Below are 56,258 nucleotides of genomic sequence, written 5' to 3'. Positions count from 1 at the left end.
CCCCGCGACGCTGTCGTGGATGCCCAAGCTGCCCGAGAGCGCCACGCTGCGCTACGCCGCAGGCATCGCCGGCGCGCTGCTGGTGCTGGCCTGGGGCAAGTGGGCCGCGGCGCGCAAGCCGCAGGCCGCCGGCACCGCGGGCTGACACGGCTGAACGCGTCACAATTACGCAATCTCCACAAGGCGCCTTCGGGCGCCTTTCTGTTTTAATCGCGCTCCTGAAGGGGAGTAGCTCCCGTCCGGTGCCGCCAGCGAGTGCGGCGTCGGACGATCAGCAGGTCGTCAATACGAAGCCCGGCGCAACGCCTGTGGTTTCCGGCCCGCTGGGCCCGTGCCACTGCACGGCTGCCGAGCAAGACCTTCGACGCACACCGCCCGACGCGGGTGCTCGAAGGCGGCGCCTCCTCCCACCGGCTCCCGTCGCTCGTGCATTCCGGCCGGACGTTGCGCACCGTCCGTCCTGCAATCCACCTTCGGAGCCCTCATGGAGTTTCTTTCCCCCGCCTGGTTCTCAGCCCTGGCCGCCATCATCCTGATCGACCTGGTGCTCGCCGGCGACAACGCCATCGTCATCGCGCTGGCCGCGCGCAGCCTGCCTGCGCACCTGCAGAAAAAAGCCATCGTCTGGGGCACCGTCGGTGCCATCGCCATGCGCTCGGTCATGACGCTGTGCGTGGTGTGGCTGCTCAAGGTGCCGGGCCTGATGCTCGTGGGCGGCCTGGGCCTGGTCTGGATCGCCTACAAGCTGCTGGAGCCGCAGGCCGAGGAGGGCGGCCACGGCAGCGTCGGCGCCAACACCTTCTGGGGCGCGATGAAGACCATCATCGTCGCCGACGCGCTCATGGGCGTGGACAACGTGCTGGGCGTGGCCGGCGCGGCGCACGGCTCGTTCGACCTGGTCGTGATCGGCCTGCTCATCAGCGTGCCCATCGTGGTCTGGGGCAGCTCGGTGGTGCTCAAGCTGGTCGAGCGCTTCCCGGCGATCACCTACATCGGCGCGGGCGTGCTGGCCTTCACGGCGGCCAAGATGATCGTGGGCGAGCCGCTGCTCGACGCGGTGTTCGATCCGAACCAATTCGCCCGCATCGCACTCTACGTGGTGCTGGTGGCCGGCGTGCTGGGCGCGGGCTGGCTGACGGCGCGCCGCGCCGCGCAGTCGATGCGGACCCAGTCGCCGGCGGCCTGAAGACCGACCACTTCCCGCGAAAGGCGTGCCCATGGAGAAGATCGCTGCATTCGTCGATGACGCCGCGCACGCGCTGCGCGTGCTGCAGCCGCTGGCCGGTCCCGACACGCACTGGCTGCTGGTGGGCTGCGCCCCGAAGCTCACGCACCGCGTCAGCAAGTGGGTCGCGCACAGCTCCCGCGAGCAGTGGCGCGCGCGCTGGGCGGCGCAGCTGTTCGAGGAGCTGCGCCCGCAGCTCCTGGGCGGCCGCATCGAGACCCAGGTGGCGCGCCAGCCGCTGCCCGAGGTGGCGCGGCAACTGCATCTGCGCCACGGGCACGGGTTGCGCGTGATCGACGCGCGCCGCCCGCGCATGGGCAACCTGCACGAGGCGCTGCCCTCGGATCTGGTGGAGAAGCCGGCGCAGGACCGCTGGACGGTGCTGCCGGTGGGCGTCACCTCCGGCCTGGCCCTGGTGCTCACGCTCAGCGACTGACGCGCGTCTGCGCGCCCGCGCGCGCAGACGGCCGCGGCCCGCGTGCTAAGGTCCCCCGACCGGGGCGACGAAGCAGGCGGCACGCATGGCATGGGACCTGGCGGCATGGTGGCGGCGGCGACGGCGCGCGCCCGCCGCTGGCCGGGCGGCGACGCCGGCCCCGGCGTCTGTGTCCGCAACGGCCGACGCCCTGGCGCCGGGCACGACCTTCGCGGGGCTGCTCGTCGAGCGGCTCATCGGCCGCGGCGCGCTGGGCGCGGTGTACCTGGCGCGCGAGCGCCGCAGCGGCGCCGCGCGCGCGCTCAAGACGCTGGTGCTCGGCCAGGGCAGCAGCGCCGCGGAAGAAGCGCGCCTGGCTTTCCGGGCCGAGGCCCAGGCGGCGCAGCGGCTGCGGCATCCGGACATCGTCCAGGTCTTCGACGCCGGCGAGGCGCTGGGCCTGGGCTACCTGGTGATGGAGCTGCTGCCCGGCTGCGACCTCACCCGCTACACGCAGCCGGCGCGGCTGCTGCCGGAGCCGCTGGCGCTCGACATCGGCGCGCGGCTGGCCGAGGCGCTGGCGCATGCGCACCGCCAGGGCGTGCTGCACCGTGACGTCAAGCCCGCCAACGTCATGCTGCACCTGCCCAGCGGCAGCCTGAAGCTCACCGACTTCGGCCTGGCCCGGCTGCACGACGCGGCGCGCACGCGCAGCGGGCTGCTGCTGGGCACGCCGGCGTTCATGGCGCCGGAGCTGCTGGCCGGCGCGCCGGCCGACGCGCGCAGCGACCTCTACGCGCTGGCGGTGCTGCTGTTCCAGCTGCTCACGGCGCGGCTGCCGCACGAGGGCGAGTCGATGGGGCAGCTGCTGCAGTCCATCGCCCGCGACGAGGCCCGGCCGCTGCGCACGCTGCGCCCGGAGCTGCCCGCGGCGCTGGAGGCGCTGCTGGCGCGCGCGCTGGCGCGCTCGCCCGCACTGCGCGAGGCCGACGGCCAGGCGCTGGCGCGTGAAATGCGCGCCATCGCGGCCGCCGCCTGGCCCGCTGCCGCCCGGGAAGACCCGGGGGCGGTGTGATAATCCGGGCGTCCCATTGATGGAGACGGCATTGGACCAGAGTCACCCACGGTGACCGTCCACTCCGACGCGTGACCGCCTGGCGGGCCCACGAGGGGTGAGGCGGTTCCCACACATCCTCTCAGCCGAGGCCCGGCACACCCAGCGCGCCGCGCGCGCGCCTGACGCCTCGGCTTCCCCACACGCGTCGTTGGAGATGAGCAGATGCTCAACGTGTTCACTTTGGAGGCCGGCAAGCTCAAGGGCCGGCTGGTGCAGGACGGCGACCTCGCCGACGGCTCCCTGCAGCTGCCCAGGCCGGTGTGGGTCGATCTCGAAGACCCCACCGAAGAGGAAAAGGACTGGATCCAGGCGCGCTTCGGCCTGGTGCTGCCCGCCGACATCGTCGACGAGGACCTGGAGGAATCGGCGCGCTTCTACGAAGAGGACAACGGCGAGCTGCACATGCGCTCGGACTTCCTCATCGACGCCGACAAGGGCCACGACGAGCAGGGTTCGCGCAGCGTGCGCGTGGCCTTCATCCTGCACGAGAACGTGCTGTTCTCGGTGCACAGCGAGGACCTGCCCGTGTTCCGGCTGCTGCGGCTGCGCGCGCGGCGCATCCCGGCGCTGATCGAGGACGCCAAGGACGTGCTGCTCAAGCTCTACGACGCCGACGCCGAGTACAGCGCCGACGCGCTGGAGGGCATCTACGACAGCCTGGAGAAGGTCAGCCAGCGCGTGCTCAAGGAAGCGGTCAACGACGTCGCCGCCGGCGAGGCGCTCACCGCCATCGCGCGCGAGGAGGACCTCAACGGGCGCATCCGCCGCAACGTCATGGACACGCGCCGCGCGCTGAGCTTCCTGATGCGCAGCCGCATGCTCAACGCCGAGCAGTTCGAGGACGCGCGCCAGATCCTGCGCGACATCGACTCGCTCGACAGCCACACGGCGTTCCTGTTCGACAAGATCAACTTCCTGATGGACGCCACCGTCGGCTTCATCAACATCAACCAGAACCGGATCATCAAGATCTTCTCGGTGGCCTCGGTGGCATTGCTGCCGCCCACGCTCATCGCCAGCGTCTACGGCATGAACTTCAAGTTCATGCCCGAGCTGGAATGGGAGCTGGGCTATCCCTTCGCGCTGGGGCTGATGGCCTTCAGCGTGATCACGCCCTTCCTGTACTTCAGGCGCAAGGGCTGGCTCTGAGCCGAGGCGAGGCGAGGCGAGGCGAGCCGACGGGACCCCAAGAAGAACGGGGCACCGCCTGTGACGGTGCCCCGTGGCTGATAAAGACTGCCGTGCCGCGCCCCGAAGCGAACGAGGGAGGGAGGGAGGAGGAGAAGCGCTTGCGGGATTTCAGCCGGCGGTGCCGGCGGCAGCAGGGCAGAAAAAACGGGTGCCGACGAGAACTGCATCGGCATGGACATGAGACATCACAGCCCCCCCACTGTTCCACCGATGTGATCCGCCGTTACATCTGCATTAAGTTTGCAACGTGGATTTGGCGATCTGCGCATTGGTAGACGCTCCCAGCGGTTGAAAAGTGGCGTGTCATGGGGGAATCACCAACACCCCCTAGAATTCGCGGCTTTGCGCGAAGTCAAAGCCCGCCTGCCTGTCCCTCCCGTCCGTCCCGCTTTTCCAGAAGGCCGCCTTCCATGCTCTACCCCGAACTTTTCAAGCAACTCGAAGCCGTGCGCTGGAACATGGACACGGACATCCCCTGGGACCGCTTCGACGCCGCGCAGCTCAGCGACGAGCAGGCGCGCACGATCAAGATGAACGCGATCACGGAGTGGGCGGCGCTGCCGGCCACCGAGATGTTCCTGCGCGACAACCGCAGCGACAGCGACTTCTGCGGCTTCATGAGCGTGTGGTTCTTCGAGGAGCAGAAGCACTCGCTGGTGATGATGGAGTACCTGCGCCGCTTCCGCCCGGACCTGCTGCCCACCGAGGCCGAGCTGCACGAGGTGCGCTTCGAGTTCGACCCGGCCCCGCCGCTGGAGACGCTGATGCTGCACTTCTGCGGCGAGATCCGTCTCAACCACTGGTACCGCCGCGCCGCCGAATGGCACACCGAGCCGGTGATCAAGGCCATCTACGAGACGCTGGCCCGCGACGAGGCCCGCCACGGCGGCGCCTACCTGCGCTACATGAAGCGCGCCCTGGCCCAGCACGGCGACGCGGCGCGCGTGGCCTTCGCCAAGGTCGGCGTGCTCATGGCCAGCGCGCGGCGCACCTCGCAGCCGCTGCACCCGACCAACCTGCACGTCAACGAGAGCCTGTTCCCGCGCGACACCGTGCAGAGCCGCCTGCCCGACCCCGACTGGCTGGAGCACTGGCTCGACCAGCAGATCCAGTTCGACGCCGAATGGGAAGGCAAGGTCGTGCAGCGCATCCTGCACAACCTGAGCCTGCTCATGGGCCGCGACTTCCCGAACGTGCAGGCGCTCAACCGCTTCCGCAAGGAAATGGCGCAGAAGCTGGCCGCCGACACGGCCGCGGCCGAAGCGGCCTGACGCCACACCCCTCCAGGGCCCGCGCCATGCGGGCCCTGCCGCTCTACCGGCTCACGCCGCCGGGCAGCGTGCCCTCTTTCCCCACGCGACTTCCACGGCCAGCGCGCACAGCGCCCCGGCCAGCGCGCCGGCCGCATGCGCCTGCGTCGCGACGCTGAAATCCCGGCCCGCGGCTGCCGCCGGCCAGGGTGACCACGGGGATTCCAGCCCCAGCTTCAGCAGCAGCCCCGCCCACACCGCTGCGCCCACGTAGCGCGGCAGGCCCGCGCGCGCCAGCAGCGCGGTGCTGGCCACCGCCACGCCGGCGTGCAGCACGCCGGAGAGGCCGCCGTAGTGCGCCATGCCGGCCGGGCCCCAGGCCGCCAGCAGCGCATGCGTCAGCGGCCAGGCGGCGAGCCCCGCCAGCACGTGGCGCCGCTCCAGGTCGGCGGCGTGGCCGTACAGCGCCAGCGCCGCCACGCCGGCCGCGTTGGCCGCCAGGTGCAGCGGCGTCCAGTGCACCCACGCCGCCGTCCACAGCCGCCAGGGCTCGCGCAGCCAGCGGCCGGGTTGGCCGTCCAGGAGTGAAGGGGGGAACAGGAAGAAGGACAGCAGCGCGCCGGCGGCGAGCAGGGCGCACAGGGCGAGCCAGGGGCGCGCCCGGGACAGCCGCGCGCCGGCCGCCGCTTCAGTCAAACACCGCCCGCCACAGCGCCAGCACCGCCTCGCGCGGGCCCGAGAACTGGTCGGGCGGGAACTGCGTGGGCTGCTCGTCCAGGCGCGCGCGGTGCTGCGCGCGGCGCAGCTCGCGGTAGGCGATGGCCGCGGCGGCGCCCACGCCCGGGGGCAGCAGCCCCGCGTCCTGCGCGCGCTGCATCAGCGCGATGTTGCCGACGTTGTCCAGCAGCTCCGGACGGCGCTCGCCATGCGCCAGCACCAGGAACTGCACCGCGAACTCCGCGTCCACCATGCCGCCGGGGCTGTGCTTGACGTCGAACAGCCCTTCCTTGACCGGCCGCCCGGCGCGCATCTTGTCGCGCATGGCGTGCACTTCCTGGCGCAGCGCGAGCGCGTCGCGCGGCGCGCTCAGCACGGCGCGGCGGATGTCCTCGAAGCGCGCGCCGATGTCGGCATCGCCCGCGCAGAAGCGCGCCCGCGTGAGCGCCTGGTGCTCCCAGGTCCACGCCGTGTTGCTGCCGCGGCCGAGCTGGTAGCGCTCGAAGGATTGCAGCGAGGTCACCAGCAGCCCGGAGTTGCCGTTGGGCCGCAGCGCGGTGTCGATGTCGAAGAGCTCGCCGGCCGAGGTGCGCAGCGTCAGCCACATGATCAGCCGCCGCACGAAGCCGGCGTAGATCTCCGGCGCGTTGTCGTCGTCGTCGTCGTAGAGGAAGACGAGGTCGAGGTCGCTGCCGTAGCCCAGCTCCTTGCCGCCGAGCTTGCCGTAGGCGATGACGGCAAAGCGCGGCTGCTCGCGGTGCTTCTGCTTCGTATGGAACCAGCCCCAGTGCAGCGTGCGCTCCAGCACCGCGTCGGCCAGCGCGGAGAGGTCGTCGGCGACCTGCTCGACCGTGATGTGCTCCTCCACGTCGCGCACCAGGGTGCGGAACACCTCGGCATGGTGGGCGCGGCGCAGGGTGTCGAGCAGCGCTTCCTCGGACGCCTCGCCGGAGCGCTCCCAGGCGGCGTGGCGCTCGTCGAGCTCGCGCGCGAAGGCCTCGCGGTCGAAGCGCTGGTCGATGATGCGGCGGTCGGCCAGCTCGTCGATGACGCCCGGATGCCGCATGAGGTAGCGCATCGGCCAGCGCGCCAGTCCCAGCAGCCGCAGCAGCCGCGCCTGCACCTCGGGCCGCTCCACCAGCAGCGCCAGGTAGCTCTCGCGGCGCAGCAGCGGCTCGACCCAGTCGATGAAGCGCAGCGCGGCGTCGGGCGTGCAGCCCTGGCGCTGCACCGCCTCGGCGGCGCGGTGCACCAGCCGCGCCAGCCGGATCTTGCTTTCGTCGCGCAGCGCCTGCACCCGCGGCTGCGTCACCCACTGGCGCACGCGCTGGCCCAGCGCGTCGGGCAGCTTCTGCAGGAAGCCCTCGTCGTCCACCGGCAGCGGCGTGCCGCCGCAGCCGCGGCAGCCGTTGGCCGCGCGCGTGGGCGGGCTGCGGCCGTCGTGCAGCAGCGCGTCGAACTCCAGCGCCACGAACTCGCGCGTCTCGCCCAGGCGGTCGAGCAGCTCGCAGGCGTCGGCGCTGCAGGTCAGCTCCAGGCTGCGCGCGATCCAGCCCAGGTCGCCGTCGGCGGTGGGCAGCAGGTGCGTCTGCTGGTCGTCGAGGTACTGGATGCGGTGCTCGATGCGGCGCAGGAAGGTGTAGGCGCGCGCCAGCCGCTCGGCGGTGGCCGGCGGCATCATCCCGTGCGCGGTGAGCTTTTGCAGCGCGCGCAGCGTGGAGCGGGTGCGGATCTCCGGGAACTGCCCGCCGCGCACCACCTGCAGCAGCTGCACGATGAACTCGATCTCGCGGATGCCCCCACGCGAGAGCTTCACGTCGTTGGCCCGCTCGGGCCGGCCGGCGGCGCGGCGCTGGGCCTCTTCCCGGATGCGCAAATGCAGCTGGCGCAGGCCCTCGAAGACGCCGTAGTCGAGGTAGCGCCGGTACACGAAGGGGCCGACCAGGTCGGCGAGCTGGCGCGCGCGCCCGCTGGTGACGGCGGCGCGCGGCGCCACCACGCGGCTCTTGAGCCAGGCGAAGCGCTCCCACTCGCGCCCCTGCGCATAGAAATAGGTCTCCAGCATCGACAGGCTCACCACCGGCGGGCCGGAGTTGCCGTTGGGCCGCAGCGCCAGGTCCACGCGGAAGACGAAGCCGTCGTCGGTGGTGTCGCCGATGAGCGCGTAGAGCCGCTTGACGACCTTGGCGAAGTACTCGTGCGCGGAGATGGGCTGCGCGCCGTCGGTCTCGCCGTCCTCCTCGTAGACGTAGATCAGGTCGATGTCGGAGGAGACGTTGAGCTCGCGCGCGCCGAGCTTGCCCATGCCCACGATCCACAGCTCGATCGGCTCGCCCGCGGCGTTGCGCGGCTCGCCGTGGCGCTCGGACTCCTGGGCGCGCGCATCGGCCAGCGCCGCTTCGAGCGTGGTCTCGGCCAGCGCCGTCATGGCGTGGGTCACGTCGTCCAGCCGCGCGGCACGCTCCACGTCCAGCACCGCCAGCCGCTCCAGCACCAGCTGGCGCGCGATGCGCAGCGCCGCGGGCAGCGGCCGGCCGGCGGCCAGGAGGGTGTCGATCAGGGCTTGTATCCTGGGCGTGTCGGGCACGCCCTCTGCCAGCAGGGGCAGCAGGTCGGCGTGGCGACGGCGCACGCGCTGCACGAAACGGCTGTGTTCCGCCAGCGCGGGCGGTTCATCGGTCGAGATTGGTGAAGCGGAAGCCATCGTGCCGGCAAAACCCCGTGTGCTAGATTGACCAGTTCATGGAGCAGCCCCGGAGAACCGTCCGCGCTGGCGCCCGGTTCCCGAAGTCCTGATGCACTTGTCGCGCCGCTCGTCCGGCGGGCGTTCCGACATGCCTCCATTCCCCCCCGATCGCTCAGCCCGCCGCGCCTCGCGCTGGCCCTGGGGCCTGCGGCTGGCTGCCGGTCTGGTGATCGCGGCGTGGACTGTATTGCTGCTGGCCATGGCGGCGCTGCACTGGGTCGTATTGCCCCACGCCCGCGAGTGGCTGCCGCGCATCGAGGCCCACGCCAGCCGCTCCCTGGGTGTACCCGTGCAGATCGGCGACCTCGAGACCCGCGGCGGCGGCTGGGTGCCAGCGCTGGAGCTGCGCGACGTCGTGCTGCTCGACGCGCAGCGGCGCGAGGCGCTGCGGCTGCCGCGCGTGTCGGTGGCGCTGTCGGCGCGCTCGCTGCTGACGCTGCGGCTGCGCCTGGAGCAGCTCGTCATCGACGGCGCGCAGCTGGAGCTGCGCCGCGACGCGCAGGGCCGCCTCTTCGTCGCCGGGCTGCCCATCACCCCCAGTCCCGACACCGGCGCGGCCGAGGACACCGCGCTGGCCGACTGGTTCTTCGCCCAGCCCGAGTTCCACGTGCGCAACGCGCGCGTGCGCTGGACCGACGAGACGCGCCCCGAAGCGCCGCCGCTGGAGCTCGCCGGCGTGCAGCTGCTGCTGCGCAACGGGCTGCGCCGCCACGAGCTGCGCCTGGACGCCGAGCCGCCCGCGGCCTGGGGCGGCGGGCGCTGGACGGTGCAGGGCCGCTTCTCGCAGCCGCTGCTGGCGCGCGCGGCCGAGTTCAGACGCTGGCGCGGCACGCTGCACGCCGACCTGCCTTCCTTCGACGTCGCGCCGCTGCAGCACTACGTGACGCTGCCCGCGGCGCTGCGCGGCGGGCAGGGCGCGCTGCGCGCCTGGCTCGACGTGGACCGCGGCGAGGCGCGCGAGGCCACGCTCGACCTCGCGCTGCAGTCGCTGGACCTGCGCCTCGAAGGCCACGAGCCGCTGGCGCTGGCGCAGCTGCAGGGCCGGCTCACGGCGCGCCACGACGAGGACGGGACGCTCACCTTCGCCGCGAAGCAGCTGGCCTTCGCCACCGCCGACGGCGCGCAGTGGCCCGCCGCCGACGCGCGGCTGCAGCTGCGCCGCGGCACGCAGCCCGGCGGCGAGCTCAGCGCCTCGCGCCTGGACCTGGGGCTGCTGGCGCGGCTGCTCAGCCGCGTGCCGCTGCCCGACCAGCTCGAAGAGCGCCTGGCCCGGCTCGCGCCCGAAGGCATCGTCACCGGGTTGGACGCGCGCTGGGACGGACCGCTGGACGCGCCCGCGCACTACCGCGCCAAGGGCCGCGCGCAGGGGCTGGCCGTGAGCAGCGCGCCGGCGGACAAGGCCGGCGACATCGGGCAGCCCGGCTTCAGCGGGCTGGACGCCGACTTCGACGCCAGCGAGGCCGGCGGCAGCGCGCGCATCGCGCTGGCGCAGGGCGCGCTGGACTTTCCCGGCCTGTTCGCCGAGCCGCGTATCCCCGTGGACCGCTTCGGCGCGCAGCTGGCCTGGCGGCTGCGCACGGCCGCGGCGCCGACGGCGCCGAAATACGAGGTGCTGCTGCGCGACGCGAAGCTGGCCAACCCCGACGCGCAAGCCGAATTCAGCGCCACCTGGCGCACCGACGCGCAGGGCCGGCTGCCCGGCACGCTGGAGCTCGACGGCCGGCTGCACCAGGGCCGCGCCCAGGCCGTGGCGCGCTACCTGCCGCTGACGCTGCCTCCCGACACCCGGCAGTGGGTCGAGCAGGCGGTGCGCGGCGGGCGCATCACGCAGGCTGCTTTCCGCGTGCGCGGCGACCTCGACGACTTCCCGTTCCGGCGCCCCGGCAGCGGCGAGTTCCGCATCGCCGGCCCGGTCGAGGACGTGACGCTGGCCTACGTGCCCGACGACCCCGGCTGGCCCGTGTTCACGAACGCCGCGGGCGAGCTGGTCTTCGACCGGCTGTCCATGCAGTTGCGCAACCTGCGCGCGCGCGTGGCCGGGCTCAACCTGGAGCTCTCCGGCGTCAACGGCGGCATCGCCGACTACGACCAGAGCGTGCTGCGCATCGAGGGCACCGGGCGCGGCGTGGCCGCGGACATGCTGCGCTTCGTCAACGCCACGCCCGTGGGCGGCTGGATCGACGGCGCGCTGCAGGACGCCGGCGCCACCGGCAACGCCGAGCTGCGCCTGGCGCTGCAGCTGCCGCTGTTCGACATGGCGCGCAGCACCGTGCAGGGCAGCGTGCTGTTCAACGGCAACGACGTGCGCATCAACCCCAGCGTGCCGCTGCTGGCCGGGGCGCGCGCCAGGGTGGATTTCACGCACCAGCGCGTGGCCGTCACCGGCGGCGCGCGCGTGCTCGGCGGCGACGCGGTGTTCGAAGGCGGCACCCAGCCCGACGGCACGATGCGCTTCACCGGCAGCGGCATCGCCAGCGCCGAGGGCCTGCGCCGCGCGCCGGAGCTGGGATTCATCTCGCGCCTGGCCGGCGCCTTCAGCGGGCAGTCGCCCTACAAGCTGCAGGTCACGGTGCGCGAAGGGCACCCGGAATTCCTGGTCACGAGCAACCTGGTGGGCATGGCCTCGGAGCTGCCCGCGCCGCTGCGCAAGGCGGCCGAAGCCGCGCTGCCGCTGCAGGTGGGCACGCGCTTGGTGGCCGACGGCGCGATGCGGCACGAGCACTGGCAGGTGGAGGCGGGCGACCTGTTCCAGGCGCAGCTGGTGCGCGACCTGCAGCACCAGGACGCCGACGGCGACGCCGTGCTGCTGCGCGGCGGCGTGGGCGTGCGGCTGCCGGCGCCGCAGCCGGCCACGGGGCTGCAGCTGGCGGTGGCGCTGCCGGCGCTGGACCTGGACGAGTGGCAGGCCGCCTGGGGGCGGCTGTCGCGCAGCGGCGCGGCCGGGGGCAACGGCGCCGCGGCGGGGGGCGCATCGGGCGGCTTCGGGACCGACCTGGCGCTGCCGCTGATCGCGGCGCTGCAGGTGGAGCGGCTGATGGTCACCGGCCGGCAGCTCGACCGCGTGGTGGCCGGCGTCACGCGCGGCGGCAACGACCCCGCCTGGCGGGTGAACCTGCATGCCGACCAGCTCGACGGCCACGTCGAGTACCGCCCGGCGGTGGGAGCGCAGGCCGGGCAGGTGCGGGCGCGGCTGGCGCGGCTGGCGCTGCCGCCCAGCGCGGCGCAGGGGGTGGAGTCGCTGCTGGCGCAGGCGCCGGCCAGCGTGCCGGCGCTCGACATCGTGGTCGAGGACTTCGACCTGGCCGGGCGCGACCTGGGCCGCGTCGAGGTCGTGGCCGTGAACCGTCGCCTCTCGGCGGCGTCGCGGCAGGTGGAGTGGCAGCTCGACCGGCTGTCGCTGGCCACGCCCGAAGCCGAGCTGCGGGCGCTGGGCCGCTGGGCCCGCAGCGCCGACGGGCAGCGCCGCATGCAGCTCGACTTCCGCCTGGATCTCAACGACGGCGGCGCGCTGCTGGAGCGCCTGGGCCACGGTGGCGTGCTGCGCGGCGCCAGGGGCCGGGTGCAGGGCGAGGTGACGTGGCCGGGCTCGCCGCTGGCGCCCGACGCCGCGCGCATGGACGGCAAGCTGCGCGTGGACATCCAGCAGGGCCGCTTCCTGAAGGCCGACGCCGGCGCGGGGCGGCTGCTGTCGGTGCTGAGCCTGCAGTCCATTCCGCGGCGGCTGACGCTGGACTTCCGCGACGTGTTCCTGCAGGGCTTCGCCTTCGACAACGTCACCGGCGACGTGCGCATCGACGACGGCGTGGCCCAGACCAACAACCTGCTCATGCGCGGTCTGCAGGCCGCGGTGCTGATGGAAGGCCGGGCCGACATCGCGCGCGAGACGCAGGATTTACATGTGGTGGTGGTGCCCGAGATCAACGCCGGCACCGCGTCGCTGGCATATGCCGTGATCAACCCGGCCGTGGGGCTGGGCACCTTCCTGGCGCAGCTGTTCCTGCGCAAGCCGCTGATGCAGGCCGGTACGCGCGAATTCCGGATCACCGGCCCGTGGACCGACCCGCAGGTGGCCAAGGTGGACCGCGCCCCGGGCAAGCCGCTGCCCAACCTGGAGCCCTCCTCGCCGCCGTCCGCGGCCGCCGCGGCGTCCACGCCCACGACCCAGTGACCCGCCTGGGCCCCGCGACCGCTTCCATCCGTTCCCCCATTCCTTCCCGGAGAACCGCCCCATGAAACTTGCCGCCCTGCAGATGGTGTCCACGCCCGACGTGGGCCGGAACCTGGAGGCCGCCGCGCGGCTGATCGCCGAGGCCGCGGCGCAGGGCGCCACGCTCGCGTCGCTGCCCGAGTACTTCTGCCTGATGGGGCAGGACGACCGCGACAAGCTGCGCATCGCCGAGGACGACGGGCAGGGGCCGATCCAGGATTTCCTTGCCGGCGAAGCCAGGCGCCACGGCCTGTGGCTGATCGGCGGCACGCTGCCGATCAAGGCCGGCAACGGCGAGCGCGTGCGCAACGCCTGCTGCGTGTACGGCCCCGACGGCACCCGCGCCGCGCGCTACGACAAGCTGCACCTGTTCGCCTTCGACAACGGCAAGGAACGCTACGACGAGGCCGTGGTGCTGGAGCCGGGCGACGCACCGAGGGCGGTGCAGGCGGCAGGGCTGCGGGTGGGGCTGTCGGTCTGCTACGACCTGCGCTTCCCGGAGCTGTACCGGGCCATGAGTTTTGAATGCGGCGCCGCGCCCTGCGACGTGATCAGCGTCCCGGCCGCCTTCACCTACACCACCGGGCGCGCGCATTGGGAATTGCTGCTGCGCACCCGCGCCGTGGAAAACCAGTGCTACGTGGTGGCCGCGGCGCAGGGCGGCAAGCACGAGAACGGCCGCCGCACCTGGGGCCACAGCATGGTGATCGACCCGTGGGGCGAGATTCTCTCGGTGGTAGAGGAGGGCGAGGGAATGGCGATTGCCGATTTCGATGCCGAACGGATCAAGGAAGTGCGGGTGCAATTGCCGGCGCTGGGGCATCGGCGGCTTTGATTCTTGAACCGTATTTCATGAAAGCGGCGCGCTGACACGCAGGCCGCAAGCAATAGCGCCGTCATTCCCGCGAAAGCGGGAATCCATTTTCCGGCCGTCCGACAGGACGGCTTTGACTGGCTTCCCGTCAGCCGATACGCCGGCCCTCCACCTCGTCATTCCCGCGAAGGCGGGAATCCAGGCGGTCCCCAAGCGGAGCGCAAGAGCAAATACAGGCGTGCTGCTGCTTCAATTTCCCGACAGGCTTTACCCCCGCACCGCCGCCTCAATCACAGCCATGTCAATCTTCTTCATGGTCAGCATCGCGTCGAACGCCCGCTTGGCCGCCGCCCGGTCCGGATTCGCCATCGCCTCCGTCAGCACCCGCGGCGTGATCTGCCAGGATATTCCCCATTTGTCCTTGCACCAGCCGCACTCGCTTTCCTGCCCGCCGTTGCCAACAATGGCGTTCCAGTAGCGGTCGGTTTCTTCCTGATCGTCGGTGGCGACCTGGAATGAAAACGACTCATTGGGCGTGAAGGCCGGGCCGCCGTTCAGACCGATGCAGGGAATGCCCATCACGGTGAACTCGACCACCAGCACGTCGCCCTGCTTTCCTGAAGGGAAATCGGCGGGGGCGTGGTGGATGGGGCCAATGCTGCTGTCAGGGAAAGTCGCCGCGTAGAAGCGGGCGGCTTCTTCGGCGGTGCCGTTGTACCAGAGGCAGAGGGTGTTCTTGCTGGGCATGGTTGATTCTCCAATTCCAAAAAGAAAACTGCGGCGGCGCTGTGAAAGGCATCCGAGGGAACGGGCAACTACTGTTCCCTGCAGCAATGACGGTCAATATCTTGAATGCTTCTTGCCATGCCGGTTCTTTAAAAAATTTAAAATAATACTGATTTTCAGGATAGACAACTCAAGTCCGGCACAGCCATTTGTAAATCACGCAGCCATTCTGCCCGCTCCCCTCAAGTGCAAATCAACGTGAATCTCCGAAAAAGGGCATACCACGTCGCCGGCATCGTTGCGTTCAACCAAACCAAGTTCAGCAAGTGTTTTCACATCCTCTTGTACACGCCTGGCATCGCGGCCAATCCGCCGAGCCAGTTCGCGCACGGTCATTGAGCCTTGTCCTTGCAGGGCGTGCACCAGGTCCCAGCGCCGCTCGGTGAGGCGTGCGAACAAGGCCCCTGCCGTCTCAAAATTCAGCACCTCGCCTTGATAGTCGGTGCGGCTGCCGGCTGTACCCGCGGCCCGCAATGCCGCACGCCAATCCGGTTGCAGCGTGATGGTGAGGGTGCGTTGTTGCGTCATGACTTTCTCCTGGCATCCACAGCGGCAATGAAGTCTTCCACCAACTGCTCGACGCTGGTGAAAAGGTAGGGCAATTCCTGCCCGTCGAGATGGCAGTGGTCGCCTTTGCCACGTTCATTGTCAAAGCCCACCACGCGCACGCCATTGACGACATAGACGGCACGGTATTTGTAGCCGTGCGTGGTCGGTGGCACCGGCTCAGGTACGCGCCATACCACCAACTCCAGGACGCCGCCGTCAGCCGCAATGTCCTTGAAGCGATGAACCAGTTCGGCGCGCATATGGTTTTGGTGTCAACTCAGAATCGCCAGCACGAAACAAGGGCCTTGATTCACCTCCTCCCGAACATCATCTGCCGCGCCAAAAACGATTTCAAAGGCGGAACCGCCTGCAGCGCCGCCAACCCCAGTGCCCGCGCCGTCGGCAGCCCCGGCAATTGCCAGGTAAAGGTTCGGGCCAGGAAATCGGTCACGGCAATTGTGCTCCACCGATCCGGCGCCCTTTGAAACTCAACCCGCCGCAAAGCCGCCTCGATGGATTCGCTGCGTTTCAGCGCATGCACCAGCGCATAAGCGTCCCGCAGCCCGAGATTCAACCCCTGTCCCGCTACCGGGTGCAGCGTCTGCGCCGCATTGCCGATGCGCACCGTGCGGTCCCGTGCCAGCGTGCGCTCGGCATTCAGCCCCAGCGCGAAAGCCTTCATCGGCGTCACGGCCACCAGCCGCCCGATTTCCGGCGGGAATATCGAGGACAGCACGTGCAGCCGCTGCGCGTCGGTCAAATCCTTCACAGGGTCGTCGCGGCTGTCCACGCACCACACCAGCGCGGCGCGTTGCGCGCCGTCGGCGCTGGGCGGCAGCGGCAATAACGCAGCCGGGCCCTGGCGGGTAAATCGCTCGACGGCCAACCCCGGGCGGGCGCCTTCCAGGGTCACGGTGCCGATCCAGGCGGTCTGGCCGTAATCGCGGGCGATGGTCTTGCGCGCCTGCTCGGCAAATACGCCGCCCTCGGCCACCACGGCCAGATCAAAACTTTCGACAATGCCGGCGTCCACTTCCACGCCGCCATTCACCGGCTTGAAACTCGTCACCGGCGTGCCGAACCGGGTGTGAAGCCTTGCCGGCTCCAGCGCCGCCTGCTCGAACCAGGCGCGCTGCAGCGGCGCCACCACCGCGCCGTAACTCTGCACGGCGCCCAGCATCGGCACCGCTTCCTCCTGCGCGCTGATGCGCACCCGCGGCTCGCCGCCGACCGGGAAGGGGAGCGTCCCGGGCGGCGCCTGCGATACCACCACTTCCTGGATCGGCTGCGCGGTATTCGCCGACCAGGCCCGCAGCTGCTGCAGCATCTGCACGCTGCCCAGCGACAGGGCCAGCACGCGCGGGTCGCCGGAAACGTCCTTGTCAGCCGGGCGCGCGTCGAATACCGAGATGTCGGCGCGCGGCAATTGGCGCGCGGCCATCAATCCCAAGGCCAAACCCACCGGGCCGGCACCGACCACGGCAATTCTTAAATTCGTCGCCGGCACGGCGGACGTGGCGCCGGCGTGGTGGAGAAAATTGGGGGAGGAAGTGTCGGCGGTATTCATGCGCGTCGTTCTCCTTGTTCGTCCAGGCTTTTCAGCCGGTCCGGCGTGCCCACGTCGGTCCAGCCGCCGCCCCAGTATTCGGCGCCCAAGGCCCGGCGCGAGATCGCGGCATCCAGGTAGGGCCGCAGCGGCGCCTTGGTGCCGGCGGGCAAATCGGTCATGAGTTCCTCGACGAAGGCGCGGCGGAACAGGCCGAGGCTGGTCCAGGTGTATTTTTCTTCCGCATCGCGCGTGGCAAGACCGTCGCGGATGCCGAAATCGCCACCCGGGTGGTGCGGCGGGTTGTCCGTGAGCCAGAGTTTCCCAAGCTGCCCGGAATTCTCAAACTTGAGAAGTTCAGCCTTGTCAAAAGTGAATTTCGGCGTGAACACGTCGCCCGACACCACCCAGAAAGTCTCTCCCAGCAGCGGCAGCGCCTTTTTCATGCCGCCGGCGGTTTCCAGCGCGCCGCCGTGGTCGCGGCCCTCGTGGGAATAAATGATTTCCAGCCCATAGTGGGAGCCGTCGCCCAGCGCGGGCTCAAATTGCTCTTCCAGCCAGGCGGTATTCACCACCACGCGCGCGACACCTGCGCGGGACAGGGCGTCCAGGTGCCATTCGATGAGGCGCCGTCCCTGCACGGACAGCAGCGGTTTGGGGGTTCGGTCGCTCAGCGGCCGCATGCGCTCGCCGCGGCCGGCCGCCAGGATCAGGGCAGTCAGGGTCATGCGCGCCAGTGTAGGAGCGGCCCTTCACGCCCCCCTTGACGCGGCTGTGCACAAGGCTGTGGTCAGCTTCGACAACAACTCGGGCTTGTCCACAGGGGCAGGCGTCCGGCCGAGGTTTGTTGTCTGTTCGCGCTCGCGCAACCACGACCCCGGTCCCCAGCCTTCGGCCGCGCGCAAGTGCGCGCGCCAAAAGAACAAACGCCGGTTATCCACAGGCCCGGGCGGCCTCTACCACGACGACCACCTTTAAAAATGAACATCCTTGGGGAAGAAAAACCGGGCGAATCAGGCGGCGGGGAGGGCACCTGAAAGCCGAAAACGGCCGGTCAGGGGACAGGGCGGTGGACAAGCGGTGCAGGAGTCCGGGGCTGTCCACAGGGGTGCGAGGCGTGCCCGTTGAAGGGCTGAAAGGCTTGGCGGGACAACGGGTTGGACAAGTTGTGGGCTGCGGCGGGCTTGTGCACAGGGCGGCTGAAGACCGCTGTCCAGGGAGGTGTCGAGCCGCCGTGCCAGCGCGCGGCGGAAACGAAAACGCCGGCGCGAGGCCGGCGTAGATGCGGAAGCCCTTATCCGTTCGTCCTGAGGTATCGAAGGACGAATCCGGAGAGGCTGGTACGTCGCTCAGGAAGCGTTGGCGGGCTGACCCGTTCGCACTGAGGTATCGAAGTGCGAATCCGCCAGGCTCTTGCGGCCTGCTACGCGGCGCAGGCCGTTCATCCTTCGATACCTCAGGACGAACGGGTTACTTCCAAGGAAAACGGCGCCTGCGGCGCCCGCGACGGCCCTCACCCCCCCAGCCCGATCGGCGCCGGTGCCGTGTTGAGGATGCGGGTGAACAGCGGCCGGTACGCGTCGTCGGGCTGGTGGCCGGTGAGCGGGTCCTTGTTGCGGGCGAAGGCGGCGTCGAGCTCGACCCAGTCCTCCGGCAGCAGGTGCTTCTCGGCGGCGGGCAGGATCGTCTGCTCCTCGGTGCCCATGTGCGAGAGGTAGAAGTTGACGTAGCGCTCGGCCGCGGCCTCGAACTCCAGGCGCCGGGCCTCGCCCATCATCTCGAAGGCCAGCAGCGCGTGCTCCAGGCGCAGCACGGCGCGCTCGCCCTGCTCGTGGTCCTCGTCGAGCGCGTCGAGTACCGGGATCAGATCGGGACAGCGCTCGCGCAGGCGCGGGAACAGCAGCTCGGTCTCCTTGGTGTGGTGCAGCCGCTCGGGAAACTCGTCGATGTAGAACAGCATCGCGCGCAGCAGGCCGAAGTCGGGCACCTTGCCTTCGCGCCGCGACTGCGCCAGCAGCATGGACAGGGATCGCAGCATCGCGGCCAGGGCCTGGTGCTCTTCGCGGATGACGGTGAGGGCGACGTGGCGCATGAGCATGTCTCCGTGGTGTGGTGCCCCAAAGCGTGGCAGCGCGCAGCGCGCGCGCATTGACGCGGCTCAAGCCCGCACCGACCCGGCGCACGCCGCACCCTGCGCGTGTTGCAACCTCCCGTTGGGGGCACCCTTGGGGGGCGGCTTAAAATCCGCGTTTTTCCTGCTCACAGGCCTGAATCGCATGGACCTCGTTGCCGACATTCCCCAAGCAACCGCCCAGGACCCGAAGACCCTGATGGCCAATGCCATCCGTGCGCTGGCCATGGACGCCGTGCAGCAGGCCAACTCCGGCCACCCCGGCGCGCCCATGGGCATGGCCGACATGGCCGTGGCGCTGTGGGGCCGCCACCTGCGCCACAACCCGCAGGACCCGCAGTGGGCCGACCGCGACCGCTTCGTGCTGTCCAACGGCCACGGCTCGATGCTGATCTACGCGCTGCTGCACCTCACCGGCTACGCGCTGCCCATCGAGGAGCTGCGCAACTTCCGCCAGATGCACAGCAAAACCCCGGGCCACCCCGAGGTCGGCATCACCCCCGGCGTCGAGACCACCACCGGCCCGCTCGGCCAGGGCATCACCAACGCCGTGGGCATGGCGCTGGCCGAGAAGCTGCTCGCCGCCGAGTTCAACCGCGACGGCCACACCGTGGTCGATCACCGCACCTACGTCTTCCTGGGCGACGGCTGCCTGATGGAAGGCATCAGCCACGAGGCCTGCGCCCTGGCCGGCGCCTGGAAGCTCGACAAGCTCATCGCGCTCTACGATGACAACGGCATCAGCATCGACGGCCAGGTCCAGCCCTGGTACGTGGACGACGCCGCGCTGCGCTTCCAGTCCTACGGCTGGAACGTCATCGGCCCCATCGACGGCCATGACACCGACGCCGTGGACCAGGCGCTGCAGGCCGCGCGCGGCCACACCGGCCAGCCCACGCTGGTCATCTGCAAGACCAACATCGGCCACGGCTCGCCCAACCGCGCCGGCACCGCCAAGGCGCACGGCGAGGCGCTGGGCCACGACGAGATCGCCCTGACCCGCACCGCGCTGGGCTGGAGCCACGAGCCCTTCGTGATCCCCGAGGAGGCCTACGCCGCCTGGGACGCCAAGGCCCGCGGCGCGGAGCAGCAGGCCGAGTGGCAGCAGCGCTTCGACGCCTACGCCGCCGCCTTCCCCGAGCTGGCCGCCGAGTTCCAGCGCCGCATGGCCGGCGAGCTGCCCGCCAACTTCGCGCAGGTGGCCGTGGACGCCGCCATCGCCGCGCACGAGAAGGCCGAGACGGTCGCCAGCCGCAAGGCCAGCCAGATCGCGCTGGAGTTCTTCACCAAGTCGCTGCCCGAGATGCTGGGCGGCTCGGCGGACCTGACCGGCTCGAACCTGACGAACACCAGCAGCACCGCGGCGCTGCGCTTCGATGCCGAGGGCAAGCCCAATGGCGGCCGCCACATCAACTACGGCGTGCGCGAGTTCGGCATGGCCGCGATCATGAACGGCGTGGCGTTGCACGGCGGCTACATCCCCTACGGCGGCACCTTCCTGACCTTCAGCGACTACAGCCGCAACGCCATCCGCATGGCGGCACTGATGAAGGCGCGCGTGATCCACGTCTTCACGCACGACTCCATCGGCCTGGGCGAGGACGGCCCCACGCACCAGAGCGTGGAGCACGCGGCTTCCCTGCGCCTGATCCCGAACCTCGACGTCTGGCGCCCGGCCGACACCGCTGAAACCGCGGTGGCCTGGAGCACCGCGCTGCTCAACAAGACGCGCCCGACCGCGCTGCTGCTGAGCCGGCAGAACCTGGCCTACCTGCCCAAGGCCGGCCTGGACGAGATCGCCAAGGGCGCCTACGTGCTGGCCGAGCCCAGCGAGGTGGGGCTGAAGAAGAAGGCGCAGGCCGTGATCATGGCCACGGGCTCCGAGGTGCAGCTGGCGCTGCACGCGCAGCAGCAGCTGGCCGTGGCCGGCATCGCGGTGCGCGTGGTCTCGGTGCCCAGCACCACGGCCTTCGACCGCCAGAGCCGCGCCTACAAGACCGCGGTGCTGCCCGAAGGGCTGCCGCGCATCGCCGTGGAGGCCGGCGTGACCGACTTCTGGTGGAAGTACGGCTGCGCCGCCGTGGTGGGCATCGACAGCTACGGCGAGAGCGCCCCGGCCAACGTGCTGTTCAAGCACTTCGGCTTCACCGCCGAGAACGTCGCCGCCACGGTTCGCGCCGTGCTCGGCAAGTAAGCCACTTCAATGCCTGCGCCGCCCGCGGGCGGCGGCGGGCGGAAAACGGTTCTTCAACCCAGGGTTTTTTCTTCGCAGGAGTGATGTGACATGACCATCAAGATTGGTATCAACGGCTTCGGCCGCATCGGCCGCATGGTGTTCCGCGCCGCGGTGCAGAACTTCGAGGACATCGAGGTGGTCGGCATCAACGACCTGCTCGAGCCCGACTACCTGGCCTACATGCTGAAGTACGACAGCGTGCACGGCCGCTTCAAGGGCGACGTGGCGGTCGAGGGCAACAATCTCATCGTCAACGGCAAGAAGATCCGCCTGACCGCGGTGAAGAACCCCGAGGAGCTGGCCTGGGGCGAGGTTGGCGCCGACATCGTGATCGAGTCCACCGGCCTGTTCCTGACCAAGGAAACCGCCGAGAAGCACCTCAAGGCCGGCGCCAAGAAGGTGATCATGTCCGCCCCGTCCAAGGACGACACGCCGATGTTCGTCTTCGGCGTGAACCACGCCACCTACGCCGGCCAGGCCATCGTCTCCAACGCCTCGTGCACCACCAACTGCCTGGCGCCCGTGGCCAAGGTGCTCAACGACAAGTGGGGCATCAAGCGCGGCCTGATGACGACGGTGCACGCCGCCACCGCCACGCAGAAGACCGTGGACGGCCCGTCCAACAAGGACTGGCGCGGCGGCCGCGGCATCCTGGAGAACATCATCCCGTCGTCCACCGGTGCCGCCAAGGCCGTGGGCGTCGTGATCCCCGAGCTCAACAAGAAGCTCACCGGCATGGCCTTCCGCGTGCCCACCTCCGACGTGTCGGTGGTAGACCTCACCGTCGAGCTCAACGCCGAGGCTTCCTACGCCGAGATCTGCGCCGAGATGAAAGCGCAGAGCCAGGGCGCCCTGAAGGGCGTGCTGGGCTACACGGAAGACAAGGTGGTGGCCACCGACTTCCGCGGCGAGCCCTGCACCTCCGTCTTCGACGCCGAGGCCGGCATCGCCCTGGACAAGACTTTCGTGAAGGTCGTGGCCTGGTACGACAACGAGTGGGGCTACTCCAACAAGGTGCTGGAGATGGTGCGCGTCGTCGCCGCCTGAAGCGCCTCGCGCTGATCGCGAAAAGCCGCCTGCGGGCGGCTTTTTCGCGCCTGCGCGCGCCGTGCCGCGGCAGTTTTGGAAAGGGTTTGCAGCCGGGTTCGAGACGCGGCGCGGGCGGCCTATAGTGACTCGCCAACCATGACGAGGACGGGACTGACCGGATGAGACATCCAACACCGCTGTGGAAGAAGGGAGTCATGGCCGCGACGCTGCTGCTGGCGGCGGGCGCGGCCTGGGCCGCCGGCGACGCCGACGGGATCATCGTCAAGCTGCGCGACGCGCCCGCGCACGCGGACGTGGCACGCGAGAAGGCGCAGTCCGGCGACCAGCGCTCCGCGCGCGGCGAGGCGGCGCGCCAGAAGCTCGACCGCGTGCTGCGCGAGGCGGGCGTGGACCAGCCCGGCATCGACGTGCCCTCGGCTCCCCGCATCCGCTCCGCCGGGCGTGACGCGCAGCTGCTGCGCTACGACCGGCCGCTGACCCAGGACGAGGCCGAGCGCCTGGTCAAGCGCCTGCGCGAGCGCCCGGACGTGGAATGGGCCGTGCCCAACACGCTGGAGCAGCGCCAGCAGAGCGCCCCCGACAACACGTCCACGCCGTCGGACCCGCTCTTCGGCGGCCTCGACAGGCAGTGGTGGCTGCTGCCGGTGCAGGGCACCAACACCAACGTCCTCAACGGCCGCCTGCGCGGCGTGCCGGGCTTCCAGTCGGCCTGGGCCAGCCGCGGCAACGGCATCGGCATGGCGGCGGCGCCGGTGGCGGTGCTGGACTCGGGCATCCTCTTCGACCATCCCGACCTGCCCGCCAGCCAGCTGCTGCCGGGCTACGACTTCGTCTCCGACGCGACCGCCGCGGGCGACGGCGACGGGGAGGACGACAACCCTCTCGACGAAGGCGACTTCTGCGGCACCGCCAGCTCCAGCTGGCACGGCACCAAGATCGCCGGGCTGATCGCCGCGCGGACCAACAACGGCACGGGCGTGGCCGCCATCCACTGGGCCGGCCAGGTGCTGCCGGTACGCATCGCCGGGCGCTGCGGGGCGCGGGTGCTCGACATCGTCAACGGCATCCGCTGGGCCGCCGGCCTGGAGGTGGACGGCGTGCCGGTCAACCCGAACCCGGCGCGCGTCATCAACATCAGCTACGGCGGCACGGCTGCGTGCGATTCCGCCTACCAGGCGGCCATCGACGAGGTGCGCACGGAGAAGGGCGCCGTGGTCATCGCGGCGGCCGGCAACGAGCAGAAGGCACCCACCCGCCCGGCCAACTGCGACAACGTCATCGGCGTGGGCGCGCTCAACCGCGACGGCTTCAAGGCCACCTATTCCAACTTCGGCAACAAGCTGGTCATCTCCACCGTCGGCGGCGACCCGACCGACCGGGGCGCCTGGGGCAGCAGGCTGGGCGACACGGGCCTGCGCACCATCACCAACCTGGGGACCCAGACGGCGGGGCCCTACGACTACGGATACGTCTTCGGCACCAGCTTCTCCGCGCCGCTGGTGTCGGGCACCGTCAGCCTGATGCTGGGCCTCAACCCTGAACTGACGGCGGACGACATCGTCAAGGGCTTGAAGCTGTCCTCGCGCGAGCACGTGAAGTCGGCCTACATCGGCGCCTGCAGCAGCAGCAACCCGGGACGCTGCATCTGCTCCACCACCACCTGCGGCGAGGGCATCCTCGACGCCGACCAGGCACTGGCCTTCGCCCTCGATCCCGGAAGCTACGTGCGGCCGTCTTCGCTGGACAACGACGTGGTGGTGGACAGCGCCGACGTGATCAGCGCCGTGAATGCTAATGCCCAGGACGTGACGATCAACACCGAGCCGGCCGGCCCCTGCGGCCGCGATGGCGTCTGCTCCGGCGCCATGCAGCCGGGCTGGCTGCTGGGCCTGCTGGGGGCCTCGGCGGCGCTGCTGTGGCGCCGGCGGGGGCGTGCGGCGCGGGCCGGCGCCCGCGCCTGAACCCGGGGCCGGATCAGCCCTGGTTCTTGAGGCCCGCGGTCTGCGGCGGCTTGCGGCAGCCGCGGAAGCCGCCGCGCAGCGCCGGCGTGGGCTCCAGGCCGGCGAGCTGGTCGCGCACCTCGTCGGTGGGGTGCTCCACGCGCAGCAGCACGGCCGCGGCCTCGCCGGTGGAGACCACGCGCGCCGTGCGCGGGCCGTTGCGCTGGGCCTGCAGCGCCTCCAGCGCGGCCTCGGCCTGCGCCGCCTGCGCGTGGCGGCTGAGCACCACGCCGGGCTCCAGCGCGGGCAGGTCGCGCGCGAGCTCGGCCTGGAAGCCGCGCTGGCGCAGCTCCTGCACCCGGCGCTGCGCCGTCTTCTGGTCCGAGAAGCGGCCCAGGTACACCAGGTAGGCCGGGGCGGGCTGCAGCAGCTGGCGCCGCCAGCTGCCCTGCGGCAGCTCGGCCGCCAGCACCGCCTCGGCCGCGGGCAGGGCCTTGGCATCGAAGGGGCCGGCTTCCAGGCACACGGCGTTGAGCGCCGTGACCGCGCCCGTGACCGCGCCGAGCCCGCCGGCGGCGGTGGAGGCGCCCATGCCCGCCGGCACCGCCGACGCGGGCGCCGCCGTCAGGCCGCCGGCCGCGAGCGCGGCCGTCATCGCCGCGGCGCTGGACACCGACACGGTGCCGCCGGCGCTGGCTCCGGTGCCGGCCACCGGCGCGGGCGTGGCCGCGCCGTCGCCGGAGGACGCGGCGGCGCCGGCTTCCTCGGCGGGCAGCACCTGCACGCTGTCGGGCTGCACCTGCTGCTGCAGCCGGCCGGGCTCGCGCTCGTCGCGCCCGGAGGTGTCGGCCAGCAGCAGCCAGGCCAGCAGGACGACGTTGAGCAGCCCCAGCGCCGCGGTGAAACGCCGCACCATCAGGCGTCGCCGTCCGCGGCCGGCCAGGGCGCCCCGGCGCCGGCTGCGCCCGTCAGCCGGACGCTGACCTCGCCGCTGGACAGCCGCTGCAGCCCCTGGGCCGTCTCCACCAGCAGCGCGCCGTCCTCGGCCACGCCGCGGGCGGTGCCCTCGAAGGCCGGCGCGGTGGTGTTGACCGTGCGGCCCAGCAGCAGGTCGCGCTGCGCGTAGCGCTCGACGAAGGGCCTGAAGCCCTCGCGCTCGTGCTGGCGCAGCGCTTCCACCAGCGGCAGCGCCACGCGGTGCAGCACGTCGGGCGGCGTCAGGGTGGGTTCGAGCTCGTCGAGGCTGGCGAAGCCGCTGGCCGGGTCGCGCACCGGCTGCGGATGCAGGTTCAGGCCCACGCCGATCACGGCCATGCGGCGCCGGCCCACGGCCACGGTCTCGATCAGCACGCCGCCGAGCTTGCGGCCGACGACGGCCGGATCGACCAGCCACAGGTCGTTGGGCCACTTCAGCGCGATGCGCGGCGCCTGGCCGTCGGCCAGCGGGTCCAGCGCCTCGGCCAGCGCCACGCCCACGCTCAGCGACAGGCCCGACCAGTCCGCCGGCTCGTAGGGCAGCGACAGCGAGAAGGTCAGCGAGGCGCCGGGCGTGGACTGCCAGTTGCGGCCGAGGCGGCCACGGCCGCGGGTCTGGTGCTCGGCCACGAGCAGGCAGGGCTGGGTGTCGTCGGCGCGCCGGCCCAGCGGCGTGGGCGCCTGGCCGGGCGCGGGCGCGGGGGCCGCGGCTTCGAGCGAGCGGGGGTAGGCACGCTCCTGGCGGCCGCCGCCGGACAGCCGCGCGCGTTCGAGCAGCCGGGTGTTGGTCGAGTCGGCGTGCGCCACCACCTCGACGCTGAGCCCGGGCAGCAGCGGCAACAGCTGCCGCCACAGGGATTCGGCTTGCCAGTGCAGGCGTGATTCGTTCATGGGGGCTTAACGCTTGGCGGCGTCGTGGGGTGCACCGGGCGGGTCAGGGGTGGGGCGGCGGCGCCTCGTCAGCGCCTTTTCTTCTTCGGCGCCAGCATGGTGCCGCGGCACTCGGCGTGTCCGCAGCGGCAGGCGAAGCGTTTCTTCAGCGCCGGGGTGTAGCGCTCGTCGATGACCAGGCCGTAGTCGAAGAACAGCTCCTCGCCGGGCTGCAGGTCGCGCAGCGCCTTGATGAAGACGCGGCCCTCGTCCTCCTCGGCCTCGCAGTTGGGCTCGCAGGCATGGTTGATCCAGCGCGAGGCGTTGCCGCCGTGGCCGCCATCGATGACGTGCGCGTCGTCGATGTGGAAATAGAAGGTGTGGTCCGGGTTGGACGGGTCGTGCGGGTGGCGGCGCAGCGCCTCTTCCCAGGTGATGACCTCGCCCTTGTATTCAAGAATCGTCTCGCCCCCGGCGATGGGGCGCAGCGCGAACACGCCCTTGCCGTGCACGCCCGAGCGGCGCACCTGGATACGACGGCCACGGTCGGCTGAGGGCTCGGCTTGCACGGTCGGCTTCATTCGGTACATTGAATTCATGGGCGCACACGCATGGGCGTGCGCGCGTGAGAGCAGGGATTGTAGGCACGCAGGCCGGCCGACCCGGCCTGCGACCGTTTCAAGAGACACCATGAGCAAATCGCTGATCATTGCCGAGAAACCCAGCGTGGCGCAGGACATCGTGCGCGCGCTCACCCCCGTGGCGGGCAAGTTCGAGAAGCACGCCGACCACTTCGAGAACGACCGCTACGTCGTCACTTCCGCCGTGGGCCACCTGGTCGAGATCAAGGCCCCCGAGGCCTACGAGGTCAAGCGCGGCAAGTGGAGTTTCAACCATCTCCCGGTGATACCGCCGCACTTCGAGCTGGCCCCCATCGACAAGGCCAAGAGCCGGCTCAACGCGGTCGTGAAGCTCGTGAAACGCAAGGACGTGACCGAGCTCATCAACGCCTGCGACGCCGGGCGCGAGGGCGAGCTGATCTTCCGCCTGATCGTCCAGTACGCCGGCGGCGACAAGAAGCCCATCGACAAGCCGATCCGCCGCCTGTGGCTGCAGAGCATGACGCCGCAGGCCATCCGCGACGGCTTCCAGAAGCTGCGCAGCGAGGAGCAGATGCGCGGGCTGTCGGACGCGGCGCGCAGCCGCAGCGAGGCCGACTGGCTCGTGGGCATCAACGGCACGCGCGCCATGACCGCCTTCAACTCGCGCGACGGCGGCTTCTTCCTCACCACCGTAGGCCGGGTGCAGACGCCCACGCTGTCGATCGTGGTCGAGCGCGAGGAGAAGATCCGCAAGCACGTCTCGCGTCCGTACTGGGAGGTGAAGGCCACCTTCGACGCCGAGGCCGGCCAGTACGAGGGCAAGTGGTTCGACCCGAAGTTCAGGAAGGACCCGAACGACGCCGAGGCCCGTGCCGACCGGCTCTGGGACGAGGCCCGGGCGCAGGCGATCGCCGCAGCGGTGCGCGGTCAACCAGCCAGCGTCACCGAGGAGGCCAAGCCCAGCAGCCAGAGCAGCCCGGGCCTGTACGACCTGACCACGCTGCAGCGCGAGGCCAACAGCCGCTTCGGCTTCTCGGCCAAGACGACGCTGTCCATCGCGCAGGCGCTGTACGAGAAGCACAAGGTGCTGACCTACCCGCGGACGGACTCGCGCTTCCTGCCCGAGGACTACGTCAACGTCGCGCGCGACACCTTCAACATGATCGCCAACGAGGACCTGCCGGGGCCGCTGCGCGAGCTGTCGCAGCACGCGCGCAAGGGCCTGGCCGAGGGCTACGTCAAGCCGACCAAGCGCGTCTTCGACAACGCCAAGGTCTCGGACCACTTCGCCATCATCCCGACGATGCAGGCGCCCAAGAGCCTCACGGAGATCGAGGCCAAGCTGTACGACCTCGTGGTGAAGCGCTTCATCGCCGTGTTCTACCCGGCGGCGGAGTTCATGGTCACGACGCGCATCAGCACCGTGAAGGAGCAGGGCCAGGAGTACCAGTTCCAGACCAACGGCAAGGTGCTGGTCAAGCCGGGCTGGCTGGCGGTGTACGGGCGCGAGGCGCAGGGTGCGGACGGTGCCGCCGTGAAGGGCGACGTCAACCTCGTGCCGGTGGCGCAGGGCGAGCTGGTGCGCACCGAGGCCGTGGACGTGCTGGCGCTCAAGACCAAGCCGCCGGCGCGCTACACCGAGGCGACGCTGCTGTCGGCCATGGAAGGCGCGGGCAAGCTGGTCGATGACGACGAGCTGCGCTCGGCCATGGCCGAGAAGGGCCTCGGGACGCCGGCCACGCGCGCGGCCATCATCGAAGGGCTGCTGACCGAGAAGTACCTGCTGCGCGAGGGCCGCGAGCTCATCCCCACCGCGAAGGCCTTCCAGCTCATGACGCTGCTGCGCGGGCTGGCGGTGGAGGACCTGACCAAGCCCGAGCTCACCGGCAACTGGGAATACCAGCTGTCGCAGATGGAGCACGGCAAGCTCAGCCGCCAGGAGTTCATGGCCGCGATCGCCGCCATGGCCGAGCGCATCGTGCGCAAGGCCAAGGAGTACGACCGCGACACCATTCCCGGCGACTACGCGACGCTGTCCGTGCCGTGCCCGCACTGCGGCGGCGTGATCAAGGAGAACTACCGGCGCTTCACCTGCGTGGGCCGCAACGGCGACGGCGCGGGCTGCGGCTTCAGCATCGGCAAGATCCCGGCCGGGCGCAGCTTCGAGTTGCACGAGGTCGAGCAGTTGTTGCGCGAGCACCGGATCGGGCCGCTGGAGGGCTTCCGCTCCAAGGCCGGCTGGCCCTTCACGGCCGAGCTGCGGCTGGTGTTCGACGACGAGGTCGGCAACTGGAAGATGGAGTTCGACTTCGGCGAGGACGCGAAGAAGGCGGAAGAGGGCGGCGAGGACGTGGACTTCGGCGACCAGCAGAGCCTGGGCGCCTGCCCGAAGTGCAAGGGCCACGTCTACGAGCACGGCACCAACTACGTGTGCGAGCACGCGGTGGGCGCGCACGTGACCTGCGACTTCAAGACCGGCAAGGTCATCCTGCAGCAGCCCATCGAGCGCGAGCAGGCCGCCAAGCTGCTTGCCACGGGCAAGACCGACCTGCTGGAGAACTTCGTCTCCAACAAGACGCGGCGCAAGTTCAAGGCCTTCCTGACCTACGACAGGAAGGAAGGCAAGGTCGGCTTCGAGTTCGAGCCGCGCGCGGCCAAGGTGCCGGCGAAGAAGGCGGCGGCAAGGAAGGTGGCGGCGGGGTGATCCCAGTTCGGTTCAGCCGATGAACTATTCCGTTCGTCCTGACCCTTCGATACCTCAGGGCAGGGCGCGCCCTGGGGGCGCGTCGAAGGATGAACGGCCCGCGCCATAGCGCGGGCATTTGAGCCTGTCGGATTCGGCCTTCGATACCTCAGTCCGAACGATGCATGGAGCCGGCATTTCTGGCCGGCGTATCAGCCTCACGGATTCACCCTTCGATACCTCAGGGCGAACGGGTCACTTCACAGGCAAGGAGAAACTGAAACGAGACGCCGCCCGGCGGCGTCTCTCCTGGGCTCAACCCACCATCCCCGCCGCCACGAAATGCGGGTTCTCGAAGCCCGGCTTGCCGTAGGTCAGCGGCGCGCCGCTGTCCACGCGGCTGACGCTGCCGCCGGCGGCGGCCAGCACGGCGTGGCCGGCGGCGATGTCCCATTCCATCGTGCGGCCCAGGCGCGGATACAGGTCCGCCTCGCCCGCGGCCACCAGGCACAGCTTCAGCGACGACCCGGCGCCGCGGAACTCGGCCACGGTGCGCCCGGCCAGGAAGGCGTTCATCGCGTCGGCGTCGCCGTGCGAGCGGCTGCCCACCACCGTCAGCCCCGCCTGGGGCACCGTGCGCACCTGGATCGGCTGGCGCTGCCCGCCGCGCTCGGCCCAGGCGCCCAGGCCCTGCGCGCCGGCGTAGAGCGTCTCCAGCGCCGGCGCGTACACCACGCCCAGCACCGGCTGGCCCAGGCGCACCAGCGCCACGTTGACGGTGAACTCGCCGTTGCGGCTGATGAACTCCTTGGTCCCGTCCAGCGGATCGACCAGCCAGAACTGGTCCTCCGCCGCCTCGGGCACGCCCCCGGCCGCCACGGCTTCCTCGGCCACCACCGGGATGCCGGGGAAAAGCCGGGCGAGGCCCTTGAGCAGCAGCGCCTCGGCCTTCTCGTCGGCCTCGGTGACGGGCGAGGCGTCCTCCTTGCCGCGCACGGCGAAATCGGTGGCGTAGATGTCCATGATCAGCGCGCCGGCGTCGCGCACGAGCCGGGCCAGGGCGTCCAGGCCGGCGGCGGAGACGGGTTCGAGAGGCTGCGAAGAATTCATCGGGCGGCTCCAGCAAGCGGGCAAATGAGGGGGAACCCGAATCTACGTTCCCTCGTCGGAGGGACGCACCGGCGGCTGCGGGATGGCGTACCCACCCGGATCGGGGCCAAGCCGGCGCGTTCATACTCGCGCCCCCATGCCCGAAGCCGTCCTTTTCAAGCTGCCCGCCCTGTTCGCCACCGTGCTGCTGGGCTGGGCCGCGGCCCGCTGGGGCTGGCTGGCTGACGGCGCCGCCGGCCGCGCCAAGGCCGATGGCCACACCGGCGCCGACCCGGCCCGCGTGCTGTCCGCGGCGGCGCAGTACCTCTTCATTCCGGCACTGCTGTTCCGCGCCATGGCGCGGCTGGATTTCGCGCACATGCCCTGGCGCGTGCTCGCCGCCTACTACGGGCCGCTGCTGCTGATGGTGCTGGCGGTGTACGCGGTGCAGCGCTGGCGGCTGCGGCGCGAGGCGGGCATGGCGGTGTCCACCGGCACGGCGGCGGTGCCGGCCACGCGCGCCGTCACGGCCGGCTTCGGCAACTCGGTGCAGGTGGGCGTGCCGGTGGCCGCAGCGCTGTTCGGCGACCCGGGCCTGGCCATCCACATCGCCATCGTCAGCCTGCACGCGCTGGTGCTGCTGACGCTGTGCACGGTGCTGGCCGAGGTGGAGATCGCGCGGGCGCGCCAGCGCCGCAGCGCCGGTGGCGGCTCGATCGGCGCCACCGTGCGCGCGACGCTGCGCGCCACGCTCATCCATCCGGTGGTGCTGCCGGTGCTCGCGGGCCTGGCCTGGAACCTGTCGGGCCTGCCGCTGCCCGCCGCGCTGGACGAGTGGCTGCGGCTGCTGGCCAGCGCCGTGGCGCCGCTGTGCCTGCTGCTGATCGGGCTGTCGCTGGGCCGCCAGAGCCTGCACGGCACGCTGCGCGGCGTCGCCTCGGTGGGCCTGCTGAAGATGGCGCTGCTGCCGGTGCTGGTGCTGCTGTCGGGCCACTTCATCTTCCACCTGGAGCCGCTGGCGCTGTCGGTGGCGGTGATGGCCGCCGCGCTGCCGCCGGGCTCCAACGCGCTGATCTTCGCCCAGCGCTACCGCACGCTGGAGACCGAGACGGCCGCCGCCACGCTGCTGTGCACGCTGGCCTTCGCGCTGACGGCGCCGCTGTGGGCGCTGGTGGTGGCGCGGTTCTGAAGCCCGCCCTGAGGCATTTCCCACCGGGCTGGAACCCGGGAACGCTTGCGCCACAATCCCGCGCATGACTGCGTCCACCGATCTTGATGCCCTGATGACCGGCCTGGGCCGCGCCGCGCGCGCCGCCGCCACCGCCATGGCCGCCGCGCCGACGGCGGCCAAGGACCGCGCCCTGCGTGCGCTGGCCGCGCTGCTGCGCGAGCAGACCGGCGCGCTGCAGGCCGACAACGCCCGCGACATCGCCGCCGCCGAGGCCGCCGGCCTGGCCGCGCCGATGGTGGACCGGCTGCGCCTGAGCCCGAAGGTGCTGGACACGGTGGCCGAGGGCTGCGAGCAGATCGCCGCCATGCCCGACCCGATCGGCGAGATCACCGACGTGAAGCGCCGCCCCACCGGCATCAGCGTGGGCCGCATGCGCGTGCCGCTGGGCGTGTTCGGGATGATCTACGAGAGCCGCCCGAACGTGACCATCGAGGCCGCGTCGCTGGCCATCAAGAGCGGCAATGCCTGCATCCTGCGCGGCGGCTCGGAGGCGATCCACTCCAACATCGCGCTGTGGAAGCTGGTGCAGCAGGCCCTCACCGAGGCCGGGCTCCCCGCCGAGGCGGTGCAGCTGGTGCAGACCACCGACCGCGCCGCGGTGGGAAAACTGATTGCCATGCCCGAGTACGTGGACGTGATCATCCCGCGCGGCGGCAAGGGGCTGATCGAGCGCATTGCGAATGAAGCGCGCGTGCCGGTGATCAAGCACCTGGACGGCAACTGCCACACCTACATCGATGCCGAGGTGGACCTGGAGCAGGCCCTGGTCGTCACCGACAACGCCAAGACCCAGAAGTACAGCCCTTGCAACGCCACCGAGTCGCTGCTGGTGCATCAGGCCCAGGCCGCGGCCTTCCTGCCGCGCATCGGCGCGGTGTTCGCCGCCAAGGGCGTGGAGATGCGCTGCTGCCCGGTGTCCAAGGCGATCCTGTCGGACGTGCCGGGCGCGAAGGTGCTGGACGCCACCGAGGAGGACTGGTCCACCGAGTACCTGGCGCCGGTCATCAGCGTGAAGGTGGTGGCGTCGCTGGACGAGGCCATCGCCCACGTCAACCGCTACGGCTCGCACCACACCGACGCGATCCTGACCACGAACCACCCCAACGCCATGCGCTTCCTGCGCGAGGTGGACTCGTCGAGCGTGATGGTCAACGCCAGCACCCGCTTCGCCGATGGCTTCGAGTACGGCCTGGGCGCGGAAATCGGCATCAGCACAGACAAGTTCCATGCGCGCGGCCCAGTCGGGCTGGAGGGGCTGACGTCGATGAAGTGGGTCGTCCTGGGCCAGGGCGAGATCCGCGGCTGAGGCGGCGGCGCGGGAGGGAGCCGGCGGCGCCATGGACACGACGCAGACGACGGACGCGGTGGGGGTGATCGACACGGCGCTGGCCTGGTTCGGGGCGCTGTCCTCGCACATGTGGAGCGCGCTGCTGGTGGCGCTGGTGGCGCTGTGGATGCTAGGCGCCTACAACCGGCTGGTGAAGCTGCGCGCGGCGGTCGTGGCGGCCTGGGCGCAGATCGAGGAGCAGCTGAAACGCCGGCGCGAGCTGCTGCCGCCGCTGGTGGAGGCCCTGCGCGAGCCGCTGGCCGCCGAGGCGCCGACGCTGGACGCGGTGCTGGAGTCGGAGCGGCAGCTGCAGCGTGCCGCGGAGCTGCTGCGGCCGCTGGTGTCGAAGTCCCTGGCCGAGCTGGTGCATGCCGAGAGCCGCCTGGCCTCGGCGCTGGCGCGGCTGCGCGCGCTGCTGGACCAGCACCCGGAGCTGCGGCACCGCGACGACATCGGCGGCTGGCTGCAATCGCTCAAGGACATCGACACGCGCCTGGGTGTGGCGCGCCACGTCTTCAACGACGCCGTCACCGCCTACAACCACGCGCTGCTGCAGTACCCGACGCGGCTGCTCAAACCGCTGTTCGGGCTGCGCACCGCCACGCCGCTGTGATGCGGCGGCGGCGCGCTCCTTTCCCGGGGGCCTCACCCGCCGCCATGCGTTCTCACCTGCTTCGCACCGTGCTGGCCGCCGGTGCGCTGGCCGGCTGCGCCGCCTACCACGGCACCGAGGGCCGCGCGCCGACGGGCTCGGCCATTCCCGGCTTGGCCGGCCGCCCGGCGCCCTGGCTCATCGAACAGATGAACGCTTTCAAAAGCGGCGCGCGCGAAGCCACCGTGATGCACCAGATCGCCCGCGGCGACAGCGCCGCGCAGGTCGAGCAGCTGGCCGCGTACTTCGCGGCGGTGCAGCCGTGAGGGCAGCGATGAAGTCCCAACGGCCGCCGGCTGCTCCATACCCCGTTCGCCCTGAGCCTGTCGAAGGGCAGGCGCCGATACGCATCGACGCAGAGCGCCGCCGCCTGCTCCAGGCCGCCGGCGCAAGCTTTCCGATCTCACCTTCGGCTACGCGGGCCTGGAGCGCACGGGCGTACGCCGGGTGCGGGATCGGGTCGCGGCGCTGGATTTCACGAAGCGCGAAGCGCGCCTGGCTTCCGGCGAGCGCCTGGCCTGGGACCGCCTGATCCTGTCCCCCGGCATCGAGCTGATGCGTGAGCGCGTGGACGGTTTACAAGCCGCCCACGCCGCCGGCCGCGTGCTGCAGGCCTGGAAGGCGGGGCTGGAAACCGCCGCGCTGCGCGCCCGGCTGGAGGCCATGCCCGACGGCGGCGTGTTCGTGCTGACCATCCCGCTCGCCCCTTTCCGCTGCCCGCCCGGCCCCTACGAGCGCGCCTGCCTGGTGGCCGACCATTTCAAGCGGGTGAAGCCGAAATCGAAGGTGCTGGTTTTCGACGCGAACCCGGAGCCGGTGAGCAAGGCGGCGCTGTTCAGAAGCGTCTGGGCGAACCAGTACGCCGGCATCGTCGAATACCGGCCGAATTTCAACGCCGTGGCAGTGGCGGCGGACGGCAGATCGGTGGAATTCGAGCTGGGCGAGCGCGAGCGCGCCGACGTGCTCAACGTGCTGCCCGACATGCGCGCGGGCGAGATTGCCGCCCGAAGCGGGCTGGCCACGGCCAAAGACCGCTGGTGCGAAGTCGATTTCCTGGATTTCTCGGCCAAGGGGCTGCCGAAATCCGCCGGCGTGCACCTGCTGGGCGACGCGACATGGCCAACGCGCATGCCAGGGTATCGGCGGCCGCGGCGGAGGCGCGTTACGCGGCGTGGTGGATGCACAGCATGGCGGCGGATGCCATCGGCGCTCAGACCCTGGGCTGAACGTGGGCGCGCAGCCAGGCGGCAAAGGCGGGTTCATCGATTTCGCCGGCCGCGACGGCAAACATGGTCAACGTGGCTTGCGCCTGTGTGGCCGCCAGCCGGTACCCGTTGAGCAGCAGGAACAGGCCGACGGCAAGGAAGGCAACGCGCTTGTTGCCGTCCACGAAGGGATGGTTCTGTGCCAGGCCGATGCCGTAAGCCGCAGCCAGGGCGGCCAGATCGGGTTCCGGCTGGCCATAGGCAGCGAGCTGCTGCGGTCGCGCCAGTGCGGACTCCAGCAGGCCCTCGTCGCGCAGCCCCGGCGCGCCGCCATGCTCCGCCAGGCTCTCGTCGTGCAGCAGCTCCAGCGCCTTGCGGCTGACCCAGCGCCAGTTGCTCACTTGGCGAGCTGGTGGAAGGTGTCGCGGAACTCGCGCATGAACTCGCGGCCCAGCTTCAACTGCTCTTCAAGCTCGGGGTCGTAGGGCGTGAGCAGCACGCCGTTGGCGGCATCGGTAACGAACACCGTGTCGCCCTTCTCCAGCTTGAGCCGGGCCAGCACTTCCTTGGGAAGGATGACGCCGACGGAGTTGCCGATCTGGGTGAGCTTCAAGGCAGTCATGGTGATTCCTGGGTCGTTATAACGTTCGTTATACCAAGCTGGTTGTGCCTTGGTCGGATGGCGGGGACGGCTGACTGGTGCTTGCAGCAGTCCGTCGCTTGCCCAGTCGCCCAAGGCCCGCCCGTTGCCCCGGCCTGTCGCATCACGGCTTTCCTGAAGAGGCCCCATGGCGACGGACCCGGTCGAACCGATGGCGATGTACGTGCTGCTGCCGCTGCGCGGCCTGCACTCCGAGGAGCTGGCGCGCGTGGGCACGCACCGGGCGCTGTTCGAGCAGGCGGCCAGCGAGCGGCTGAGCGTGCTGGCGCACGGCATGGTGGTGCCGCCGCAGCCCCATCCGCATCCGCAATTGAAAGTGCTGCACTCGATCTGCCCCACGGGGCCGAAGCTGGTGGAGCTGGGCCCGGCCGAGATGGCGGCCCTGCGCGTGTCGGACCCCGGCGTGCGCGCCGTGCCGCTGGTGCGCTACGAGCAGGCGCGGCGACCGGTGCTGGAGGTGGAGTCCGAGCTGTACCCGGCCGCGACCGTGGCGGCGGCGACCACGCTGCAGCTGCGCTGCGTCGATGCGCGCACGCGCGCGCCCCTGCGCGGCGCCCTGGTGTCGGCCTTTGCCGACTTCGCGCGCCGCGTCGGCGCGGGCGGCATGTCGGACGCGCAGGGCCGCGTCGCGCTGCGGCTGGGCGCCGCGCCGGTGCGGCTGGAGGTGCTGGCCGCCTACGGGCCGCCGGGGTACTGGGGCATCGGCCGCCGCCACGTGCTGCTGCAGGACGGCGCCGAGCTGGCCTTCGAGCCGGTGGACCTGTCCGTGCCGGATTTCGCCGCCGAGCTCTACGCGCAGCTGCCGCCCGACGCCGGGCGCGGCGTGGCGGTGGGCGTGATCGACTCGGGCGTGGACTTGCACCATCCCGACCTCGCCGTGGCCGGTGGCGCGGCCTGCGTGGCGGAGGAGGGCGACGAGGGCGGCCCGGGCCCCGCGGCACGGCGCGGCGAGCACGGCAGCCACGTCGCCGGGATCATCGCCAGCACGGGCGGGCTGCGCGCCGGGGCGGCGCCGGGCAAGCGCGGCGTCGCGCCGGGCGTGCGGCTGCACAGCTACCGCGTGTTCCCGAACTCGGGGCGCGGCGCCACCAACTACGACATCGTGCGCGCCATCGACCAGGGCGTGGCCGACGGCTGCGACCTGCTCAACCTCAGCCTGGGGTCGGCGCAGCCCGACGAGGTGGTGGAGGTCGCCATGAAGGACGCCTTCGACCGCGGCACGGTCTGCGTCTGCGCCGCGGGCAACGACGGGCGGGCGCCGGTGTCCTACCCGGCCGCCTGGTCGATCGCCGTGGCGGTGAGCAGCGCGGCGAAGCAGGGCACCTACCCGGCCGGCTCCAGCGAGGCGCTCGACGAAGTGGAACCCTTCGCGCCGGCGGACCCGCGCATCTACATCTCGGGCTTCTCCAACGCCGGGCCGGCCATCGACCTGACCGGGCCGGGCGGCGGCATCGTCTCCACGCTGCCCGGCGGGCTCTACGGCGTGATGAGCGGCACCTCGATGGCCTGCCCGGCGGTGTGCGGCATGGCCGCGGCGCTGCTGTCGGCGCGGCCGGACGTGCTGGCGCTGCCGCGCGGCCGGGAGCGGGCCATCGCCGTGATCGGGCTGCTGACCCAGGCGGCGCGGCCGCTGGGCCTGCCGCCGACCCTGGAAGGCGCCGGACTGCCGCGCTGAGGGGCGGTGCCCGGTGCTATACAGAAGCCGCCATGACCACGCTGATCCTGCGCCGCCGCGACGCCGACGCCCCCTCGCCGGACGAGGCCGCCGGCGTGGTGGCCTCGCTGCCGGCCGCGGCGCTGGTGCACCGCAGCGACCGCATGCTGCTGGTCAACGTGGCCGACGACGCGCAGGTGGAAGTGCTGTGCGGCCGGCTGCGGGGCTGGGTGGTGTCGCGGCAGGAGACGACGAGGATTCAGGTGCCGGATGCGCGGCTAAGGGTGCGGACTGACGGCGAGTAGGCAAAGCAAGGAAACGGTGCTGGCAGGCACCGTTCTTCATTGACAGAGCAGCAAAAGCTTCTTCAACCAAGGCATGCATGGCTGGTTGGCGGGCCACTACATGGCTGGCGAGTTGTGCAACGGCTTTTTGCTACACCTAAGTGCTTCTCGCGCAACGGGTGTTGAGGTGTCGCAAAGAGGATCAAATTCTCTACAGAACCGAATTCCTATATTCAAAATTAAATGCAATTACATGATCTTCGCATTGGATATAATTTCATTAATTAAATCCATTGGAACCATTTTTTGAATCAGAATTAAACCTGTTGGTGATTTAACACTTTTAAAGTTGGTTGTCAGACTTACGTTGGCGCCGATAGTTATCCCTGGTGTGCATATGCTCGGAACCGCTTCAATGGGTAGCATAAAAAATACGTAAGGGGCATCATCTATGTATTGCGATTTAAATCTATAATCCTTTCGCCAACCAATATTAGGAAATCATAATCCTTTCCTTTATCAAGCCATCCCATGGGTTTCGTCCATGTCCATCTTTTTGTTTCAGGCAACGTTTTGCTAGGACTGTGCAACTTACTAAATTTGACCTCAATTTTTAATCCGTTTTTTGTAATCAGGTCATGTGCCGCATTGAGCTTCGAGGCCAAACCAGATGTAATCCTACAAACTAGCCTTTCACCTTTAAGTCCTTGCGCCAAGGTTGGATGAAGTCGAAGAAACTCAACTTCAGTCTCAAGCTCGTGCACACGGCTTCGTAGTGCTGCAATTTCTTCGTTCATTATTGCCTTTCAAAAATAAATTGCATTCCACGGGAAAATCGTTGTGAGCAGATAAGCATCGGCGAGTTAAGTGTCATCTTGACGCAGTTGCAAAAAGGTGCCCGAGCCATTCTATGGATTGGAAGATGGCCGTATTAATCGGGTCTGCTATTGCGGGTATGCTGAAACCGGAAGTCCAGCAGCGCGCTGTAACTTTTGCATTTCACTATGAAACTTTTTGGCCTCTTCTTCCCATTGTCCATTGTAGTAATCCGCCATTCTTTTTCTCCCTTCTGATGAGCCAGTCTTGTAAGCATCGTATCTTTCAAAAGAAATTGCACGAGAAAAAACTGGCGCAAGGTTCTCAAATGCTTCAGCGACACCACTTCCGCATGGACTCATTTTCCATAAAGGAATTTCGTCTGGATTTGGCCGAACGGACGGGATTAAGGCATTGCTTATTCTGATTTGGGTATGAGCGGGCGAAGGGTCTCTGCCAACTTCTTCTCGACCAATTCTATTTAGCTTGGAAAATGCCTCGGTGATGATTCTGTAATCATTTAAGCAATCCGCCTGCTTATATTGTGCATCGCTATTCTCGGCGACAACTTCACTCGGGTTTTTGCTATTAATTTGCTTTGCCGCAAAAAATGATGCTGTCGCAAGTGTCGCAATTACGATGAAAGATGTAGTTTTTTAGCTTTAACGGTTGTGTGCTTATAATGAGAGTTTAGGTGGCCACAGTTTAAGCAGGAGTGCATGTTGCCATGAATGGTTTTTTGGCAGCGAAGGCATTGCGTTGCACCCATCTTCGGACCTATCTCATTGTTTGCGGAGATTGATTTTGTATTGTTGAAGATAAAAATTTAGTTGTCATGGGAGAATTGTCATGGATATGGTGGTAGTTTCCTCCTCTCTTTGTGATTCTATAAATACCTGTCTTCGCTGTGGAAACGACGATGAGCGGGAGCACACACCGTTGCAGCTGAGTGTGCGTCACCGAGGCACCATGAGACTAGGCAGCGCAGCGTGGCTAGAACAAGCCATTTTTTCGCTAACTCCCATCCTTGTTCGCCAAGGGTGGGAGCTAGCAAGTGCCGGCATGTGATCCCGGCATGGAAATCAACCCGGCAAGAAGTCGTCCGAGAGCACGTCCTCAACGGACCAGCACCATTCCTGCGGAAACGCTTCCATCGCCAACCCGGTTTCAGCCACTGCATCAGCAACCGCATCGATCCAGATTACGCCCAGCCATCCTGGATTGCTCAGCATGGATTCAAGGCTGGGCGTGCGTTTCAAGCGCAGCAGCACCGGCGGACGCTGCGCGGCAATGATGTTTTTCCAGGCGATACAGCGCCGTTCCGGCTGAACTTGCCATTTCAGCAGGTGAGTCAGCAGCGCCGCCAAGCGTCGAGCGAATTCCCGTTGCTCGCTCCGGCCCACGTCCTCGATTTCCTCGGCAACGTGCTCGATGTCCAGTAGGTCAAAGCGGCCGTCGCGCAGCGCTTTCGACTGCTGGTTCGCCCAGGCCACGATGTCCTTGTCGTAGGCATTCACGAACCTTCTCCCGTCAGAAGCGAGTCACGGCCCCACCACCGCCGCCGTGCAAGCCAGCTCCTCGAACAGCGCCAGAACCACCTTGCCACTCATCGAATAAGGATCGAGCGCCGTCGTCTCCGAATATTTCAAAAGCAGCGAAGGATTCGCCCGCGCCAGATTCACCTGCCCCATGCTCCACCCGGTAAACCGCCGCTCGGTGGTTTCCTCGTAGGCGAGCAACTGCACGTCGTAATGCCGCGGGTCGGCCACGATCTTGTTGTAGACCTGGTTCACCGCCGCGCGCCCGCCTTCGAGCACCTGCACGAATAAACCGTTGCCGGTGCAGCACAGCACGCCGGTGATGCCTTGCGGCGGGTTGTGAGATTTCGACGTGCGCACGATCGACTGGATTTCCTCCGGGCCGACGCCGTCCTTGGCGCGGCTCACGTACAACAGGCGTACCAGCATGCAGTTTCTCCAGAATGCTTGGGAGTCAGGCTCGGCGTGGAATCAGAAATTGTTGCGCTTGCTCAGCAGCGACAGGAATTCGCGGCGCAGGTTCGAATCCTTCAGGAACGCGCCGCGCATCACCGAGTTCGTCATCACCGACTCGTCGTCCTTCACGCCGCGCCAGTGCATGCAGAAATGGTCGGCCTCCATCACCAGGGCCAGGCCGTCGGGCTTCACCCGCTCCTGCAACTCGTTGGCGAGCATGGTCACGGCCTCTTCCTGGATCTGCGGGCGGCTCATCACCCATTCGCACAGCCGCGCGTACTTGGACAGGCCGATCAGGTTGGAATGCTCGTTGGGCAATATCCCGACCCAGACCCGGCCCAGGATCGGGCACAGGTGGTGCGAGCAGGCGCTGCGCACCTTGATCGGGCCGACGATCATCAATTCATTCAGCCGCTCGGCGTTCGGAAACTCCGTCACCTTGGGCTCGGGCACGTAGCGGCCACGGAACACCTCGTCCACGAACATCTTGGCCACGCGCTTGGCGGTGTCGTTGGTGTTGTGGTCGCTGTCGGTGTCGATCACCAGCGCGCGCAGCACGTTCTTCAGGTGCGACTCGACCTCGGCCTTGACCTCCTCGATCTCGCCCTCCCGGATGAAGGCCGAGATGTTGTCGTTGGCGTGGAAGCGCCGGCCCGAGCGCTCCAGGCGCTGGCGGATGCGCTCGGAGGCGCTGGCGGCAAGGAGTTCGTCGCTGGTCATGGGCTTGTTCATTCAAGGGGTCCGTGCGGCGCGTGGGTATCCAAGCGGGGGATTGTCGTCGGGCAGCGCGGTTCGTGCAGGCGCCGCACTAGACTGCCGCCCCTCTTCGTCCCCTGCCGCCGCCCGCTGCCGTGCCTTCCCCATCTTCCGCCTCGCTGCCGCTGGCGCGGCTGCTCGCCCACACCGCCGACGCGCTGGCCGCCGTGCGCGGTGGCCGCTCCCTCACCGACGTGCTCGCCGCCGTCCCGCCCGAGGCCCGCGCCGGCACCCAGGCGCTGAGCTTCGAGACGCTGCGCCGCCTCGGCGCCGCGCAGGCCGTGCGCGCCCGCCTGGCGCCCAAGGCGCCGCCGCCCGAAGTCGATGCGCTGCTCACCGTGGCCCTGGCGCTGCTGTGGCCGCCGGAGCACTACGCGCCGCACGTGCTGGTGGACGAGGCCGTCAAGGCCGTGCGCCGCCGCAAGCCCCAGGCCGCCGGCTTCGTCAACGCCGTGCTGCGCCGCTTCGGGCGCGAGCGCGACCAGCTCGTCGCCGACCTGCAGCGCGACCCGGTGGCGGCCTTCAGCCATCCGGCCTGGTGGATCGAGCGCGTGCGGCAGGATTGGCCCGAGGCCTGGCAGCCGCTGCTGCGCGCGGCCAACGAGCGCCCGCCCATGACGCTGCGCGTCAACGCCCGCCGCGGCGACGCCGCCGGGTACGTGCAGCGCCTGGCCGACGAGGCGGGCCTGGCGGCGCGCGCCATCGGCCCCCACGCCGTGCTGCTGGAGCAGCCCGCGCCGGTGACGCAACTGCCCGGCTTCGCGCAGGGCGACGTGTCGGTGCAGGACCTCTCGGCCCAGCGCGCCGCGCCGCTGCTGCTGGGCGTGGGCGTCCCGGGCATCGGGCCGCTGCCCGCCGGCGCGCGCGTGCTCGACGCCTGCGCCGCGCCCGGCGGCAAGACCGCGCACCTGCTGGAGCTGGCCGACCTGGAGCTGACCGCGCTCGACGCTGACCCGCAGCGCCTGCAGCGCGTGGACGAGACGCTGCAGCGCATCGGGGCGAAAGCCACGCTCAAGGCCGCCGACGGCCGGCGCGTGGCCGACTGGCACGACGGCACCCTCTTCGACGCCATCCTGCTCGACGCGCCGTGCAGCGCCTCCGGCGTGGTGCGGCGCCATCCGGACGTGCGCTGGCTGCGCCGCCCGACCGACATCGCGGCGCTGGTGAAGACGCAGGCCGAGCTGCTCGACGCGCTGTGGCCGCTGCTCAAGCCGGGCGGGCGGCTGCTCTACGCCACCTGCTCGCTGTTCAAGGCCGAGGGCGCGCTGCAGGTCGATGCGTTTTTGCAACGGCTGGGCGGCAGCGCCGCACGGCTCGACCCCGCCTCGCCCGGCCACCTGCTGCCCCTGGCCGACAATGACTCTCCCGCCGACGTCCCGCCCGGGGACGGCTTCTATTACGCGCTGCTGCACAAGCCTTGATCCCGCTGCCGTCGATCCGTGTCGCCGCCGCTTTCCCGCCCTTCAGCCGGCTCCGCGCGGTGCTCGGACGCCGGGTGCTGCCGCTGCTGCTGCTGTTGCTCGTGCTGCTGCCGGCGCCGCTGCGCGCCGCGGCGCTGGAGCCGCTGGAGCTGGCGGTACGGCGCCAGGCCGACGGCGCGCTGGTGCTGGACTTCGCGCTGCGTGTGGCGCTGCCGCGCCCGGTGGAGGACGCGCTGCAGCGCGGCGTGCCGCTCTATTTCGAGACCGAGGCCGCCGTGTTCCGCCCGCGCTGGTACTGGCGCGACGAGCGCGTGGCGCGCCAGGCGCGGCAGTGGCGGCTGTCGTACCAGCCGCTCACGGACATGTACCGCGTGAGCCTGGGCGGGCTGCACCAGGGCTACGCCAGCCTGGCCGAGGCGCTGGCGTCGATGACGCGCATCGCGCGCTGGCGCATCGCCGAGCCGGCGCAGCTCGACGCGGAAGAAGGGCGCTACTACGTGGAATGGCACTGGCGGCTCGACACCTCGCAGCTGCCGCGGCCGATGCAACTGGGCATCGGCAACCAGGCCGACTGGGTGCTGGGCATCGAGCGCACGCTGCGGCCCGAGGGCGCGGCCGGCGGCGCGCAGCAGTGAAGTGACGTGAAGTTGGCGGCGGGGAGGCGGACATGAACAGCAGGGCCCGGCGCACGAGCGTGCTGGTGGGACTGGCGGTGCTCACCGGCGTGGCGCTGGTGGCGGGCTTCCTGCTCTCGCTCTCCGGCGACGCCAGCATCGGCGACGCCGACAGCTTCTACGAGCGGCACTGGACGCTGCTCTTCGCCGCCAACCTGGCGGTGCTGGCGCTGCTGACGCTGACGCTGCTCATCGCCGCCGGACGGCTGGCGCTGCGCGTCAAGCACGGCAAGTTCGGCAGCCGGCTGCTGCTCAAGCTCGCGGGCATCTTCGCGCTGGTGGGCGTGGTGCCGGGGGCGCTGGTCTACACCGTGAGCTACCAGTTCGTCTCGCGCAGCATCGAGATCTGGTTCGACGCCCGGGTCGAGAGCGCGCTCAATGCCGGCCTGGCGCTTGGGCGCAGCACGCTCGACGCCCAGCAGGCCGACCTCGCGGCCAAGACCCAGTTCGCCGCCGACCATCTCAACGACATGCCGGGCGTTCCCGCGGCGCTGGTGCTGGAGCGGCTGCGCGAGCAGCTGGCCGTGCAGACGGTGGCGCTGGTGGGCGCCAACGGGCAGGTGCTGGTCAGCGCCGGCGGCACCTCCAGCGCCATCGCGCCGGCGCGCCCGGCGCCGGCGCTGCTGCGCCAGGCGCGCGGCGGCCGCGCCGCCAGCCAGATCGAGGGCCTGGACGACGAGGGCAACGCCGGCAGCGGCGCGCCGCCGGCGCTGGTGCGCGCGCTCGCCCCGGTGCCGCGCACCGACCTGCGCCTGTCCGGCGACGACCAGTTCCTCATGACCGTGCGGCCGCTGCCGCCCAACCTCACGGCGCAGGCGCTGGCGGTGCAGGCCGCCTACCGCGAGTACCAGCAGCGCGCGCTGGCGCGCGAGGGCCTGCGGCGCATGTACATCGGCACGCTCACGCTCACGCTGATCCTGGCCGTCTTTGGCGCCGTGGGCCTGGCCGTGGCGCTGGGCCACCAGCTCGCGCGCCCGCTGCTGCTGCTGGCCCAGGGCATGCGGCAGGTGGCTGCCGGCGACCTGGGCGCCAAGCAGGTGTTCCCCTCGCGCGACGAGCTCGGCGGCCTCACGCGCTCCTTTGCCGACATGACGCAGCAGCTCGCCGACGCGCGCGCGCAGGCGCAGGCCGGCGTCACCGAGCTGGAGCGCGCGCGCACGCGGCTGCAGACCATTCTCGACAACATGACCGCCGGCGTCATCGTCTTCGACGCCGAGCGCCGCATCGACACCGTCAACCCCGGCGCCACGCGCATCCTCAAGGCGCCGCTGGAGGCGTGCCGCGGCCAGCGCCTGGAGGCGGTGCCGGGGCTGGAGGAGTTCGCGCACGCGCTGTGGCAGCGCTTCGAGCTGCTGGCCGAGAGCCCCGAGGCCGGCGAGCGCGGGCAGTGGCAGGACGCCTTCGAGCGCCGCGGCGATGCCGCCGCCGACCGTCCCGAGCAGCCCGACGTGCAGACGCTGCTGGTGCGCGGCGCCACGCTGCCGCTGGAGGCGCGGCTGGTGGTGTTCGACGACATCTCCGAGGTCGTGTCGGCGCAGCGCTCGGCCGCCTGGGCCGAGGTGGCGCGGCGCCTGGCGCACGAGATCAAGAACCCGCTCACGCCCATCCAGCTCTCGGCCGAGCGGCTGCAGCACCGGCTCGAAGCCAAGCTCGAAGGCAACGACCAGGCGCTGCTGGTGCGCGCGGTGGGCACCATCGTGACGCAGGTGCAGGCCATGAAGCAGCTCGTCAACGAGTTCCGCGACTACGCGCGGCTGCCCTCGGCACGGCTGGCGCCGCTGGACCTGAACGCGCTGGTGGCCGAGGTGCTGGCGCTCTACGGGCACGCGGTGGAGCAGGGGCGGCTGGCGGTGCAGTTCGCGCCGGCGCTGCCGTGGATCCAGGGCGACGCCACGCAGCTGCGCCAGGTCGTGCACAACCTGCTGCAGAACGCGCTGGACGCCGTGGCCGACAAGAGCGACGGCCGCGTGCAGCTGTTCACGGAAGTGCAGCCCGGCGAGCAGGGCGCGCCGCGCGGGGTGCGGCTGCGCATCCTGGACAACGGGCCGGGCTTTGCCGACAAGGTGCTCAAGCGCGCCTTCGAGCCCTACGTCACGACCAAGACCAAGGGCACGGGGCTGGGGCTGGCGGTGGTCAAGAAGATCGCCGACGAGCACGGTGCGCGCGTGCGCATCGCCAACCGCGGCGGCGGCGAGGCCCCGGACGCCCCGGTGGCCGGCGCGCAAGTGACGCTATCATTTTCGAATCTCGCCGCTGCTCCCGCCGTGCCTGCCGCGACGGCCGCAACGGCCCCCCTCCCGCCGGCTGCCTGATCAAATGAAATTGAGTGAGGCGGCCGCGCGCGCACCGAGCATCCATGGCGACCATCCTTGTTGTTGACGACGAACTGGGCATCCGCGCGCTGCTCTCGGAGATCCTGGCGGACGAAGGCCACAGCGTGGAGCTGGCCGAGAACGCCGCGCAGGCGCGCGCCATGCGCGAGCGCATGCGTCCGGACCTGGTGCTGCTCGACATCTGGATGCCCGACGTGGACGGCGTGACGCTGCTCAAGGAATGGGGCAGCACCGGGCAGCTGACCATGCCCGTGATCATGATGAGCGGCCACGGCACCATCGACACCGCCGTGGAGGCCACGCGCTACGGCGCCATGGCCTTCCTGGAAAAGCCCATCACGCTGCAGAAGCTGCTGCGCGCGGTGGAGCAGGGCCTGACCAAGCCCAGCGCGCCAGGCGCGCCCGGCGCCGACGCCGCGGCCGACGGCGCGATCGGCCCGGCCGGCGGCTTCGCCGGGCTGCAGCCGCTGAACCTGGGCGGCGCGCTCAGCAGCGAGTTCAGCTTCGAGCTCGACCGCCCGCTGCGCGAGGCGCGCGACGCCTTCGAGAAGACCTACTTCGAGTTCCACCTGGCCAAGGAGAACGGCTCCATGACCCGCGTGGCCGAGAAGACCGGCCTGGAGCGCACGCACCTCTACCGCAAGCTCAAGCAGCTGGGCGTCGACCTCTCGCGCAACAAGCGCGGCGGCGCCTGAAAAAGTTTTTTCACCCGACAGTGGGATTGCAAAAAATGCTGTGCTAGAATGCGCAGCTTCACGGCCAAGTAGCTCAGTTGGTAGAGCAGCGGATTGAAAATCCGCGTGTCGGTGGTTCGATTCCGCCCTTGGCCACCAGATGAAAGAAAAAAGCCCCGCGCAGCGATGCACGGGGCTTTTTTCTTTGCCTTCACTTTTGCCGCGCATGACCCTCCTCGACGGCTTGGCCCTCTACCTGCGCATTGCCGCGCTGCTGCTGCCGGTGGTGGCCTGCGCCGCGGTGGGATCCTTCTGGGCCTGGAAGAAGAAGCCGTTTCCCGGCGAGTTCATCTCGGTGCTGGCGGCCCACTTCGCCACGCCGGCGCTGGTCTTCCACACGCTGCTGAGCACGCCGCTCTCCGGCCCCGCGCTGCTGCAGGCCGGTGCCGCCACGGTGCTGGGCCTGGCGCTGGCCGCGGCCATGGCGGCGCTGGCGCTGCGGCTGATGAGCCTGCCGGTGCTGGCGCTGCTGCCCGCGGCGGTGCTGCCCAATGCCGGCAACCTGGGGCTGCCGCTGGCGCAGCTGGCCTTCGGCCCGGAAGGGCTGGCCATCGCGGTGGCGGCCTTCGCCGTCACCTCCATCTGCCAGCACACCGTGGGCGTGTGGACGCTCACGCGCTCGTCGGCGCAGCGCACGCGCATGCCGCGCGGCGTACTCTACGCCGTGGCCGCCGCGGTGGCGCTGCGCGCCGGCGGCTGGTCGGTGCCCATGCCGGTGCTGGAGAGCGCGCGGCTGGTGGGCTCGATGACGGTGCCGTTGATGCTGCTGAGCCTGGGCTACGCGCTGGTGACGGTGTCGCGCGGCAGCCTGCGCCAGGGCGCGCGGCTGGGCGGCATCCGGCTCGTGGCGGGCACGCTCGCGGGCCTGGCCGTGGGCGCGCTGCTGGGCCTGCCGCCGCTGGCTGCGGGCGTGATGCTGCTGCAGCTGGCCATGCCGGTGGCCGTGGCCAGCTACCTCTACGCCGAGCGCCTCACGCCCCACGGCGAGACCACCGCCGGCGGCGTGCTGGTCTCCACCCTCGCGGCGGTGCTGCTGGCGCCGGCGCTGCTGTGGCTGGCCGGGGCGAAGGCGTGACTTCAGCGCCGGGCCGGGTTCCGGCTCAGGCTTGAGCCTCGCGCTGCGCGCGCGCCTGCAGCGCCTGCGCCAGCACCGCGTCGAGCACGGCCACGTCCACCGGCTTGCCCAGGTGGCCGTCCATGCCGGCGGCGCGGGCCTGGGCCACGTCGTGGCCGAAAGTGCGGCCGCTGAGCGCCCACACCGGGGTGCGCGCCGCCGCGCCAGGCAGCGCGCGGACGGCGCGCGCGGCCTGCAGCCCGTCGAGGCCGGGCATCTCCATGTCCATCAGCACCAGGTCCACGCCGCCCGCGGCCACGCGCCGCACCGCGGCCTGGCCGCCGTCGGTTTCCTCCACATGGTGGCCGCGCAGCTGCAGCAGCGCGCGCAGCACCTCGCGGTTGAGCGCCACGTCGTCCACCACCAGCACGCGCAGCGGCCGCACGCCGTCCGGCGCGCCGGCCGTCGGCGCGGTGCCGCTGCCGGTGCCCGCCGCCGGCTCGAAGGGGATGCGCAGCCGCACCGCCGTGCCCTGGCCGGGCGTGGAGTCCACCGCGATCTCGCCCGCCATGGCCTGCACCAGGCGGCGGCTGATCCACAGCCCCAGCCCCGTGCCACCGAAGCGCCGCGCCGTCGAGGCCTCGGCCTGGCCGAAGGGCTCGAACAGCCGCTGCAGCTGCTGCGGCGTCAGCCCGATGCCGCTGTCGCGCACCTCGAACTCCAGTGCCAGCCGCCCGTGGCCGTCCTCGCCCGCGGCGCGCACGGCCAGCGCCACGTGCCCGTGCGGCGTGAACTTCACGGCGTTGGACAGCAGGTTCACCAGCACCTGCTGCAGCCGCAGCGCGTCGCCCAGCAGCGTCGGCAGCGGCTCGTGGGGCAGCTCCAGCGCCAGCGCCACGCCCTTGGCCGCGGCGTCGGCGGCGAAGAGCTCACAGCAGGCCTGCGCCACCTCGTCCACGCGCAGCGGCAGCTGCTCCAGCTCCAGGCGCCCGGCCTCGATCTTGGAGAGGTCGAGCACGTCGTTGACGATGCGCAGCAGGTTGCGCCCGGCCTGGCGGATGTGGGCGGCGCACTGGCGGTCCTCGTCCTTCTCCAGCCGCCCTTCGAGCAGCTGCGCGAAGCCCAGGATGCCGTTGAGCGGCGTGCGCAGCTCGTGGCTGACGGTGGCCAGGAAGCGCTCCTTGGCCTCGCCGGCGCGCAGCGCCTGGGTGCGCGCCTCCACCAGCGCCGAGATGTCGAGCGCGATGCCGTCGAACACCTGCTGCGCCGCGCCGCCGCCCTCGCGCGGCACCAGCGTGGCCTGCAGCGTGCGCCAGCAGCCGTCGCCGCCGCGCACGCGGCAGGTGAGCGTCAGCGGCTCGCCGGTGTCGAGGGTGCGCTGCAGCAGCGGCCGGATGCGCCGCGCGTCGGCCTCGTCCACGCGGCTGAGCCAGAGCGTGCCGCCGCGGTCGGCCAGCAGCGCCTCGCGGCTTACGCCCAGGTAGTGCAGGGCCGATTCGCTGACGTAGCTGTAGCGCATCTGCGCGCCGCGCTGCACGCGCGTGAACAGCACGCCGGGCAGCGCGCGGCCGACGTTGGCCAGGCTGCCGCGCGCCTGCTCCAGCGAGGCCTGCAGCGCCGACTCCTTCTGGCGCAGCTGCGCCAGCAGCGCCAGCACCACGGCGTGCAGCCGCGCGAACTCCGCCGGCAGCCAGCGCGGCGGCGGCAGCGGCGCGGCGCCGGCGGCGATGCCGCGGGCGCGCTCGATGAACTGCGCCAGCGGCAGCAGGCACAGCGTGGTGAGCACCCAGGCCAGCGCGGTGGCCGCCGCCACCGCCAGCGCCGCCGTGCCCCAGAGCCAGTGCCGCGCGCCCGCGCTGGCCGCCTCCAGCGTGTCCAGCGGGGTGCGCACCAGCAGCATCCAGCCCAGGCCGGCGTAGGGCGGGCTGCCGCGGCCGGCGGCCCAGGCGGTGACGTAGCGCCGGCCGTCGGGCCAGGTCAGCACGCCCCAGCCTTCGCCGCCCTCGGCCGGCGGCGTGGGCAGCGCGTCGCCGATCTCGCCGCCGGGGCCCAGGCGCTGGCGCCCGTCCGGGCCGGCGATGAAGAGCTGCGCCTGCGGCGCCGCCGGCGCCGTGCCGGCAAACAGCGCGATGCGCTCGCGCAGCCAGGGCCAGGACAGGTGCACCGCCAGCACGCCTGCGCCCTGCCGCGCCGCGCCCTGCAGCGGCACGCTGATGTCGATGAAGCGCCAGGGCTCGCCCGAAGGCAGCGCCGGCAGCAGCCCGGCCAGCAGCCGGGCCTCGTGCACGTCGCCGTAGTGCAGGGCGTCGCGCCCGGCCTGCCACCAGTCGCGCGCCGACACGTCCACGCCGACCAGCAGCCCGTCCAGCGCCGCCAGCACCCGGCCGTCGGCATCGGTGACGCCGGCCCAGGCATAGCTGGGCATGGCCTGCACGCTGTCCATGAGCGCCTGCAGCAGCGCCGGCTGGCGCAGCGCGCCGGTGCGCTCGATGAGCGCGGCCTGCGCCTGCAGCTGGCGTCCGAAGCGGCCCAGGTCGGCGTCGATGGCCGCCGCCACGCCCTGGGCCTGGGTGCGGTTCAGCGCCCCGGCCCGGGCCTGCGCCTCGGCCTCGATCTGCGAGCCGCGCAGCGCCGCCAGCGGCACGGCCAGCAGCGTGCTCAGCACGAACACCAGCAGCGTCACCAGCGTGCGCAGCCCCGGGCCGCCGCGCGGCCCGGGCGCGGCTTCTTCTTCAGGCGGCGTGGCGGCCGGGGAGGCGTCGGGGGCGGCGGCAACGGCGGGATCGGGCATGGGCGACGACGGCCCGAAAGATCCGACCGCAAGGTGTGAGGGCGTGTAATGCGCGCCTCAGTCTAGACGCGCTGCCCTCACGGCCCGCCGGGTCTTCACGGCACGATTTCACGCCGCGGCGGCGCCTCAACCCTCGCCCGAATCCGTCAGGTGCCCATCAGGTCGTCCAGGAACTCCGACACCGGCTTGACGCCTGTGACCAATAAGTGGTCCCGGGCCCGGGTGCAGGCGACGTAGAGCAGGTGGCGCTCGGTGTTGTGGTTCGACGCGTTCTATCAGGGGCACCACGTCGTCGCCTTTCCCAAGCCATCGCCAAAGCATTAAAAAGGAGTTCGCAGCTGATTTGCATTAGCAAGGATGCAGGGTTACATTCCCTTGGTCATGATGTTTCCATGCACGGCAGCGGAATGGAAAAAGGTTTTTGTGCTGAATGCCGCCACTGGCAAAGAAATTCTTGATCGACTTGGTCAATTGGGGCTGTCTTGCATGCTGTCGCCGGTCAGGATGTCGTTGAGTGCAATATTGATGTAGTAATTGGATCTGCCAATTTTCTGTTTATGCAAAAACCCGGTGTCGGTCAATGCGTCAAGATATTTGGTGGCTGTTACCCGCGATACGCGCAAATCCCTTTCGATGAATTCGATTTTGGTGTACGGGTGAGTGAACAGGTTGTTGATCAGGTCCTGGCTGTAGAAGCGATGCTGTTCGCGGATGCGGTGCTTGGTGTCCAGCAGCGCCCGCTTGATGGCGTTGACAGTGACCACGCCTTCGCGCGCGCACCGCTCCACGGCAGTTAGCACGTACAGCACCCAGTCCTCCCAATTGCCCACGTCGCGCACGCTCTGCAGCAGCCGGTAGTAATCCGCCTTGGTGCGCACGATATGGCGGCTGAGGTAGAGCACCGGAATGTCGAGCAGGCCCTGCTTCACCAGATACAGCACGTTGAGGATGCGCCCCGTGCGGCCGTTGCCGTCGTAGAACGGGTGAATGCTCTCGAACTGGTGGTGTAGCAGCGCCATCTTGACCAGCGGATCCAGCGGCGAGAGCGCGTCGTCGTTCATGAAACGCTCCAGATCCCGCATCAGGGTAACGATGTGCTCGGGCTCCTGAGGCGGCATGTAGACGGTGTGCCCGCCGCCGTCCTTCAGCGCGGTGCCGGGCAGGCGGCGCAGCCCGGCATTGTTGCGCTCCAGCTCAGCCTGGATCTCCAGGATGTGGTTGACGGTGAGGAGCCCGGACTGTCGCACGGCGTTGAAGCCGACGTGCAGCGCCTGCCGGTAGCGCAGCACCTCCTTGGCGGCCGGGTTCACGGCAGCCTCGGGAAAGGCGTCATCCTTGAACAGCTCGTCGTGCGTGGTGACGATGTTTTCGATGGCCGAGCTGTCCTTGGCCTCCTGCATGCCCAGCGTGTTGATCAGGATGCCCTGGTGCGGAATGGAGGCCGCCACGCCCTTGAGTTCCGCCAGGTAGCGGCTGGCAAGCATGAGCTGCTTGAGAATGTCTGGCCGGTCAAAGCGGCTGGCATCCAAGGTTTCAAGCGGTGGAAGCTGGGTCATTGCGGTTCTGCACCTTGCGAACGTGCATCAAAGACACGGTTTTCTGTGCACGTGCTGTGCAACGTGTATAGAAAAAGCCGGTTTCCTATGCACGCCCAAACCAACGTGCATAGAAAAAGCAAGTTTTCTATACACGTCCACGCTGGCATGCCTCCGCCAAGGCACTTTTATCCCTCGCTCTTGCCCACGAACTCGAAATGCTCGACCACGGGCGGCTGCGCGAAGAACGGCCCGACGATGGCGCGCCAAGCGGCGAAGGCCTCCGAGCCGCGGAAGCGCACGGTGTGGTCCTCCAGCGTGTCCCAGAAGATCTGCACGACGTAGCGCTCGGGGGACTCGATCCCCTTGTTCACCTTCCAGCCGCGGCAGCCCGGGAACGGGCCGATCACGGTGGACAGGCCGCGCTGCACGGCCTCGTCGAAGGCGGCCTGCTGGCCTGGGTGGATGCGGATGTCAACCAGTTCGAGGATCACGGGGGATGTCTCCGGTGGGTGCGTTTGTCGCGGGGAAATGAAGAACGGGCGCCCCGCGGGGCGCCCGTTCTCATTGTCGCCGTCCGCCGTGGCACCGATGGCGGCATCACGGCTTGGGCCGTTCATCCTTCGACGCGCCCGCAGGGCGCGCCCTGTGCTGAGGTATCGAAGCATCAGGACGAACGGAAAACCCGGCTTCAGGCTTCCATCGGCAGCCCGACGTAGTTCTCGGCCAGCGCGCGCTGCGCCGCCTCGGAGCCGCACAGGTAGTCGAGCTCGGCCTGCTGCACGCGCGCGCCAAAGGGCCCGTTGTCGGGCAGCTTGTGCATCAGGCTCGTGAACCACCAGCTGAAGCGCTCGGCCTTCCAGATGCGGCGCAGGCAGCGCTCGGAGTAGGCGTCGATGCCGGCCTCGCTGCCGCGGTAGAACTCGGCCAGGCCGCGCGCGAGGTAGCCCACGTCCGTGGCCGCCAGGTTCAGGCCCTTCGCCCCCGTGGGCGGCACGATGTGCGCGGCGTCGCCGGCCAGAAAGAGGCGCCCGAAGCGCATCGGCTCCGCGACGAAGCTGCGCAGCGGGGCGATGCTCTTCTCGATCGACGGCCCGGTCGTCACCTGCGCCGCCACGTGCGCGGGCAGCCGGCGCTTGAGCTCGGCCCAGAACGCGTCGTCGCTCCATTCCTCGACCTTGTCGGCCAGCGAGCACTGCACGTAGTAGCGGCTGCGCGTCTTGCTGCGCATGCTGCACAGGGCGAAGCCGGCGTCGGCGCTGGCGTAGATCAGCTCGTGCGACACCGGCGGCACGTCGGCCAGGATGCCCAGCCAGCCGAACGGGTAGACCTTCTCGAAGTTGGTGATGGCGCCCCCGGGGACGCTGGCGCGGCACACGCCGTGGAAGCCGTCGCAGCCGGCGATGAAGTCGGCCTGGACTTCCACGGGCTGCCCGTCGGTGCCCGTGAAGCGCACGCAGGGTTTCGTGCCGTCGAAGTCGTGGACGCTGACGCCCTGGGACTCATAGAAAGTCTGCAGCCCGGCGGCGGCGCGGGCGTGCATCAGGTCGCGCGTGACCTCGGTCTGGCCGTAGACCATGACGCGCTTGCCGGTCAGCGCATGCAGGTCGATGCGGTGCGTGCGGTCGCCGAAGGACAGCTCGAAGCCGTCGTGCGGCAGCCCCTCGGCGTGCATGCGCTCGCCCACGCCGGCCTCGTCGAGCAGGTCCACGGTGACCTGCTCCAGCACGCCGGCGCGGATGCGGCCCAGCACGTAGTCGGCGCTGCGCTGCTCGATGACGACGGCCTCGATGCCGGCCTTGTGGAGCAGGGCGCCCAGCAGCAGGCCCGAGGGGCCGGCGCCGACGATGGCGACCTGGGTGCGCAGGGTGCGTGTCATGGTCTTGTCTCCTTCGTGTGGGTGTCAGGGGGGTGATGCGGGGGCAGGGGCGGAAGGCGCGGCGTCACAGGATCTGGCGCAGGTGCGCCTGGGCCTGGCGCAGGGGCGGCAAGGCCGCCTCCTGCAATTCGTGCAGCTCCATGCGCGAGGCATGGACGCTGACGTTGAGCGCGGCCACCGTCTGGCCGCGGTAGTCCAGCAGCGGCACCGACACGGTGCGCAGCCCGGGCTCGAATTCCTGGTCCACCGCGGCATGGCCCCGGGCGCGCACGCGCTCGATCTCGGCGGCCAGCGCCTCGGGGTCGGTCACGGTCTGGGCGGTGCGCGGCTGCAGCGACTGCTGCGCGATCCAGGCGCGCACGGCCTCCTGCGGCCAGGCCGACAGCAGCACGCGGCCGTTGGCGGTGCACCAGGCCGGCACGCGCGTGCCCGGCTGCAGCGTGCTGGAGATGACGCGGCCGGCGCTGGTGGCGGCCACGCAGAGGACGTCGCTGCCGTCGAGCACGCCGGCCGAGGACGCCTCCTTGAGCGCGTGCGACAGCTTCATCAGCTCCGGCTGCACGATGCGCGGCAGCCGCGCCGAGTGCATGTAGCTCTGCGACAGGCGCAGCACCTTGGCCGTGAGCGCGAAGAGGTTGCGGTCCTGGCTGGCGAAGCCCAGCTCGCACAGCGTCAGCAGGTAGCGGCGCGCGGCGGCGCGCGTCAGGCCCGTGCGCTCGGCCACCTCGCTGATGGTCAGGCGCGGGCGCTCCTGATCGAAGGCCTCGATGACCTGCAGCCCCTTCTCCAGCGCAGCGACGCGGTCGCGGTCGCGCGCGGCCGGGGCCTCGGCGGCGGCGTCCGGCGCGGACGTGTCGGGCGGGATGAGGGACCGGCGGGCGGCCATGGGCGTTGTCTCCGGACGCTGCGCCGGCGGCTTCGGCCGGCGTCATGCAGTTGATTCAGTGTCCGGAATGTAGGCACTCCGTTCCGCGCTGTCGCCGGGCGCGGAACGGGTTTGTGCGCCATGCGCACATGCTTTGGGTCAAGCGGCCAGCGGCAGCGGCGAGGGCGTTTCCGGCGCCGCGTCGTCGGCGCCGGTGTCGGCGTAGATGCTGCCGAAGCGGTTCGTCAGGAACTCCTGCAACAGGATCTGTTCCTGGCAAATGAACCCCTGCTGCGGCAGCCGGCCCTGGGCCAGCAGGTCGAGCACGGCGCAGGCGCTGCCGGCGGTGGTGAGCTGGATGGCGCTGCGCGGCTCGTGCGCGCGCCAGCGCCCGGGCACGCGGCGCGAGAGGCTGTGCTGGGCCAGGCGGCCGTCGCGCCAGCCGGTGGCGGTGACGAAGATCACCACCACGTCCTGCTCGGTGCCGGGAATGGCGTGCTCCAGGATCTCCTTGAACAGCGCCGGGCGCTCGCGCAGGCGCAGGTCGTTGAGGAGCGCCTTCATCAGCGCGCCGTGGCCGGGGTAGCGGATGCTGCGGTAGTTGAGCTCGCGCACGCGGCCCTCGAAGCTCTCGCACAGCGTGCCCAGGCCGCCGGAGGTGTTGAAGGCCTCGTAGCGCACGCCGTCCAGGCTGAACTGCTCCAGCCCCTCCAGCGCGGCGACCTCGGCGCGGCGCCCGTCGACGATGGCCTCGCAGGGCTGGATGTACTCGTTGATCAGCCCCTCGGTGCTCCAGGTCAGGTTGTAGTCCAGCGCGTTGCTGGGGTAGAGCGGCAGGGCGCCGACGCGCAGGCGCAGGCTCTCCAGCCGCTCGAAGCGCCGCGCTAGGTCGGCCGCGGCGATGGAGACGAAGCCCGGCGCCAGCCCGCACTGCGGGATGAAGGCGCAGGGCGCGTCGGCCGCGAGTGCCTTGATGCGGCGCGTGGCGGCCACGTCCTCGGTCAGGTCCAGGTAGTGCACGCCCTGCGCGCGCGCGGCCGCGGCGACCGTGGCGGCGCAGTCGAAGGGAAAGGCATTGAGCACGGCGAAGCGGCCCTGCAGCGCGGCGGCCAGCGCCGCGGTGTCGCCGGCATCGAGCTGCAGCGTGTGCCGGCGCAGCGAGGCCGGGCCGAAGTCCTGCAGCGCGCCGGGGTGGCGGTCCGCCAGCGTCACGACGTAGTCGCCCGAATCGGCCAGCAGCTGCGCCGCCACCTTGCCGACGCGGCCGGCACCGAGCACGAGGATGTCCTTCATCGCAACCTCCTGGAGAGTGGTCCTGTGGGGGGATGGTGGCCCGCGGCGTTGCAGCGTGCAGCCCACAACGCGACGACATGCCGTGGCTGTTTCGGCGTTTTGACGGCCAGAATCGGCGCATGGCCGACGAATCCCTCGACGAGGTGGACCGCGCGCTGCTGGCGCTGCTGCGCGAGAACGCGCGCGCCAGCACCGCCGAACTAGGCCGCCAGCTCGGCCTGTCGCGCACCACGGTGCAGAGCCGGCTGCAGCGGCTGGAGCGCCGGCGCGTGATCTCGGGCTACACGGTGGTCGTCAACGAGGAGGCCGAGGGGCCGCTGGTGCAGGCGCACGTGCTGATCACGGCCGCGCCCAAGCAGGGCGGCGCCATCGAGGCGGCGCTGCGGCGCGTGCCGCAGCTGCGGCTGCTGCACTCGGTCAGCGGCCCCTTCGACTTCATCGCCGTGCTGGCCGCCGGCTCCATCGGCGAGCTCGACGCGCTCATCGACCGCATCGGCGCGCTCGACGGCGTGGAGCGCACCACCTCGGCCATCGTGCTTTCTACACGCATCCAGCGCCGGGTTTGACGCGCGGCAAGCGGGCGCACGCCCGTTTGTAACTATCCTTAAGTTTCCTTTTGCATTGCCGACATCGATCGAGACAGGACCAGACCGTCTGCGGCGCCCGCCGGGCGCGCGCGGTCCGTTGCGATGACGCCTTCAGACACCATCGACGTCCGCGATCTGCGGCCGGGCATGTTCATCCAGCTGGAGCTGAGCTGGATCGCGCACCCCTTTCCGCTCAACAGCTTCGTCATCAGCAGCCAGGCGCAGATCGACACCCTGCGCGAGCTGGGCCTGGAGCGCGTGCGCTGGGACCCCGCGCGCAGCCACCGGCCCGAGCACGAGGCGGCCAGCGCGGCGGCCGCCGCCGCCGCGGCCCAGGCCGCGGCCGCGGCGCAGCGGGCGCCGAGCCCGGAGG

The 56,258-nt window shown here is 70.2% G+C and carries 50 protein-coding genes, 1 tRNA gene and 1 pseudogene (1 of these 52 running past the window's edge); 28 read left to right on the top strand and 24 right to left on the bottom strand.

All coding sequences use genetic code 11. The features are described 5' to 3' along the window. The 6 genes from FJ694_RS06925 to FJ694_RS06900 form a co-directional block, all read left to right on the top strand. Positions 1-145: the 3' portion of a TerC family protein gene (locus tag FJ694_RS06925; RefSeq protein ID WP_157265388.1), read on the top strand. It extends 590 nt beyond the left edge of the window; 145 of the gene's 735 nt are visible here — the last part of the coding sequence; its start codon lies off the left edge, out of view; the stop codon is at positions 143-145. 339 nt (positions 146-484) lie between these two features. Then, positions 485-1,186: a TerC family protein gene (locus FJ694_RS06920; protein ID WP_157265387.1), complete on the top strand. Its 702-nt coding sequence runs from the start codon at positions 485-487 to the stop codon at positions 1,184-1,186. Positions 1,187-1,217: 31 nt separating this feature from the next. After that, positions 1,218-1,661 (top strand): hypothetical protein, encoded by a 444-nt coding sequence (locus FJ694_RS06915; RefSeq protein ID WP_157265386.1) that lies wholly within the window; start codon positions 1,218-1,220, stop codon positions 1,659-1,661. Positions 1,662-1,830: 169 nt separating this feature from the next. Further along, positions 1,831-2,715 (top strand): serine/threonine-protein kinase, encoded by an 885-nt coding sequence (locus tag FJ694_RS06910; protein WP_157265385.1) that lies wholly within the window; start codon positions 1,831-1,833, stop codon positions 2,713-2,715. Between the two features lie 204 nt (positions 2,716-2,919). Next, positions 2,920-3,906: a magnesium/cobalt transporter CorA gene (corA, locus tag FJ694_RS06905; RefSeq protein WP_157265384.1), complete on the top strand. Its 987-nt coding sequence runs from the start codon at positions 2,920-2,922 to the stop codon at positions 3,904-3,906. A 452-nt stretch (positions 3,907-4,358) separates the two neighbouring features. Further along, complete coding sequence (locus FJ694_RS06900; RefSeq protein WP_157265383.1) at positions 4,359-5,219, top strand: ferritin family protein; 861 nt, start codon at positions 4,359-4,361, stop codon at positions 5,217-5,219. Positions 5,220-5,270: 51 nt separating this feature from the next. On the opposite strand, the gene FJ694_RS06895 is transcribed toward FJ694_RS06900, so the two are convergent. Then, the gene (locus tag FJ694_RS06895) at positions 5,271-5,894 is read right to left on the bottom strand and encodes a rhomboid family intramembrane serine protease (RefSeq protein WP_157265382.1); all 624 of its coding nucleotides are present in this window, start codon (positions 5,892-5,894) and stop codon (positions 5,271-5,273) included. Continuing rightward, positions 5,887-8,619, bottom strand: a complete 2,733-nt coding sequence (gene glnE / locus FJ694_RS06890) for a bifunctional [glutamate--ammonia ligase]-adenylyl-L-tyrosine phosphorylase/[glutamate--ammonia-ligase] adenylyltransferase (RefSeq protein WP_157265381.1) — start codon at positions 8,617-8,619, stop codon at positions 5,887-5,889. Before glnE ends, FJ694_RS06895 begins: the two co-directional genes overlap by 8 nt. A gap of 130 nt (positions 8,620-8,749) precedes the next feature. On the opposite strand from glnE, the gene FJ694_RS06885 reads away from it, so the two are divergent. Together FJ694_RS06885 and FJ694_RS06880 are read left to right on the top strand one after the other, a co-directional pair. Continuing rightward, complete coding sequence (locus tag FJ694_RS06885; protein ID WP_157265380.1) at positions 8,750-12,829, top strand: YhdP family protein; 4,080 nt, start codon at positions 8,750-8,752, stop codon at positions 12,827-12,829. Between the two features lie 61 nt (positions 12,830-12,890). Further along, on the top strand, positions 12,891-13,703 hold the full coding sequence (locus tag FJ694_RS06880) for a carbon-nitrogen hydrolase family protein (RefSeq protein WP_157265379.1): 813 nt from the start codon (positions 12,891-12,893) through the stop codon (positions 13,701-13,703). A gap of 246 nt (positions 13,704-13,949) precedes the next feature. Here FJ694_RS06880 and FJ694_RS06875 read toward each other — a convergent pair whose 3' ends face one another. From FJ694_RS06875 to FJ694_RS06850, 6 genes are all read right to left on the bottom strand, one after another. After that, positions 13,950-14,429, bottom strand: a complete 480-nt coding sequence (locus FJ694_RS06875; RefSeq protein ID WP_157265378.1) for a VOC family protein — start codon at positions 14,427-14,429, stop codon at positions 13,950-13,952. Positions 14,430-14,624: 195 nt separating this feature from the next. Continuing rightward, a complete protein-coding gene (locus FJ694_RS06870) occupies positions 14,625-14,996 on the bottom strand; it encodes an HVO_A0114 family putative DNA-binding protein (protein WP_157265377.1) in 372 nt (123 codons plus the stop codon). Beyond that, positions 14,993-15,277, bottom strand: a complete 285-nt coding sequence (locus FJ694_RS06865) for a toxin-antitoxin system TumE family protein (protein ID WP_157265376.1) — start codon at positions 15,275-15,277, stop codon at positions 14,993-14,995. The genes FJ694_RS06870 and FJ694_RS06865 overlap by 4 nt, the downstream gene beginning before the upstream one ends. 50 nt (positions 15,278-15,327) lie before the next feature. Then, positions 15,328-16,584 (bottom strand): FAD-dependent monooxygenase, encoded by a 1,257-nt coding sequence (locus FJ694_RS06860; protein ID WP_157265375.1) that lies wholly within the window; start codon positions 16,582-16,584, stop codon positions 15,328-15,330. Continuing rightward, a complete protein-coding gene (locus FJ694_RS06855; protein ID WP_157265374.1) occupies positions 16,581-17,291 on the bottom strand; it encodes a nucleotidyltransferase family protein in 711 nt (236 codons plus the stop codon). Before FJ694_RS06855 ends, FJ694_RS06860 begins: the two co-directional genes overlap by 4 nt. A gap of 785 nt (positions 17,292-18,076) precedes the next feature. Next, entirely contained in the window at positions 18,077-18,655 is a 579-nt protein-coding gene (locus FJ694_RS06850; RefSeq protein WP_157265373.1) for a hemerythrin domain-containing protein, read from the bottom strand. Between the two features lie 184 nt (positions 18,656-18,839). On the opposite strand from FJ694_RS06850, the gene tkt reads away from it, so the two are divergent. The 3 genes from tkt to FJ694_RS06835 all read left to right on the top strand — a co-directional run bounded on the left by tkt (position 18,840) and on the right by FJ694_RS06835 (position 23,941). After that, complete coding sequence (gene tkt, locus FJ694_RS06845; RefSeq protein ID WP_157265372.1) at positions 18,840-20,888, top strand: transketolase; 2,049 nt, start codon at positions 18,840-18,842, stop codon at positions 20,886-20,888. A 90-nt stretch (positions 20,889-20,978) separates the two neighbouring features. After that, on the top strand, positions 20,979-21,977 hold the full coding sequence (gene gap / locus FJ694_RS06840; protein ID WP_157265371.1) for a type I glyceraldehyde-3-phosphate dehydrogenase: 999 nt from the start codon (positions 20,979-20,981) through the stop codon (positions 21,975-21,977). Positions 21,978-22,174: 197 nt separating this feature from the next. Further along, positions 22,175-23,941 (top strand): S8 family peptidase, encoded by a 1,767-nt coding sequence (locus tag FJ694_RS06835; RefSeq protein WP_157265370.1) that lies wholly within the window; start codon positions 22,175-22,177, stop codon positions 23,939-23,941. A gap of 13 nt (positions 23,942-23,954) precedes the next feature. On the opposite strand, the gene FJ694_RS06830 is transcribed toward FJ694_RS06835, so the two are convergent. The 3 genes from FJ694_RS06830 to FJ694_RS06820 all read right to left on the bottom strand — a co-directional run bounded on the left by FJ694_RS06830 (position 23,955) and on the right by FJ694_RS06820 (position 26,346). Then, positions 23,955-24,836 (bottom strand): hypothetical protein, encoded by an 882-nt coding sequence (locus FJ694_RS06830; protein ID WP_157265369.1) that lies wholly within the window; start codon positions 24,834-24,836, stop codon positions 23,955-23,957. Then, entirely contained in the window at positions 24,836-25,786 is a 951-nt protein-coding gene (locus FJ694_RS06825) for a biotin--[acetyl-CoA-carboxylase] ligase (RefSeq protein WP_157265368.1), read from the bottom strand. The genes FJ694_RS06830 and FJ694_RS06825 overlap by 1 nt, the downstream gene beginning before the upstream one ends. A 68-nt stretch (positions 25,787-25,854) precedes the next feature. After that, positions 25,855-26,346 carry an SET domain-containing protein gene (locus FJ694_RS06820; protein WP_157265367.1) on the bottom strand — a complete coding sequence of 164 codons (492 nt, stop codon included), beginning with the start codon at positions 26,344-26,346 and terminating at the stop codon, positions 25,855-25,857. A gap of 109 nt (positions 26,347-26,455) precedes the next feature. Between FJ694_RS06820 and FJ694_RS06815 the strand changes: the two genes are divergently transcribed. After that, positions 26,456-29,071, top strand: coding sequence for a DNA topoisomerase III (locus FJ694_RS06815; protein WP_157265366.1), 2,616 nt, complete (start codon positions 26,456-26,458; stop codon positions 29,069-29,071). Between the two features lie 294 nt (positions 29,072-29,365). Here the strand turns inward: FJ694_RS06815 and cysQ are convergent, their stop codons facing one another. Further along, positions 29,366-30,160: a 3'(2'),5'-bisphosphate nucleotidase CysQ gene (gene cysQ / locus FJ694_RS06810; protein WP_157265365.1), complete on the bottom strand. Its 795-nt coding sequence runs from the start codon at positions 30,158-30,160 to the stop codon at positions 29,366-29,368. Between the two features lie 136 nt (positions 30,161-30,296). On the opposite strand from cysQ, the gene FJ694_RS06805 reads away from it, so the two are divergent. The 5 genes and pseudogenes from FJ694_RS06805 to FJ694_RS37900 all read left to right on the top strand — a co-directional run. After that, complete coding sequence (locus FJ694_RS06805) at positions 30,297-31,328, top strand: AEC family transporter (protein ID WP_157265364.1); 1,032 nt, start codon at positions 30,297-30,299, stop codon at positions 31,326-31,328. A 64-nt stretch (positions 31,329-31,392) separates the two neighbouring features. Beyond that, positions 31,393-32,676, top strand: a complete 1,284-nt coding sequence (locus tag FJ694_RS06800) for a glutamate-5-semialdehyde dehydrogenase (protein WP_157265363.1) — start codon at positions 31,393-31,395, stop codon at positions 32,674-32,676. Between the two features lie 31 nt (positions 32,677-32,707). Next, positions 32,708-33,310, top strand: coding sequence for a LemA family protein (locus FJ694_RS06795; RefSeq protein WP_157265362.1), 603 nt, complete (start codon positions 32,708-32,710; stop codon positions 33,308-33,310). A 44-nt stretch (positions 33,311-33,354) separates the two neighbouring features. Further along, a complete protein-coding gene (locus tag FJ694_RS06790; RefSeq protein ID WP_157265361.1) occupies positions 33,355-33,615 on the top strand; it encodes a c-type cytochrome in 261 nt (86 codons plus the stop codon). A gap of 289 nt (positions 33,616-33,904) precedes the next feature. Then, positions 33,905-34,267, top strand: a pseudogene (locus tag FJ694_RS37900) (flavocytochrome C); the annotation flags it as partial. A gap of 292 nt (positions 34,268-34,559) precedes the next feature. Here the strand turns inward: FJ694_RS37900 and FJ694_RS06785 are convergent. After that, entirely contained in the window at positions 34,560-34,955 is a 396-nt protein-coding gene (locus FJ694_RS06785) for a type II toxin-antitoxin system death-on-curing family toxin (protein ID WP_157265360.1), read from the bottom strand. Next, complete coding sequence (locus FJ694_RS06780) at positions 34,952-35,176, bottom strand: AbrB/MazE/SpoVT family DNA-binding domain-containing protein (protein ID WP_157265359.1); 225 nt, start codon at positions 35,174-35,176, stop codon at positions 34,952-34,954. The genes FJ694_RS06785 and FJ694_RS06780 overlap by 4 nt, the downstream gene beginning before the upstream one ends. Before the next feature lie 166 nt (positions 35,177-35,342). Between FJ694_RS06780 and FJ694_RS06775 the strand changes: the two genes are divergently transcribed. Both FJ694_RS06775 and FJ694_RS06770 read left to right on the top strand, forming a co-directional pair. Next, positions 35,343-36,890, top strand: coding sequence for a S8 family peptidase (locus FJ694_RS06775; RefSeq protein WP_157265358.1), 1,548 nt, complete (start codon positions 35,343-35,345; stop codon positions 36,888-36,890). Between the two features lie 32 nt (positions 36,891-36,922). Further along, entirely contained in the window at positions 36,923-37,174 is a 252-nt protein-coding gene (locus tag FJ694_RS06770; protein ID WP_157265357.1) for a hypothetical protein, read from the top strand. 428 nt (positions 37,175-37,602) lie between these two features. Here FJ694_RS06770 and FJ694_RS06765 read toward each other — a convergent pair whose 3' ends face one another. Continuing rightward, positions 37,603-37,950: a hypothetical protein gene (locus FJ694_RS06765; RefSeq protein ID WP_157265356.1), complete on the bottom strand. Its 348-nt coding sequence runs from the start codon at positions 37,948-37,950 to the stop codon at positions 37,603-37,605. Positions 37,951-38,075: 125 nt separating this feature from the next. Between FJ694_RS06765 and FJ694_RS06760 the strand changes: the two genes are divergently transcribed. After that, positions 38,076-38,396, top strand: a complete 321-nt coding sequence (locus tag FJ694_RS06760) for a hypothetical protein (protein WP_198320743.1) — start codon at positions 38,076-38,078, stop codon at positions 38,394-38,396. Between the two features lie 655 nt (positions 38,397-39,051). Here the strand turns inward: FJ694_RS06760 and FJ694_RS06755 are convergent. The 3 genes from FJ694_RS06755 to folE are packed head-to-tail and all read right to left on the bottom strand — an operon-like array spanning position 39,052 to position 40,695. Continuing rightward, a complete protein-coding gene (locus FJ694_RS06755) occupies positions 39,052-39,486 on the bottom strand; it encodes a DUF29 domain-containing protein (protein WP_157265354.1) in 435 nt (144 codons plus the stop codon). 24 nt (positions 39,487-39,510) lie between these two features. Beyond that, a complete protein-coding gene (locus FJ694_RS06750) occupies positions 39,511-39,936 on the bottom strand; it encodes a BLUF domain-containing protein (RefSeq protein WP_157265353.1) in 426 nt (141 codons plus the stop codon). A gap of 42 nt (positions 39,937-39,978) precedes the next feature. Further along, the gene (folE, locus tag FJ694_RS06745) at positions 39,979-40,695 is read right to left on the bottom strand and encodes a GTP cyclohydrolase I (RefSeq protein ID WP_157265352.1); all 717 of its coding nucleotides are present in this window, start codon (positions 40,693-40,695) and stop codon (positions 39,979-39,981) included. A 119-nt stretch (positions 40,696-40,814) separates the two neighbouring features. On the opposite strand from folE, the gene rsmB reads away from it, so the two are divergent. From rsmB to FJ694_RS06715, 6 genes are all read left to right on the top strand, one after another. Beyond that, the gene (gene rsmB, locus FJ694_RS06740) at positions 40,815-42,140 is read left to right on the top strand and encodes a 16S rRNA (cytosine(967)-C(5))-methyltransferase RsmB (protein ID WP_232539928.1); all 1,326 of its coding nucleotides are present in this window, start codon (positions 40,815-40,817) and stop codon (positions 42,138-42,140) included. After that, positions 42,137-42,775 (top strand): DUF4390 domain-containing protein, encoded by a 639-nt coding sequence (locus tag FJ694_RS06735; RefSeq protein ID WP_232539927.1) that lies wholly within the window; start codon positions 42,137-42,139, stop codon positions 42,773-42,775. Before rsmB ends, FJ694_RS06735 begins: the two co-directional genes overlap by 4 nt. A gap of 32 nt (positions 42,776-42,807) precedes the next feature. After that, a complete protein-coding gene (locus tag FJ694_RS06730; RefSeq protein ID WP_157265351.1) occupies positions 42,808-45,126 on the top strand; it encodes a sensor histidine kinase in 2,319 nt (772 codons plus the stop codon). A gap of 44 nt (positions 45,127-45,170) precedes the next feature. Beyond that, a complete protein-coding gene (locus FJ694_RS06725) occupies positions 45,171-45,842 on the top strand; it encodes a response regulator (protein ID WP_157265350.1) in 672 nt (223 codons plus the stop codon). Between the two features lie 62 nt (positions 45,843-45,904). After that, positions 45,905-45,980 (top strand) — tRNA-Phe (locus tag FJ694_RS06720). Positions 45,981-46,047: 67 nt separating this feature from the next. Next, the gene (locus FJ694_RS06715) at positions 46,048-46,956 is read left to right on the top strand and encodes an AEC family transporter (RefSeq protein ID WP_157265349.1); all 909 of its coding nucleotides are present in this window, start codon (positions 46,048-46,050) and stop codon (positions 46,954-46,956) included. Positions 46,957-46,981: 25 nt separating this feature from the next. Here FJ694_RS06715 and FJ694_RS06710 read toward each other — a convergent pair whose 3' ends face one another. From FJ694_RS06710 to FJ694_RS06685, 6 genes are all read right to left on the bottom strand, one after another. Continuing rightward, positions 46,982-49,726, bottom strand: coding sequence for an ATP-binding protein (locus FJ694_RS06710; protein ID WP_157265348.1), 2,745 nt, complete (start codon positions 49,724-49,726; stop codon positions 46,982-46,984). A gap of 467 nt (positions 49,727-50,193) precedes the next feature. Next, positions 50,194-51,282 (bottom strand): Fic family protein, encoded by a 1,089-nt coding sequence (locus tag FJ694_RS06705; protein WP_157265347.1) that lies wholly within the window; start codon positions 51,280-51,282, stop codon positions 50,194-50,196. Between the two features lie 167 nt (positions 51,283-51,449). Next, positions 51,450-51,755, bottom strand: a complete 306-nt coding sequence (locus FJ694_RS06700; protein WP_157265346.1) for an antibiotic biosynthesis monooxygenase family protein — start codon at positions 51,753-51,755, stop codon at positions 51,450-51,452. Positions 51,756-51,952: 197 nt separating this feature from the next. Continuing rightward, positions 51,953-53,128 (bottom strand): 4-hydroxybenzoate 3-monooxygenase, encoded by a 1,176-nt coding sequence (gene pobA, locus FJ694_RS06695; protein WP_157265468.1) that lies wholly within the window; start codon positions 53,126-53,128, stop codon positions 51,953-51,955. A 76-nt stretch (positions 53,129-53,204) separates the two neighbouring features. Next, complete coding sequence (locus FJ694_RS06690; RefSeq protein ID WP_157265345.1) at positions 53,205-54,026, bottom strand: IclR family transcriptional regulator domain-containing protein; 822 nt, start codon at positions 54,024-54,026, stop codon at positions 53,205-53,207. Positions 54,027-54,164: 138 nt separating this feature from the next. After that, a complete protein-coding gene (locus FJ694_RS06685; RefSeq protein ID WP_157265344.1) occupies positions 54,165-55,298 on the bottom strand; it encodes a saccharopine dehydrogenase family protein in 1,134 nt (377 codons plus the stop codon). A 119-nt stretch (positions 55,299-55,417) separates the two neighbouring features. On the opposite strand from FJ694_RS06685, the gene FJ694_RS06680 reads away from it, so the two are divergent. Then, positions 55,418-55,864: an Lrp/AsnC family transcriptional regulator gene (locus tag FJ694_RS06680; protein ID WP_157265343.1), complete on the top strand. Its 447-nt coding sequence runs from the start codon at positions 55,418-55,420 to the stop codon at positions 55,862-55,864. A gap of 123 nt (positions 55,865-55,987) precedes the next feature. Next, on the top strand, positions 55,988-56,258 hold a 271-nt coding region (locus FJ694_RS06675; protein WP_157265342.1), incomplete at its 3' end, for a DUF3391 domain-containing protein.

Source organism: Azohydromonas aeria, assembly GCF_009760915.1.
GTDB lineage: Bacteria > Pseudomonadota > Gammaproteobacteria > Burkholderiales > Burkholderiaceae_C > Azohydromonas > Azohydromonas aeria.
This window is presented reverse-complemented; position numbering and strand designations above follow the sequence as displayed.

Coding starts and splice junctions, on each gene's coding strand:
- FJ694_RS06860 (WP_157265375.1), bottom strand. CDS start 16,584: ATGAATACCGCCGACACTTCCTCCCCCAATTTTCTCCACCACGCCGGC.
- FJ694_RS06685 (WP_157265344.1), bottom strand. CDS start 55,298: ATGAAGGACATCCTCGTGCTCGGTGCCGGCCGCGTCGGCAAGGTGGCG.
- FJ694_RS06710 (WP_157265348.1), bottom strand. CDS start 49,726: ATGCCCGATCCCGCCGTTGCCGCCGCCCCCGACGCCTCCCCGGCCGCC.
- FJ694_RS06800 (WP_157265363.1), top strand. CDS start 31,393: ATGACTGCGTCCACCGATCTTGATGCCCTGATGACCGGCCTGGGCCGC.
- glnE (WP_157265381.1), bottom strand. CDS start 8,619: ATGGCTTCCGCTTCACCAATCTCGACCGATGAACCGCCCGCGCTGGCG.
- FJ694_RS06885 (WP_157265380.1), top strand. CDS start 8,750: ATGCCTCCATTCCCCCCCGATCGCTCAGCCCGCCGCGCCTCGCGCTGG.
- FJ694_RS06780 (WP_157265359.1), bottom strand. CDS start 35,176: ATGACTGCCTTGAAGCTCACCCAGATCGGCAACTCCGTCGGCGTCATC.
- FJ694_RS06835 (WP_157265370.1), top strand. CDS start 22,175: ATGGCCGCGACGCTGCTGCTGGCGGCGGGCGCGGCCTGGGCCGCCGGC.
- FJ694_RS06850 (WP_157265373.1), bottom strand. CDS start 18,655: ATGCGCCACGTCGCCCTCACCGTCATCCGCGAAGAGCACCAGGCCCTG.
- FJ694_RS06790 (WP_157265361.1), top strand. CDS start 33,355: ATGCGTTCTCACCTGCTTCGCACCGTGCTGGCCGCCGGTGCGCTGGCC.
- FJ694_RS06915 (WP_157265386.1), top strand. CDS start 1,218: ATGGAGAAGATCGCTGCATTCGTCGATGACGCCGCGCACGCGCTGCGC.
- FJ694_RS06825 (WP_157265368.1), bottom strand. CDS start 25,786: ATGAACGAATCACGCCTGCACTGGCAAGCCGAATCCCTGTGGCGGCAG.
- FJ694_RS06705 (WP_157265347.1), bottom strand. CDS start 51,282: ATGACCCAGCTTCCACCGCTTGAAACCTTGGATGCCAGCCGCTTTGAC.
- FJ694_RS06875 (WP_157265378.1), bottom strand. CDS start 14,429: ATGCCCAGCAAGAACACCCTCTGCCTCTGGTACAACGGCACCGCCGAA.
- FJ694_RS06770 (WP_157265357.1), top strand. CDS start 36,923: ATGACCACGCTGATCCTGCGCCGCCGCGACGCCGACGCCCCCTCGCCG.
- FJ694_RS06690 (WP_157265345.1), bottom strand. CDS start 54,026: ATGGCCGCCCGCCGGTCCCTCATCCCGCCCGACACGTCCGCGCCGGAC.
- FJ694_RS06775 (WP_157265358.1), top strand. CDS start 35,343: ATGGCGACGGACCCGGTCGAACCGATGGCGATGTACGTGCTGCTGCCG.
- FJ694_RS06920 (WP_157265387.1), top strand. CDS start 485: ATGGAGTTTCTTTCCCCCGCCTGGTTCTCAGCCCTGGCCGCCATCATC.
- tkt (WP_157265372.1), top strand. CDS start 18,840: ATGGACCTCGTTGCCGACATTCCCCAAGCAACCGCCCAGGACCCGAAG.
- FJ694_RS06725 (WP_157265350.1), top strand. CDS start 45,171: ATGGCGACCATCCTTGTTGTTGACGACGAACTGGGCATCCGCGCGCTG.
- FJ694_RS06880 (WP_157265379.1), top strand. CDS start 12,891: ATGAAACTTGCCGCCCTGCAGATGGTGTCCACGCCCGACGTGGGCCGG.
- FJ694_RS06870 (WP_157265377.1), bottom strand. CDS start 14,996: ATGACGCAACAACGCACCCTCACCATCACGCTGCAACCGGATTGGCGT.
- FJ694_RS06830 (WP_157265369.1), bottom strand. CDS start 24,836: ATGGTGCGGCGTTTCACCGCGGCGCTGGGGCTGCTCAACGTCGTCCTG.
- FJ694_RS06750 (WP_157265353.1), bottom strand. CDS start 39,936: ATGCTGGTACGCCTGTTGTACGTGAGCCGCGCCAAGGACGGCGTCGGC.
- FJ694_RS06865 (WP_157265376.1), bottom strand. CDS start 15,277: ATGCGCGCCGAACTGGTTCATCGCTTCAAGGACATTGCGGCTGACGGC.
- FJ694_RS06815 (WP_157265366.1), top strand. CDS start 26,456: ATGAGCAAATCGCTGATCATTGCCGAGAAACCCAGCGTGGCGCAGGAC.
- gap (WP_157265371.1), top strand. CDS start 20,979: ATGACCATCAAGATTGGTATCAACGGCTTCGGCCGCATCGGCCGCATG.
- FJ694_RS06900 (WP_157265383.1), top strand. CDS start 4,359: ATGCTCTACCCCGAACTTTTCAAGCAACTCGAAGCCGTGCGCTGGAAC.
- FJ694_RS06680 (WP_157265343.1), top strand. CDS start 55,418: ATGGCCGACGAATCCCTCGACGAGGTGGACCGCGCGCTGCTGGCGCTG.
- FJ694_RS06715 (WP_157265349.1), top strand. CDS start 46,048: ATGACCCTCCTCGACGGCTTGGCCCTCTACCTGCGCATTGCCGCGCTG.
- FJ694_RS06805 (WP_157265364.1), top strand. CDS start 30,297: ATGCCCGAAGCCGTCCTTTTCAAGCTGCCCGCCCTGTTCGCCACCGTG.
- FJ694_RS06820 (WP_157265367.1), bottom strand. CDS start 26,346: ATGAAGCCGACCGTGCAAGCCGAGCCCTCAGCCGACCGTGGCCGTCGT.
- cysQ (WP_157265365.1), bottom strand. CDS start 30,160: ATGAATTCTTCGCAGCCTCTCGAACCCGTCTCCGCCGCCGGCCTGGAC.
- FJ694_RS06760 (WP_198320743.1), top strand. CDS start 38,076: ATGGCCGTATTAATCGGGTCTGCTATTGCGGGTATGCTGAAACCGGAA.
- folE (WP_157265352.1), bottom strand. CDS start 40,695: ATGAACAAGCCCATGACCAGCGACGAACTCCTTGCCGCCAGCGCCTCC.
- FJ694_RS06730 (WP_157265351.1), top strand. CDS start 42,808: ATGAACAGCAGGGCCCGGCGCACGAGCGTGCTGGTGGGACTGGCGGTG.
- corA (WP_157265384.1), top strand. CDS start 2,920: ATGCTCAACGTGTTCACTTTGGAGGCCGGCAAGCTCAAGGGCCGGCTG.
- FJ694_RS06765 (WP_157265356.1), bottom strand. CDS start 37,950: ATGAACGAAGAAATTGCAGCACTACGAAGCCGTGTGCACGAGCTTGAG.
- FJ694_RS06855 (WP_157265374.1), bottom strand. CDS start 17,291: ATGACCCTGACTGCCCTGATCCTGGCGGCCGGCCGCGGCGAGCGCATG.
- FJ694_RS06795 (WP_157265362.1), top strand. CDS start 32,708: ATGGACACGACGCAGACGACGGACGCGGTGGGGGTGATCGACACGGCG.